The organism is Sphingobacterium sp. 1.A.5, assembly GCF_002734235.1.
GTDB classification, from domain to species: Bacteria; Bacteroidota; Bacteroidia; order Sphingobacteriales; family Sphingobacteriaceae; genus Sphingobacterium; species Sphingobacterium daejeonense.
Genome location: NZ_PEBA01000045.1, coordinates 57,672 through 115,342 on the forward strand (window position 1 = coordinate 57,672; position 57,671 = coordinate 115,342).

General features: G+C 37.0%; 51 protein-coding genes (2 of these 51 cut by a window edge). 21 read left to right on the forward strand and 30 right to left on the reverse strand.

The genetic code is table 11. The features are described 5' to 3' along the window. From CRT24_RS14615 to CRT24_RS14645, 7 genes are all read right to left on the reverse strand, one after another. Window positions 1-217: the 5' portion of an acyl-CoA thioesterase gene (locus CRT24_RS14615; protein ID WP_099371956.1), read on the reverse strand. Its footprint begins 191 nt before the window's first position; the window shows 217 of its 408 coding nt (coding positions 1-217); it begins with the start codon at window positions 215-217; the stop codon falls past the left edge of the window. Window positions 218-313: 96 nt separating this feature from the next. Then, window positions 314-1,720: a dihydrolipoyl dehydrogenase gene (gene lpdA, locus CRT24_RS14620; RefSeq protein ID WP_099371957.1), complete on the reverse strand. Its 1,407-nt coding sequence runs from the start codon at window positions 1,718-1,720 to the stop codon at window positions 314-316. Window positions 1,721-1,918: 198 nt separating this feature from the next. Continuing rightward, window positions 1,919-2,461, reverse strand: a complete 543-nt coding sequence (locus CRT24_RS14625; RefSeq protein WP_099371958.1) for a plastocyanin/azurin family copper-binding protein — start codon at window positions 2,459-2,461, stop codon at window positions 1,919-1,921. Between the two features lie 68 nt (window positions 2,462-2,529). After that, window positions 2,530-4,152, reverse strand: a complete 1,623-nt coding sequence (locus CRT24_RS14630) for a response regulator (protein ID WP_099372127.1) — start codon at window positions 4,150-4,152, stop codon at window positions 2,530-2,532. Window positions 4,153-4,160: 8 nt separating this feature from the next. Further along, window positions 4,161-4,730: a chemotaxis protein CheB gene (locus CRT24_RS14635; protein ID WP_099371959.1), complete on the reverse strand. Its 570-nt coding sequence runs from the start codon at window positions 4,728-4,730 to the stop codon at window positions 4,161-4,163. A 2-nt stretch (window positions 4,731-4,732) separates the two neighbouring features. Then, window positions 4,733-5,566: a protein-glutamate O-methyltransferase CheR gene (locus CRT24_RS14640; RefSeq protein WP_099371960.1), complete on the reverse strand. Its 834-nt coding sequence runs from the start codon at window positions 5,564-5,566 to the stop codon at window positions 4,733-4,735. After that, on the reverse strand, window positions 5,554-8,985 hold the full coding sequence (locus CRT24_RS14645) for a response regulator (protein WP_099371961.1): 3,432 nt from the start codon (window positions 8,983-8,985) through the stop codon (window positions 5,554-5,556). The genes CRT24_RS14640 and CRT24_RS14645 overlap by 13 nt, the downstream gene beginning before the upstream one ends. 506 nt (window positions 8,986-9,491) lie before the next feature. Here CRT24_RS14645 and floA point away from each other — a divergent pair. The 3 genes from floA to CRT24_RS14660 all read left to right on the forward strand — a co-directional run bounded on the left by floA (window position 9,492) and on the right by CRT24_RS14660 (window position 11,930). Continuing rightward, window positions 9,492-10,469, forward strand: coding sequence for a flotillin-like protein FloA (gene floA / locus CRT24_RS14650; RefSeq protein ID WP_099371962.1), 978 nt, complete (start codon window positions 9,492-9,494; stop codon window positions 10,467-10,469). A gap of 349 nt (window positions 10,470-10,818) precedes the next feature. Next, window positions 10,819-11,337, forward strand: coding sequence for an HAD family hydrolase (locus tag CRT24_RS14655; protein WP_099371963.1), 519 nt, complete (start codon window positions 10,819-10,821; stop codon window positions 11,335-11,337). Next, complete coding sequence (locus tag CRT24_RS14660) at window positions 11,337-11,930, forward strand: Maf family nucleotide pyrophosphatase (protein ID WP_099371964.1); 594 nt, start codon at window positions 11,337-11,339, stop codon at window positions 11,928-11,930. The genes CRT24_RS14655 and CRT24_RS14660 overlap by 1 nt, the downstream gene beginning before the upstream one ends. 63 nt (window positions 11,931-11,993) lie before the next feature. Here the strand turns inward: CRT24_RS14660 and CRT24_RS14665 are convergent, their stop codons facing one another. From CRT24_RS14665 to CRT24_RS14710, 10 genes are all read right to left on the reverse strand, one after another. After that, window positions 11,994-14,621 (reverse strand): TonB-dependent receptor domain-containing protein, encoded by a 2,628-nt coding sequence (locus tag CRT24_RS14665; RefSeq protein WP_099371965.1) that lies wholly within the window; start codon window positions 14,619-14,621, stop codon window positions 11,994-11,996. Between the two features lie 56 nt (window positions 14,622-14,677). Next, a complete protein-coding gene (locus tag CRT24_RS14670) occupies window positions 14,678-14,977 on the reverse strand; it encodes a hypothetical protein (RefSeq protein WP_144034592.1) in 300 nt (99 codons plus the stop codon). 418 nt (window positions 14,978-15,395) lie between these two features. Continuing rightward, window positions 15,396-16,154 (reverse strand): tryptophan synthase subunit alpha, encoded by a 759-nt coding sequence (trpA, locus tag CRT24_RS14675; RefSeq protein WP_099371967.1) that lies wholly within the window; start codon window positions 16,152-16,154, stop codon window positions 15,396-15,398. Between the two features lies 1 nt (window position 16,155). Then, window positions 16,156-17,340, reverse strand: coding sequence for a tryptophan synthase subunit beta (gene trpB, locus CRT24_RS14680; RefSeq protein ID WP_099371968.1), 1,185 nt, complete (start codon window positions 17,338-17,340; stop codon window positions 16,156-16,158). Beyond that, on the reverse strand, window positions 17,318-17,962 hold the full coding sequence (locus CRT24_RS14685) for a phosphoribosylanthranilate isomerase (RefSeq protein ID WP_099371969.1): 645 nt from the start codon (window positions 17,960-17,962) through the stop codon (window positions 17,318-17,320). The genes trpB and CRT24_RS14685 overlap by 23 nt, the downstream gene beginning before the upstream one ends. Then, complete coding sequence (gene trpD, locus CRT24_RS14690; protein ID WP_099371970.1) at window positions 17,955-18,944, reverse strand: anthranilate phosphoribosyltransferase; 990 nt, start codon at window positions 18,942-18,944, stop codon at window positions 17,955-17,957. The genes CRT24_RS14685 and trpD overlap by 8 nt, the downstream gene beginning before the upstream one ends. Window positions 18,945-19,149: 205 nt before the next feature. Beyond that, entirely contained in the window at window positions 19,150-19,620 is a 471-nt protein-coding gene (locus CRT24_RS14695; protein WP_099371971.1) for a hypothetical protein, read from the reverse strand. Window positions 19,621-19,788: 168 nt separating this feature from the next. Then, window positions 19,789-20,010 (reverse strand): DUF2795 domain-containing protein, encoded by a 222-nt coding sequence (locus tag CRT24_RS14700; protein WP_002996718.1) that lies wholly within the window; start codon window positions 20,008-20,010, stop codon window positions 19,789-19,791. Window positions 20,011-20,146: 136 nt separating this feature from the next. Then, entirely contained in the window at window positions 20,147-20,884 is a 738-nt protein-coding gene (locus CRT24_RS14705; protein ID WP_099371972.1) for a 1-acyl-sn-glycerol-3-phosphate acyltransferase, read from the reverse strand. A 78-nt stretch (window positions 20,885-20,962) separates the two neighbouring features. After that, on the reverse strand, window positions 20,963-22,333 hold the full coding sequence (locus CRT24_RS14710; protein ID WP_099371973.1) for a dipeptidase: 1,371 nt from the start codon (window positions 22,331-22,333) through the stop codon (window positions 20,963-20,965). A gap of 218 nt (window positions 22,334-22,551) precedes the next feature. Here CRT24_RS14710 and CRT24_RS14715 point away from each other — a divergent pair, with 218 nt between their 5' ends. Both CRT24_RS14715 and CRT24_RS14720 read left to right on the forward strand, forming a co-directional pair. After that, window positions 22,552-25,338: an outer membrane beta-barrel protein gene (locus CRT24_RS14715; RefSeq protein ID WP_099371974.1), complete on the forward strand. Its 2,787-nt coding sequence runs from the start codon at window positions 22,552-22,554 to the stop codon at window positions 25,336-25,338. Window positions 25,339-25,346: 8 nt separating this feature from the next. Then, window positions 25,347-26,132, forward strand: coding sequence for a GLPGLI family protein (locus CRT24_RS14720; RefSeq protein WP_180269147.1), 786 nt, complete (start codon window positions 25,347-25,349; stop codon window positions 26,130-26,132). A gap of 153 nt (window positions 26,133-26,285) precedes the next feature. On the opposite strand, the gene CRT24_RS14725 is transcribed toward CRT24_RS14720, so the two are convergent. Then, entirely contained in the window at window positions 26,286-26,468 is a 183-nt protein-coding gene (locus CRT24_RS14725) for a histone H1 (protein WP_099371976.1), read from the reverse strand. A gap of 128 nt (window positions 26,469-26,596) precedes the next feature. Then, window positions 26,597-28,735, reverse strand: coding sequence for a S46 family peptidase (locus CRT24_RS14730; protein ID WP_099371977.1), 2,139 nt, complete (start codon window positions 28,733-28,735; stop codon window positions 26,597-26,599). Window positions 28,736-28,846: 111 nt separating this feature from the next. Here CRT24_RS14730 and CRT24_RS14735 point away from each other — a divergent pair, with 111 nt between their 5' ends. The 5 genes from CRT24_RS14735 (at window position 28,847) to CRT24_RS14760 (ending at window position 35,337) form a co-directional block, all read left to right on the forward strand. After that, window positions 28,847-30,178: a DEAD/DEAH box helicase gene (locus CRT24_RS14735; RefSeq protein ID WP_099371978.1), complete on the forward strand. Its 1,332-nt coding sequence runs from the start codon at window positions 28,847-28,849 to the stop codon at window positions 30,176-30,178. 242 nt (window positions 30,179-30,420) lie between these two features. After that, window positions 30,421-30,771: a gliding motility protein GldC gene (gldC, locus tag CRT24_RS14745; protein WP_099371980.1), complete on the forward strand. Its 351-nt coding sequence runs from the start codon at window positions 30,421-30,423 to the stop codon at window positions 30,769-30,771. 46 nt (window positions 30,772-30,817) lie between these two features. Then, a complete protein-coding gene (locus CRT24_RS14750; protein WP_099371981.1) occupies window positions 30,818-31,228 on the forward strand; it encodes an EVE domain-containing protein in 411 nt (136 codons plus the stop codon). A gap of 154 nt (window positions 31,229-31,382) precedes the next feature. Then, complete coding sequence (locus tag CRT24_RS14755; RefSeq protein WP_099371982.1) at window positions 31,383-32,120, forward strand: LytTR family DNA-binding domain-containing protein; 738 nt, start codon at window positions 31,383-31,385, stop codon at window positions 32,118-32,120. Window positions 32,121-32,130: 10 nt separating this feature from the next. Continuing rightward, window positions 32,131-35,337, forward strand: coding sequence for a histidine kinase (locus CRT24_RS14760; protein ID WP_144034593.1), 3,207 nt, complete (start codon window positions 32,131-32,133; stop codon window positions 35,335-35,337). 29 nt (window positions 35,338-35,366) lie between these two features. Here the strand turns inward: CRT24_RS14760 and CRT24_RS14765 are convergent, their stop codons facing one another. From CRT24_RS14765 to CRT24_RS14800, 7 genes are all read right to left on the reverse strand, one after another. Continuing rightward, window positions 35,367-35,894: an acyl-CoA thioesterase gene (locus CRT24_RS14765; protein ID WP_099371984.1), complete on the reverse strand. Its 528-nt coding sequence runs from the start codon at window positions 35,892-35,894 to the stop codon at window positions 35,367-35,369. 2 nt (window positions 35,895-35,896) lie between these two features. Next, window positions 35,897-36,829: an SDR family oxidoreductase gene (locus CRT24_RS14770; RefSeq protein ID WP_257214056.1), complete on the reverse strand. Its 933-nt coding sequence runs from the start codon at window positions 36,827-36,829 to the stop codon at window positions 35,897-35,899. Then, window positions 36,817-37,653 (reverse strand): M20/M25/M40 family metallo-hydrolase, encoded by an 837-nt coding sequence (locus CRT24_RS14775; RefSeq protein ID WP_257214057.1) that lies wholly within the window; start codon window positions 37,651-37,653, stop codon window positions 36,817-36,819. Before CRT24_RS14775 ends, CRT24_RS14770 begins: the two co-directional genes overlap by 13 nt. A 134-nt stretch (window positions 37,654-37,787) precedes the next feature. After that, window positions 37,788-38,438, reverse strand: coding sequence for a lipoprotein signal peptidase (locus CRT24_RS14780; RefSeq protein ID WP_099371986.1), 651 nt, complete (start codon window positions 38,436-38,438; stop codon window positions 37,788-37,790). Between the two features lie 57 nt (window positions 38,439-38,495). Then, complete coding sequence (locus CRT24_RS14785) at window positions 38,496-38,879, reverse strand: TraR/DksA C4-type zinc finger protein (RefSeq protein WP_093100778.1); 384 nt, start codon at window positions 38,877-38,879, stop codon at window positions 38,496-38,498. A gap of 3 nt (window positions 38,880-38,882) precedes the next feature. After that, window positions 38,883-42,296, reverse strand: a complete 3,414-nt coding sequence (gene ileS / locus CRT24_RS14790; RefSeq protein WP_099371987.1) for an isoleucine--tRNA ligase — start codon at window positions 42,294-42,296, stop codon at window positions 38,883-38,885. 796 nt (window positions 42,297-43,092) lie between these two features. After that, window positions 43,093-43,446: an iron-sulfur cluster assembly accessory protein gene (locus CRT24_RS14800; RefSeq protein WP_099371989.1), complete on the reverse strand. Its 354-nt coding sequence runs from the start codon at window positions 43,444-43,446 to the stop codon at window positions 43,093-43,095. A gap of 549 nt (window positions 43,447-43,995) precedes the next feature. Here CRT24_RS14800 and glyA point away from each other — a divergent pair. The 8 genes from glyA to purE all read left to right on the forward strand — a co-directional run bounded on the left by glyA (window position 43,996) and on the right by purE (window position 51,471). Then, complete coding sequence (gene glyA / locus CRT24_RS14805; RefSeq protein ID WP_099371990.1) at window positions 43,996-45,267, forward strand: serine hydroxymethyltransferase; 1,272 nt, start codon at window positions 43,996-43,998, stop codon at window positions 45,265-45,267. A gap of 235 nt (window positions 45,268-45,502) precedes the next feature. Continuing rightward, entirely contained in the window at window positions 45,503-46,093 is a 591-nt protein-coding gene (locus CRT24_RS14810) for an RNA polymerase sigma factor (RefSeq protein WP_099371991.1), read from the forward strand. Window positions 46,094-46,294: 201 nt separating this feature from the next. Beyond that, the gene (locus CRT24_RS14815) at window positions 46,295-46,978 is read left to right on the forward strand and encodes a zinc metallopeptidase (RefSeq protein WP_099371992.1); all 684 of its coding nucleotides are present in this window, start codon (window positions 46,295-46,297) and stop codon (window positions 46,976-46,978) included. Between the two features lie 222 nt (window positions 46,979-47,200). Further along, the gene (ffh, locus tag CRT24_RS14820) at window positions 47,201-48,544 is read left to right on the forward strand and encodes a signal recognition particle protein (protein ID WP_099371993.1); all 1,344 of its coding nucleotides are present in this window, start codon (window positions 47,201-47,203) and stop codon (window positions 48,542-48,544) included. 169 nt (window positions 48,545-48,713) lie between these two features. After that, window positions 48,714-49,301 (forward strand): NADH-quinone oxidoreductase subunit A, encoded by a 588-nt coding sequence (locus tag CRT24_RS14825; protein WP_099371994.1) that lies wholly within the window; start codon window positions 48,714-48,716, stop codon window positions 49,299-49,301. Further along, window positions 49,298-49,813, forward strand: a complete 516-nt coding sequence (locus CRT24_RS14830; protein ID WP_099371995.1) for an NADH-quinone oxidoreductase subunit B — start codon at window positions 49,298-49,300, stop codon at window positions 49,811-49,813. The genes CRT24_RS14825 and CRT24_RS14830 overlap by 4 nt, the downstream gene beginning before the upstream one ends. Window positions 49,814-49,815: 2 nt before the next feature. Further along, a complete protein-coding gene (locus tag CRT24_RS14835) occupies window positions 49,816-50,958 on the forward strand; it encodes a 5-(carboxyamino)imidazole ribonucleotide synthase (RefSeq protein WP_099371996.1) in 1,143 nt (380 codons plus the stop codon). A 12-nt stretch (window positions 50,959-50,970) separates the two neighbouring features. Further along, complete coding sequence (gene purE, locus CRT24_RS14840) at window positions 50,971-51,471, forward strand: 5-(carboxyamino)imidazole ribonucleotide mutase (protein ID WP_099371997.1); 501 nt, start codon at window positions 50,971-50,973, stop codon at window positions 51,469-51,471. 54 nt (window positions 51,472-51,525) lie between these two features. Here the strand turns inward: purE and CRT24_RS14845 are convergent, their stop codons facing one another. The 4 genes from CRT24_RS14845 to bshA all read right to left on the reverse strand — a co-directional run bounded on the left by CRT24_RS14845 (window position 51,526) and on the right by bshA (window position 55,249). Continuing rightward, window positions 51,526-52,521, reverse strand: coding sequence for a sugar phosphate isomerase/epimerase (locus tag CRT24_RS14845; RefSeq protein WP_099371998.1), 996 nt, complete (start codon window positions 52,519-52,521; stop codon window positions 51,526-51,528). A 229-nt stretch (window positions 52,522-52,750) separates the two neighbouring features. Then, window positions 52,751-53,314 carry a ribosome recycling factor gene (gene frr / locus CRT24_RS14850; protein WP_099371999.1) on the reverse strand — a complete coding sequence of 188 codons (564 nt, stop codon included), beginning with the start codon at window positions 53,312-53,314 and terminating at the stop codon, window positions 52,751-52,753. Between the two features lie 28 nt (window positions 53,315-53,342). Next, the gene (pyrH, locus tag CRT24_RS14855; RefSeq protein WP_099372000.1) at window positions 53,343-54,047 is read right to left on the reverse strand and encodes a UMP kinase; all 705 of its coding nucleotides are present in this window, start codon (window positions 54,045-54,047) and stop codon (window positions 53,343-53,345) included. A gap of 53 nt (window positions 54,048-54,100) precedes the next feature. Continuing rightward, window positions 54,101-55,249, reverse strand: a complete 1,149-nt coding sequence (gene bshA / locus CRT24_RS14860; protein WP_099372001.1) for an N-acetyl-alpha-D-glucosaminyl L-malate synthase BshA — start codon at window positions 55,247-55,249, stop codon at window positions 54,101-54,103. Between the two features lie 66 nt (window positions 55,250-55,315). On the opposite strand from bshA, the gene arfB reads away from it, so the two are divergent. The 3 genes from arfB to CRT24_RS14875 form a co-directional block, all read left to right on the forward strand. Next, the gene (arfB, locus tag CRT24_RS14865) at window positions 55,316-55,753 is read left to right on the forward strand and encodes an alternative ribosome rescue aminoacyl-tRNA hydrolase ArfB (RefSeq protein ID WP_257214058.1); all 438 of its coding nucleotides are present in this window, start codon (window positions 55,316-55,318) and stop codon (window positions 55,751-55,753) included. 199 nt (window positions 55,754-55,952) lie between these two features. After that, window positions 55,953-56,324, forward strand: coding sequence for a BlaI/MecI/CopY family transcriptional regulator (locus CRT24_RS14870; protein WP_099372002.1), 372 nt, complete (start codon window positions 55,953-55,955; stop codon window positions 56,322-56,324). 11 nt (window positions 56,325-56,335) lie between these two features. After that, a protein-coding gene (locus CRT24_RS14875; protein ID WP_099372003.1) for a TonB family protein crosses the window boundary here: on the forward strand, window positions 56,336-57,671 show its 5' portion. Its footprint extends 20 nt past the window's final position; 1,336 of the gene's 1,356 nt are visible here — the first part of the coding sequence; it begins with the start codon at window positions 56,336-56,338; the stop codon falls past the right edge of the window.

Below are 57,671 nucleotides of genomic sequence, written 5' to 3' on the forward strand. Positions count from 1 at the left end.
TGGCCTCAATACCGAGCTCAATAATATCCCCTTGCTTTGCAGAGCTGACGAAATTTATTTCTGAAATGTATTTTGTAACTACATGTGGATTCCCGAGTTGTACAATAGCATAGATAACTGCTTCTTCATCTATCCATCTTAGTAATGTTCCTCCAAATAAAGAACCATTAGGGTTTAGGTCTTCGGGTTTGACCCATTTTCGAGTATAAAAGTTCATAATACAAAATATGAAAATCTGACGATAAGTATCAAGAAAAAACGGGAAGAAGAAATAAAAAGGGCAAACTAATTTGTTTGCCCTTTTGAATTTTTATTAAGCGTGGATCGCTCTGTTTGCAGTCGCTGCAAGTGCAGCTTCTTTGAATGCTTCAGTAAAGGTAGGGTGAGCATGGCATATTCTACCGATATCTTCTGCAGATGCACGGTATTCCATAGCAACCACAGCCTCAGCAATCATATCTGCAGCACGTGGACCAATCATCTGAACTCCTAGGATCTCATCAGTCTCAGCATCAGCTAATACTTTAATGAAACCATCAGTGTCACCCGATGCTTTAGCACGTCCAGATGCCTTGAATGAGAAGCTTCCAGCTTTATATTTTTTACCTTCTTCTTTTAGTTGCTCTTCAGTTTTACCTACTGCAGCAACCTCAGGCCATGTATAAACTACTCCTGGGATTAAGTTATAATCAATATGAGGTTTTTGTCCTGCAATTGCCTCAGCTACGTAGATACCTTCATCTTCTGCTTTGTGAGCCAACATAGCACCTTTGATCACGTCCCCAATGGCATAAACACCAGCAACAGAAGTCTCCAAATGCTCGTTAACAGGAACTTTGTTTCCTCTTTCTTCCGTTTTGATGCCAATGTTTTCAAGGCCTAAACCTTCAGTGTATGCCGTTCTTCCAACAGCAACAATGCAATAATCTCCCTCTAATACAACATCTTGATCCTTAGAATCTTTTGCAGTAACAGATACTTTTTTGCCCTTAACTGTAGCACCAGTAACTTTGTGGTTCAAGAAGAATTCCATACCTAAGTTTTTCTTCAAAACTCGTTGTAATTCTTTACCAAGACCAGCATCCATGGTAGGGATAATTGATTTCGCATATTCGACTACTGAAACCTTAGCACCAAGTCTTGCGTAAACTGAACCTAATTCCAAACCGATAACTCCACCACCAATGACAATCAGATGTTTAGGAACTTCTGTAAGATTTAATGCTTCAGTAGAAGTGATGATACGTTTCTTATCGATAGGAAGGAAAGGTAATGCAGTTGGTTTTGAACCGGTAGCTATAATTACATTTTTAGTGCTTAATTCCTCAACCTTGCCATCTTCAGCAGTAACCTTTATCGTGTTTTTGTCAACAAAAGATCCTACGCCTTGGAAGCTGTCGATTTTGTTCTTTTTAAATAAAAATGTGATACCAGCAGTGTTTTGAGCAATTACATCATTCTTACGGTCGATCATTTTTTTCATGTCAACTTTCAGGTTGCTCAAGCTAATACCGTGTTGTTCAAAATTATGAGCAGCATTGTGATAGTGTTCTGATGAATCTAACAATGCTTTTGATGGAATACATCCAACGTTAAGACAGGTACCTCCAAAAGTGCTATATTTCTCAATAACAGCTGTTTTTAAGCCTAATTGCGCACAGCGGATAGCGGCAACATAACCACCTGGACCACTTCCGATTACGATTACGTCGTATTGCATAGAATTTTTTCTTTGTTTACGTGGCAAATTTACAGTTTTAAAACGGAAATAAAGTATTTAGAAAGGAGTATTTAGTATTTAGATTTTTCAATCAATCATGACCCGAATCCAATTCAAATCGGTGGGAAGGAAGAAAATCAATGACAAAAAAATAGGGCCCCAAATGGTGGCCCTAGATTTTTATATTCTTCTTTAAAATTATTCTGCAACGATTTTACCTTGCATAATTCCAAAGTGACCAGGGAAACTACATAGATAAGGATAAACACCTTTTTCTAAAGTAAATGTAATTTTATCTTCTTGACCTGGACCTAATAATTTTGTGTGCGCAACGATTGAAGATAATGCAGATTTAGGGATATATTGATTATCCGCTGCAGCCGCAGCCTCTCCTCCAAATGTAGCGATATCAACGCCTGGTTTCAAAACTACAAAGTTATGACCCATTGACTCGATTGGCATAGTACCTACGTTTTTGAACGTTAATTCTACAGGCTCGCCAGCTTTAACACGAATTAAGTTTGTATTAAATTGCATTTGATCGTTTCCTTCAACTGTCCATGCATTCGATAGAGTAACATTCTCTATCCCTGGTACAGTCTCAGTTGTCGTAGTTGCTTCAGTTTCTGTTGGTGTAGTGGTTTCGGTTGAAGCGCCTTCCTCTTTCTTCTCAGCGTTATTGCCACAAGAAGTAATTCCAATTGCTAAAACTAGCGCTGGAATGATGAATAATTTCTTCATAGCTATTTTTATAATATAATTTTATACGAATTTAACATAAATTATTGATTTAAACGAGCTTTAAATTGTTAAGAGGTCATTTTTGGATTCTTATTTTTATTAGTAACCTGAATTATTTTTTGATATAGCTCGATCGGATCAAATGGTTTGCCAATAACACCGTCGGCACCAGCTTGATAGGCCGCAGCTTGCTCATGCTCCAATACCGAAGCTGAAATAGTGATGATTGGAATACCATGCTTTTCAGGAATAATGTGATTCTTGATTTCCTTGATCGCCTCAAAACCACTCATAATAGGCATATGGGTGTCCATTAAGATCAGATCATATTGCTCACTCTCAACCTTTTCAAGAGCAAGACGGCCATTTTTGACAATATCAACATGGCAATTCCAACTTCTTAACATATGCGCCAACATGAACGAGTTCAATTCATTGTCCTCAGCTACCAAAACTTTCATCTTTTCAAATTTTGGAAAGCTGTTGTACGTAGGAACTTCTTTCTCTTTTTCAACTTCACTCTGCGCCGACTCCTCAAACCAACCCTCAAAATAAAATTCAGAACCTTCACCATAGACACTGTTGGCTCCAACATCTCCGTTCAGCAACTTGGCCAAACGTTTAACAATTGCCAAGCCTAGACCCGTACCGCCAAATTTTTTGGTAATACCATCGTCTGCCTGTTCAAAAGCCATAAATATTTTGTCAACAGAATCCTCACGAATACCAATTCCAGTGTCTTTTACCGAAAAACGAAGCTGATAACGCTCAAAATCCTTGTTAATCACTTGAACAGTCAATTTAATAGATCCCTTTTCGGTGAACTTTAAACTGTTTGATACGAAATTGCTAATGATTTGTTGTAGACGTAAAGAATCATAATGTATATACTGTGGAACATCTTCTTCAACTTCAATATTGAACTTGAGGTTCTTGTGGGTAGCCTTGATCTTGAAAATCCTATTGATGTCCTCAATCATCTTTGTCAGACTGAAATCCTCAAATTCAATTTTCAACATCCCTGAATCTATCTTCGAAAGATCCAAAATGTCATTGATAATCAATAATAATGAATGTGAAGCATTGTCCAACCTTTTTAACCAGTCTTTTTGTTCTACCGTTAACTCCGAACTTTTGAACATATGCATGATTCCCATAATGCCATTAATAGGTGTTCGGATCTCATGGCTCATGTTGGCTAAAAATATTTCTTTAGATTTCCTGGCTTGAATAGCCTCCTCACGAGTTTTTAATAATTCAATCTTGGATTCTTCAAGTTCCTTGTTCTTTTGAATCAATTCCTGCTGAATCAAAATCTGTTGAACAAAAGATTTAACCTTGGCAATAGTGATTTCAGGATTTAATGGCTTGTAGAGATAATCAACAGCACCACTTTCTAAACCTTTCAAGAGGTATTTATCTTCCTTCGAAATTGCGGTAACCATGATAGCCATGATATGGCTGGTTTTAGGATTTGATTTTAGTAATGAAACAAACTCAAATCCATTGATTTCTGGCATTTGAACGTCTACCAAAGCAATTGATATATCATCCTTCCAACAAATTTTAAGAGCATCGTTGGGATCAGTGGAACTTATGATATTTACATGGTCTACTTCCTGTAGCAAGGCATGAAGACTGATGATATTTTCTTCCTTATCATCCAATATCAGAATATTGATCGTTTTCATAGGTGACATTACGTTAACTGACTGAAATAATCTATAATTTGTTGATTGGAAAGAACCTTAACCTTTTTTGAGGATTGCATCCCTGCTTGTGGCATAGTCTCAATCACTGCTTCTTGAGGGTTCTGTGCATAGCAAACCGCTCCGTAGTTAATTAAGGTCTTTAATCCTTCTGATCCATCATTATTTGCTCCAGACAGAATAAATGCTGTCGCATGTTTACCATAAACCGCAGCAACTGATTCAAAAAATACATCGATAGATGGCCTGGAAAACTGAACAGGATCAGAAATGTCCAAAGAAAAAATATGGTCCGGTTCCACTAAAGTGTGGTAACCCGGAGGTGCAAAATATATGTGATTTCCTAATATCGGAAGTTTGTCGCGAACTGAAATAACATTGCGATTAAGCCGTTTTGATAAACTGCATTCTATTTTCGTTTCATACTTCGAATTACGGTGAAGCACAATGACAATAGCGTCGCTGAATGCTGTTGGAAGACTGTCAAGAATTTCCACAATCAGTTCATAGGCTCCTGCGGAACCGCCGATAACGATGATGTTTTCTGATGGAATCTCCATTTCTATTTGATTTTTTGGTAGATGTTATATTCCTTGTCAATCACCTTAAAATTCTCCATGATATCATGTCGAATCAAGGTCTCCTTTGTCCCCAAACATAGAAACCCAAATAATGCTAATGATTGATAGAATAAATTGATGACATGTTCTTGTAGCCTGAGATCAAAGTAAATCAATACATTCCTACAAGTGATGAGCTGAAACTCATTAAAAACCTGGTCAGTAGCCAAATTATGTGTCGAGAATAAAATGTTCTGTCTTAGATCATGGTTGATAATCGCTGCATCATATCTTGCCGTATAATAATTTGAAAGACTTTCAGTAGAATTATATGCATTGAAATTATCAGAATATTCCTTGAACTTCTTCAGAGGATAAATCCCTTTTTTTGCGACATCTAGAACTTTGCTGTTGATATCAGTGCCGTAAATAAATGATCGGTCACTGAGGTTATTTTCTTTTAATAAAATGGCTAAAGAATAAACTTCCTCGCCGGTAGAGCAGCCCGCACTCCAAATCTTTATCCTAGGAAAGGTCTGTAGATAAGGGATGATATCCTTGTTGAGTTTATTGAAGAATCCAGGGTCACGGAACATTTCAGTGACATTCACGGTCACTTCCTGAATAAAGTATTGCTGAAATCCATCGACATTGATCAAGGCATTTTTCAAATCAACCATATCCATGTCTTCAAGATTCATGATCCGCTGAATCCTACGTTTTAATGAAGAACGTGTATATCCTGATAAATCAAAATCAGATACATTCTTCAGTAGAAATACGATTTCTTCTACCTCTTGAAAACTCAATTCATAAGGACCCTTTAACTCAGCCATACTTGCATTAATGATACTAATTTGTCTAAATCAATAGGCTTGCTGACATAGTCATTCGCTCCTAGCTCTATTGATTTCTCACGGTCACCTTTCATCGCTTTTGCTGTTACGGCTATGATAGGCAATTGATTGAACTTTTTATTTTTCCTTATTTCCTGAATCGCCTCATAACCGTCCATTTCTGGCATCATGATATCCATTAAGACAATATCTATCGTCTTGTTGCCATCGTTGATAATGTTTAAGGCCTCCAATCCATTGTTTGCAATTTCAATCTGCATATTGTACTGCTGGAGTGAAGAAGTCAAGGCAAATACATTCCGCATATCGTCATCAGCAATCAAAACCGTTTTGTGATCAAGAGTACTTGTCCCGTAATTCTCCTTAGGACTTATCTTCTCAGGATGCTTTATAGGATTATAAGCAGGCTTTGAAAGTTTATTTAAGAAAAGGTTGACCTCATCAATCAATCTATTGTTTGATTTACTAGACTTTAAAACCATAGACTGTGTATGTCTCATGATCCTTTCCGTTTGTTCTGTACTTAAATCATACGCTGTATTTATGATTACAGGTAGCTTTTCATACTTAGGATTGGATTTGATGACATCCAACATTTCTAAACCGCTGCCATCAGGTAACTTGACATCTAAAATGATACAATCTAAATTCTTCTCCTGTTCTAACTTTTTTAATCCTGATTCAACAGTGAAAGCTTGAATAACATTGATGTTCTGCTCTGCGAAGGCTTTTTTAATAAGGTCACTCTGGAATTCCTGATCTTCAATCAAAAGTATCTTCTTCAGTTCCTTGTCCACATTCAGCTTGATGTTTTCAAATGCTTGACTGATACTTTCTCCTGTCACGGGCTTCGCCATGAAACCAATTGCTCCACTTTCAAGGAAATCCTTCTTGTTGAAATTGGCAGCTGACATCATATGGATAGGAATATGCTTGGTGGATTCATTTGCCTTCAAGGTTTTCAAAACTTCCCAGCCGTCAGCCAATGGTAGCATAACATCTAGGATGATGGCATCTGGAATGAAGTCTTTGGCCATCTGAATTCCCGCCATGCCATCATATGCATTCTGAACGTGAAACCCGAATTCTTCAGCAAATTCCTTCAGAATGTCAGCAAAATTGACATCATCTTCAATGATAAGAATGGTTTTGTTCTCTCGGAGTTCAATCTCAAGGTCATCCAGCTTAACCTCAGTAATTGAAACAATATCACCTTCTTGTGGCAGTTTTGTTGAAACAGCAGGTTTTATAGCTATCGGAATTGACTTTTGATTGGCCTCCGGAACTTCATTAAATGGAATGATCAAGGTGAACTTACTTCCTTTCCCTGATTCACTCTCTAATGTTATACGCCCACCTAATAAGGATGCTATTTCTTTTGAAATTGATAAGCCTAAGCCTGTGCCACCATATTTCCGACTGGTAGATCCATCTTCTTGTCGGAATGCTTCGAAAATCAATGCTTGTTTATCTTCAGATATTCCCTTTCCATTGTCAGAAACTGCAAAATGAAGATTGCCAGTTTGGTTGAAAATTTGAAGTTTAATCTCGCCATTTGGAGCCGTGAACTTAAATGCATTAGAAAGGAAGTTCTTTAAAACCTGTTCAAGACGGTATTCATCCGTAATGAATTCATCAGGTGAATTAGAAGTGTCAATTTTAAATTGAATTGATTTTTCCTTCGCTACCTCTTTAAACAGGGATTCTAAATTGGAAGCAAATGATTTGCTGTTGATTGAATCCTTGTGGATCTCAACTTTACCTGATTCAATTTTTGCCAAATCAAGCAATTCATTGATCAATTGCAATAGATCTGAGCCGGCATTATGAATTACAGATGCATATTTAACCTGCTCATCACTTAGATTATCATGCTTATTGTCTTGAAGTAGTTTGGCCAAGATCAGGATGCTATTCAGTGGCGTCCTTAATTCATGGCTCATGTTTGCCATAAATTCTGACTTATATTTACTTGCCTGTTCAACCTCAGTTATCTTCTGTTCAACAATGCTATGTGCATGATTTAGATCAGTATTCCTTTTTTCCAGTTCTGCGGCTTTTTCATTAAGCTCTTTATTAGCTTGTGAAAGTTCCTCCTGTTGAACACGTAATTCTTCCTCAGATGCCTCTAATAGGTTGGTTTTATACACCAACTCCTCATTGGTAATTCGCAACTCCTCTTGTTGTGCCTCAAGTTCTTCGGTTTGTCGTTGAGTTTCTTCCAATAAACCTTCAACCAATGCATGACTTTGTCTGCTGTGTAGCGAAGAACCAATAGAACGACTTGTTCTATTGAGGTACGTTAATATATTTTCACGTTTTGATTCTGGATAAGTTCCAATAATCTCTATTAAGGCAATGCAATAATCTTCATAAACAATTGGATATAAGATTACATCTGCTTCAATAGCTTTTATTGTGCCGGTTTTTATCTTTGTATTGTTGATGTCGATTGAAGGTAGGATCTTCGGTTTTTTAGAATCAACCACAGAACCGAGTATTCCTTCACCTAATTTAAACTCTTCAATCTTATCAATTTCATCGAGACCAATTGAATCCTTTAAAGCAAACTCATAAGAGTCTATTTTACGAATGTAAAAAGCACCAGCAAATGATTTTGTGACTTCGGATATCACTCCCAAAGATGTATTTGCAATCTCAGCTTCAGAATTTACACTGGAGATGGTATTATGAAGCTTGGAAGAATTCGTCAATACCCAATTTACATTTTCAAGCTCTTCGGAAGTCTTCGTTAAATTATTGTTCAGTTCTTTTTCTTTTCTAGTATTTCTTCGCAGGTATTCCAAGATCCTCAACGTTTGGAAAAAAGCAAAGAAAATGACCAACAAAGAAAGAACTCCTAATATCGCTGTAAATACTCGTGTTTTTGAAAGTTCTTTGTTGCCTTGATCAGTCAGGGTTTGTCGTGCTAGTATCACATCATTGGTAAAGGCGTTTCTAGCCTCATTTATACGAGTCTGTTCTTCAGCCAATGACTTTAAAATAGCGTCAGAATTCTCAGTGTTGAAATCATGATCATTGTTGACGATTGACTGTGTAAGAGTTTTTACGAGTTCAACTGAGGCAGGGGCAACAGCATATAGGTCGTTGGGTTCCTCAATCTTTCTGATGATCTCTTGAACCTCATCATTTAGTTGTTCTTCAACCAAAGGTTCTGAAGTGCGTTCCAGGTTTTTGTATTTAGAAAGTTTCTGAAGATCAAGCTCCCATTCTTGAATCAAATAAAAACGCTCTTGACCTAATTCAATGTAGTGATTGATGTTATTGGAATAGGCGTTCTGTTTGTTGAGGAAATACCAATAAGAAAAAATAATAATTAGATTGGCAACAATAATACTTGCAATAAATTGCCATCTTAATTGACTAAACTTATTCATGTTAGAAAAGAATGTTAGCGATAAAATTCATAAGTACAAAATTAAAGTCCATTGAAAAACTTTCAAATATAAGATTTTGAGGCAATTAGCCTGTTACCTCATTTGACTAAAATTTTTGCAAATGTAAGGAAGAAAATGATAAACATAGTCTTGTTTAATTCTTTTACAAATACTTGTTTTTTTAATCAAATGGTTCAAATCCAACGAATTGATCGTTGTAAAATCTGTTTTTTTGTTTAAAAATTCACTTAACCAAGGGTAAAAAATTAATAATAAGCAAGTTAGTGTTAAATTCAATATTAATAATTGTTGAATTTAGCCTATCCATCCATCTGTGTGGCGCAACATATAAAAATATAAATACTTTCTTAATGTTTAAAGATTTTTAAACTCTTTTTGGGAAATGTGCCTGAAAAATAATCGATTAATAAGAAGGATAATGAGAATCTGTTTGATTTATTTTTTTATCTTTAAGAAGTCAGAAAACAATATTAATCTATAAGTTAATGGATTCACCAATTCAATTAGTTCTCATTATCACAGGATCTGTAGTAGCAATCTTTCTATTGTTATACATACTCCCTGTAAATCTCTGGTTTACAGCTCAATTGTCTAATGTAAAAATCAGTCTATTAAATTTAGTTCTGATGCGTTTGCGTAAGGTTCCACCATCATTGGTAACCAATGCAATGATCACTTCTACAAAAGCTGGTCTTAAAATTACATCTAATGAAATTGAGACACATTATTTGGCCGGAGGAAATGTCAATAAAGTTATTAAAGCATTGATTTCTGCAGATAAGGCAAATATTCCCTTGGATTTTAAATTGGCAACGGCAATTGATCTCGCAGGTCGTGATGTATTTGATGCGGTACAGCTTTCTGTAAATCCTCAAGTCATCAATACTCCTCCTGTAGCAGCTGTAGCAAAGGATGGAATTCAATTGATTGCAAAAGCGAGAGTAACAGTACGTGCAAATATCAACCAATTAGTAGGGGGTGCCGGTGAAGAAACAATCCTAGCGCGTGTAGGTGAGGGTATCGTAACAACTATTGGTTCTTCATTAAACCATAAAGAGGTCTTAGAAAATCCAGATAGGATATCCAAAACGGTCCTTTCTAAAGGTCTGGACTCAGGTACTGCCTTTGAAATATTATCTATTGATATTGCAGATATCGATATTGGCGAAAACGTGGGTGCAAAACTTCAAACTGATCAAGCTGAAGCGGACCTGAAAGTGGCAAATGCTCGGGCTGAAGAACGTAGGGCAATGGCGGTAGCAACAGAACAAGAAATGAGGGCTAAAGCGCAAGAAGCTAAAGCAAAAGTAATTGAAGCGGAATCGCAAGTGCCAATGGCAATGGCCGAAGCTTTTAGAAACGGTAATCTCGGAATTATGGATTACTATAAAATGCAGAATATTCAGGCAGATACTGAAATGAGAACATCAATCTCAAAACCTCAAGGTCCGGATAAAAAATAAAAAATATTCAATTAGTAAAAAAGCCATGCAATAAATAAATGCATGGCTTTTTTAATACAAAAAAACCCTGACGATGGGCGCCAGGGTTTGATACTAACCAATTATAAACCTAAATTATGAAAAGACAATTTTTAAATATTAATTCTACTTATACGTGGAATTATGAAACAAAGGTACGCTGAGAATTAATATTAGCCAAGAGTTTTAGAGAAAAAGTTTCCTTTGCAACCATTTTCTGACAATTCTCTGATTTATCTGTTGCAACAAATAAAAAATTGGCTTAATCGGATTAAAAATTGACTCAATAAGGTCTCTAAAATTTATTTATTTTTGAGGATATCAATTCATTATGGTCTTAAAAAAATTTGCTGGGATTAAAGCAGTAGTATTGGATGTCGATGGGGTATTAACTGATGGGAAACTTTTGGTTACCGAAAATGGAGAACAGCTTCGTTCTTTCTTTGTAAAAGATGGATATGCTATGCAATTAGCTGTAAAAATGGGTTTGCATATTTGGGTTATCTCCGGAGGTAAATCTGAAGGTGTTCGCAAAAGACTAGAAGGACTGGGAATTACTGAAATCCATTTGGGGGTAAAGAATAAAATGGAAATATTGAAACAGCTCCAGGCAAAATATGAATTGAATCATTTCGATCTAATGTATGTGGGTGATGACATGCCAGACTACGAGGTAATGCAAGCGGTTGGACTTGCAGTATGCCCAAATGATGCGGTAGAAGATATCAAAACTATCTCGCATTATATGTCGCCAAAGAATGGTGGTGAAGGTGTGGTGAGAGATGTATTGGAGAAGATACTAAAACTCAAAGGTAAGTGGGGTGTTCAAACTGAAATTAAAAGTGTTTAATGATTTTACAGGAAAGAATAAAAAAGGTTCCTATCATTTTAGGATCTAAATCTCCAAGAAGAAAAGAATTATTGTCCTCAATGGACCTTGCATTTACTGTAGAGATTAGGGAAACAGATGAAAGCTTTGATGAAAGTTTAGATCCTATTTCCGCCGTGAAATTTATAGCTGAAACAAAGTTAGGTGCTTTCGATGATAATGGATTGTACGATAAATTGATCATCTGTGCAGATACTGTTGTTGTAGATCACATGGGTACTGTAATTGGTAAACCAAAGGATGAAAATGAAGCTATTGACGTAATTTCAGGACTTTCAGGCAAAGAACATAAAGTATATACTGCAGTCGCTATTTCATATCAAGGAAAAAGGATTTCATTTGTTGAAGAAACCATAGTTTGGTTCAATGAGTTGTCTGGCGAAGAGATTAAATATTATGTTATGAAGTACAAACCAATGGACAAAGCGGGTTCATATGGCATACAAGAATGGATCGGGAGAGTTGGCATTGAAAGGATTGTAGGTTCCTATGAAAACGTAATCGGTCTGCCTACTGCAAGACTTCAAAAAGAACTGAAAAAAATGTTCAAATAAAAAACAAGGGCGAGAATATATACTCTCGCCCTTTATATTTGAAGCATTAGGATTTGCTCAAAATTATTTAATATGATACCTGATTCCGGTATAGAACATTCGGCCAGCAATAGGACCCCAAAGCATATTGGTGTCGAAATTTTGTCCAAATGGCTGATCAAATGCTAGGATTGGATCTTTCTGATAGAAATTACTCAGATTCTCCCCACCAAGGTAGATGTCGAAATTCTTATTCTTTCCAAAAGATTTACTCACTTGAGCATTCATGGTTACATACGCATCTGACTGTGTTGCCAATTGATATTCTACAGGATTGCTACTCGTATTTGGCAATCTTTTAGGACCAACTACATTTAAAGTATAATCAAAACTCCATCCCGAATGGAGATTATAAGCCAAATTCATGAATCCTCTATGTTTGGCTGTCAAAGGTTTTTGCAATGTACCTGTATTATAATCCGTCTTTACATCTAACATTCTATAAGCCATTCTCACTTCGAAATGATTCAACGGCATAAATCTTAACTCTGCCTGTAAACTATTAGAATATGATTTGCCATCTAAGTTATAGAATGAAACTTCACGAGGATTTTCAAAATCAACTACGACTTGATTTTGGAAATTATTGTGGAACAATTCAACTGAAACTCCAGATTCCCTACCGAATAATTGAAAGCTCTGGTCAAAGGTAAGACCGGTATTCCATGATACTTCAGGCTTTAACCCGTAAGCACCTTCTCCATTCACTAAGGTTGACAGTCCATTGATTGTTCTGCTAGAAGCAAAGATTCCTAAATTCTCCGCAAAAATGTTGGCAGTTCTTTGTCCGCGGCCAGAACTCAACCTAATCGTTGTCCCCAAAACGGGTTCATAACGTAATACGGCTCTCGGCGTAGTAAACCAACCATAAATATTGTTGTAATCTTGCCTTAATCCTAAAACAGCATCAAATTTTTCATTAGGACTAAATGTATATTCCGCAAAAGCACCCGCAACAGCTTCTTTCCTGCCAAACTGATAACTGTAATCATTCTCTGAATTATATCGATTAAGGTCCTCATTCAATTTATCATATTGCAGTGAAGCTCCAACCTTATATTTATGCGCAACATTTCCTAAGATATCTTGAAAAAGAAGGTTCGCATAAAATGAATTCTGTTCATTATCATATGAATTAAGTCCAAAATAGCTTTCTTGTTTATATTGACTTGCTGATAGTTGCAAACCAATACTGCGGTGTTTGTTCGTTGGGAATACATAGCCTAATTTACCAAACCCTTCGATCCTTTGATTCTTGAACCCTAGACCATATTTGTTAGTCGTGTACTTATCAGTTTTTTCGTTGAAATCAATCTGTCCACCGACACGGTCATCATGTAAGAATTTTACACCAAATTGAGCAATAATACCTTTCCCATTTTCAAAATGCCAACGATTAACTCCTGAAAATAAATTCCCTACAGGCATATCACGGAAACCATTGTTGCTGAAATTCATTTCTTTGTTGTACATAAAATTATCATGCAACAAGAGACCAACTGACCATTTTTCATTGATATGATGGGATAAATTTAAGTTCACATCAGTTCTTCCCATGTTATTTGCATAGGCATTAAAATAAAGCTTCTCGCTGTTGTGAGGTTTCTTTAATTCTACATTGATCTGTCCAGCCATATTCTCAAAACCATTGGCAACAGAACCAATACCTTTACTAATATTAATTGCTTCAATCCAGGTGCCAGCGATACTGTTTAGCCCTAATGGTGATGCGAATCCCCTAGGTCCTGGTAAACCCTCCACGGTCAATTGGGAGTATATTCCTGCTAATCCAAGCATCTGAATCTGCTTACTGCCCGTTACGGCATCACTGCTCACAACATCGACTGACGCATTAGTGGAGAAACTCTCACTTAAATCACAACATGCAGCTTTGAAAAGTTCCTTGGCAGTAATGGTCTCAACCCTGTTTGGAGATAGTTTAGAAATATAATTAGATTTTTGACGCCTTGTTACTACAATTTCTTGTAAGGTATTGTTCCTGGCTTGGATTACTAAAACCTCATGAAGGTTCTTTACCTCAACGGTATCTCCTTGCATGCTAGCATGTGAAAATACCAAACGACGATAAGGCTTTTGGTGCATTATCTTAAAAACACCGTTTTCATTCGTCTTAACTTTTTTACTGGGATCATCTAGCCAATAAATTGTTACCTCTGTGATAGGTGTTAAGTCGCCTTTTTCACTTTCATTGACAACAACGCCAGTTACTTCATGGTCATGGTCGTGGTCATGTCCTCCATTTTCATCATGGGCATGATCTGCATGAGTCGTATCTGCCGAATGTTGGTCGTCAGAACCTAATCTATCATAAAGACAACATTCATGCAGTTCCTCATAAACGGCATCGTCTGCTCTGAATCCTTCTGTATCATGTCCTACAGCAGCAATACCTTGTTTTATTTTGTCTACTGTGATTTTGTCAGCATCAAAAGTAACAGTAGCTATACCGGTTGTAGCATCCCATTCAATGGATTCAGCACCTGAATCCTTTCCAGCTGTTTCAATGCGTTTTTTACACATGGCACAATTGCCAGCAACCTCAAATTTTTCTGTCTGTAATTTTTCTTGGGCAAATAATCCGGTGCCCACGGAAATAAAAATAAATACGATTAAATATCTAAATATGTGCATAGTTCAAATGTTATTAATGATTTAAAAAGTCTAGATCGATTTTTTAAACATTAATATCAAATGATAAAACTGCAGTTTAATAAGTAAACAGAATGGTTTTCCGCAAATAATGCGGGTTTAAAGGGAATAGGAACTTGGGGTTGATCTTCAATGATTAATTCCCAGCTGCTTAAGATCCAAGGAATCAGTACAACGGCAGGGGAAAAATCAAATATATTGCCAAATAGGATTTTAGACCTAACTTGGTCGCTTTCAGCAGTTAGCTCCAAATCAACTTGTGAGTCTTGACATGAGTGACTGTCCTCACAATCAGATTTACTGGTCTGATCATCTTCATGATCGTGGTCTTTGTGCATATCAACACACATTGGACAACTATCATGTGATACTTTGGCCTCTTCTAAAACTGAAAATAATGTGCTTTTTCCACAATGATGCATATAAATACTAGCTCCCGTACTACATACAGAATAAATCAATAGTAAGCATATGGCTACAATTTTTTTCATGACCAGTTCAAAGATAATAAAGTAGTTAATAAAATGTGGATAATTAATTGTAATTTTTTCTTGTCAAAAGAATTCACACTAATTATATTCGAATTGACTTAATACTTTGTAAACCTTTTTTTATGGAAACATTAGCTGCACATCCAAATCTGTTGTACTTTGGCTTATTCGGCCTCGTATCAGCAGGAATCTTGGTGATTTTCCTGTTCAACAAAATTCTGAAAAGAGTTAACTAATAAGAGGGGATGAGAAATCATCCCCTTTTTTATCCTTTGATAGCAGAGATAAAACCCGGAATCTTCTCCAGATAGTTTTCCTCCGCCAATAATTTGACAAATGCAGTTCCGACAATGGCGCCATTTGCATATTGTGTGGCTTTCCCAAATGTGTCTCTATTGTGAATGCCAAAACCAATGATTAAAGGATTTTTCAAATCCATGTCCTTAATCCTTTTGAAATAGGACTCTGATTGTTCTTGAACATCTAGTTTGGTCCCTGTGGTAGCATTTGAGGAAAGCAAGTAAATAAAGCTGGTCGACAAAGAATCGATTTTTTTTACTCTTTCCGACGAGGTTTGTGGAGTAACCAAGAATACATTGCTCACATTATTCTCCTCAAAAATACCTTGGTATAAATCTTCGTACTCATACATAGGTAAATCTGGGATAATCGTTCCATTTACACCTACTTCTTTGCATGCTTTGCAGAAATTTTCTACACCAAATTGAATCACAGGATTTACGTAACCCATCAAAAAAACTGGTATTGAAACCCTTTTTCTAAGTTCTTTCAATTGGTCAAAAAGGACATTCAAAGTCATACCATTCTTCAAGGCTACCTCTGAACTATGTTGGATAGTAGGACCATCGGCAACAGGATCAGAATATGGAAAACCTATTTCTAGGAAATCTGCACCGGCCTTTTCCAATGCTGCAGCAATTTCAATAGTGCTGTCAATTTGAGGATACCCTGCAGTAAAATATATCGAAAGCAAACCGTTTGCTTGTTTATTAATCTCTATCATATTAAAAACCAAAATATTTCATGTAATTATCCAAATCTTTATCTCCGCGCCCAGAGAGACAGATCACAACAGTTTCATCACCTTTAAATTTCATCTTTTCTAGGTGAGCTAGTGCATGTGAACTTTCGATAGCTGGGATAATACCTTCTAATTTGGTAAGTTGCAATCCTGCTTGCATCGCTTCATCATCGGTCGCACTAACGTATTCTCCACGGCCTGATTTAAAAAGCCAAGCATGTTGAGGGCCTATGCCAGGATAATCCAATCCTGCTGAAATGGAATATGGCTCTATGACTTGACCATCTTCTGTTTGCATAAGGATAGATCTAGATCCGTGCAGCACACCTTCATTTCCAAGGACGGTCGTAGCAGCCGACTCACCACTGTCAACACCATGACCGGCAGCTTCAACAGCAATGATTTTAACATCCTCGTCATCCAAAAAATGATAAAACATCCCCGCAGCATTTGAACCACCACCAACACAAGCCATAACAATATCTGGTGTCTCCTTGCCCGTTTTTTCCAATAGCTGAACTTTCGTTTCCTCAGATATAATAGATTGAAAACGTGCAACCATATCTGGATAAGGATGTGGACCTACTACCGAACCAATAATATAATGCGTGTCGACCGGATTGTTAATCCAATCCCTTAAGGCTTCATTGGTAGCATCTTTTAAAGTTTTACTGCCTGAAGTCGCAGCAACTACTTTGGCACCCATCATTTTCATTCGTGCAACATTTGGAGCTTGTCTCTCAATATCAATCTCTCCCATATAAACAACACATTCCAAACCTTTCAAGGCACACACCGTCGCCGTAGCAACACCATGTTGACCTGCCCCTGTTTCAGCAATAATCCGCTTCTTGCCAAGTTTTTCAGCCAATAATATTTGACCTATCGTATTGTTGATTTTATGCGCTCCAGTATGGTTTAGATCCTCACGCTTAAGGAAAATCCTCGCATTGTATTTTTCAGAAAGTCTCTTGGCATGATAAAGAGGAGAAGGTCGACCAACATAATTGCGTAAGAGATCTTCAAATTCTTCCTGGAAGGAAGGATCTTCAATAATCTTTAAATATTGTTGTTGTAGCTCTTCAACATTGGGATACAGCATTTCGGGAATATAGGCTCCGCCAAATGGACCGTAGTAACCTTTGTTATTTACTTGATATTTGCTCATTACGTATGATTTTCAATGCTAATTTTAATTTTTCAATATCCTTTAGACCAGGCTCAATTTCAAATTTAGAGTTTAAATCCAAACCGATTAAGCGGTCGTCCATAAAACCAATTGCTTCATTGAGATTGTCCAAAGACAATCCTCCACTCAGGAAATATGGTTTATCATATGGGTATTCTCTTAGTTTTTCCCAATCAAAAGTTTGACCTGTACCACCAAAAGCTGAGCTTTTGCTGTCGAACAAAAAATAATTTACCTTTTCCAGATAGGGCTTCAATTGGCCCCAATCGAAATTTTCACCAACCCCAAATGCTTTGATAATTTCTAAGCCTGTACTTTCCTTAAGCTGGACCGCCAGTTCTGGACTTTCAGAGCCATGCAACTGGATAGCACCAAGAGATAGCTCATTCACCTTGGACAGAATATATTGTTGATCGGAATTAACAAATACTCCTGTTTTTTTGATGCTGGAAATTATTGGCAGGTTAGGAATAGCGGCGGCGAACCTTGGAGATTTCTCATAAAAAATATGACCAATATACTGAATAGGAAGTTCCAAGAGCTGCAAAATATTTTGCTGCTCACGCATTCCGCAGACCTTTACTAATAATTCCTTAGGCATTGACTAATGTTTTAAAACTATTAAATGCTTTCAACCCAAGCAATGATGATTCTGCTTCATAATAACAGTCGCCAAAACTCTTTTCTGGATGGAATGTCTTGATTCCAAATGCTGCATTGGTCAGAACAACATTGTTTTGAATGTCATTCCCTTTGCCTTCAATTATTTGTCTGAATATTTTTGCTGCCTCTTCGATAGAATCTCCTCCTGCTAAATCATTTGGATTAACAGCATTGAACCCCAGCTCATCTACAGTGTAATAATTATCCCCCTGATTATTGATAACCTTGAAATCTCCAGTCAATGAAATCTCATCATATCCGTCCAATGCATGCATAATGCTATATTGTTTGTCCGTATTTTGGTAGAGATAAGCATATAGTCTAGCAAGTTCTAAACTAAAAACACCAACAGATTGAAATTTAGGATTTGCTGGATTGGTCAGCGGACCTAACATATTAAAGAAAGTTTTTACAGCGAGTGCTCTTCTGATTGGAGCAACTGTTTTCATCGCAGGATGGAATAGGGGAGCATGTAAAAAACAAATATTGGAAGTCTCCAATTGTTTTTCAAGGACATCCTTGTCTGTCGTAAATGTATAACCCAAATATTCCATGACATTGGAAGAACCACAGCTTGATGATACCCCTACATTTCCATGTTTTGCAACATGATAACCTGCACCAGCAACTATAAAGGAGGCTAATGTCGATATATTGAAGGTGTTTTTTCCATCACCACCAGTTCCACACATATCGATCAGGTCATACCCATTGAAGTCTACTTTGTTGCATAGGTCATACATGGCATCTCTAAAACCACCCAATTCCTCCACGCGGATACTGCGCATACCATAGATAGTCATAAAGGCAGCAATCTGATGATTGTCGTATTTGCCAGTAGCAATATTTGTAAGGATGTCATAAGCCTCTTTTCTGCTGAAGGACTTATATTCGAATAGATGCGCTAGGATTTCTTTCATGTTTAATCAATAAAAAAGGGCTTGCCAAAAAGGCAAGCCCACTATTATTTAGTTCTTTTAATTCAACCAATAGGTGTTTGCCACAACATTATTTGTTGTGCCACCACCAAGCTGTATTGAATTGTATTGTTTTCATTGTTAGTTCAACAAATATCCAAGATGTTTTTGATAATTGCAAGAAATCCTTTGAAAAAATGATTTTTTGTTAATATGTAACAAAATGTGCCATGTCATCACCTTTAGAAACCAAAGTAAATGAACCTATTTTATCTCCCTCTACATAAATACTCGTCACTAATCGGCCTTGATAATAGATGAAATACATATTGTTAACATGGAGTCCCTCAGGATCTATATCTCGAACTTCTTTTCGGGATAGCTCGTTATAACTTTTAATCTCTATTTGATCAAAATTCTTATAAGTCAAATTTAATCTGATTTCTTCAAGACTTACTTCTAAATAATCATACAGCTCATCACTAGGTTCATTGACAATGACCCATTGACTAAGGATTACATCTAAAGGAATTTCGGTATTATTTAGGTCAGCTATAAAATCCCAGGCTACATCCATACCATTGGCCGATGAACTTTGATGTTGATCATCATGTTCATATTGCGCAAAAGTGAATAGAGGACTAGTGAATAGCAAGAAATATAGTAAAAAACGTTTCATTAAATTGTTTTTATTGTCGTTCTATTGACCGTAAAAATATAAAAAGGATTAATTTGTTTTAATTTTCTTGAGTAAATAATCATTCTGAGGATATGTTGGGTCAAATCCTTAGAGATAGTTTGATTAAATAAAAAAGCGCCCTAAATTAAGGCGCTTTCTATAGCGATTTTAATATTCGTCTTCGTTGAAGAAGAAATCATCTTTTGTTGGGTAATCTGGCCAGATTTCCTCGATGTTTTCATAAGGTTCACCGTCATCTTCCAACGCTTGAAGATTCTCAATCACTTCAACTGGTGCTCCTGAGCGTATAGCGTAATCAATTAATTCATCTTTTGTCGCTGGCCATGGAGCGTCTTCTAAATGAGAAGCTAATTCAAGTGTCCAATACATATCTCTTTAATTAAGTTTCACGTTTTCGCAAAAATAATATTTAATTTAACTAATGCAAGAAAATTATCTTTAATTCTTTGTTAATAGGGGTATAGTTCAGAAAATCAGTATATTAAAATGTTGTGTAAGTATAAAATCAGAACTTCCTATTCCATACTTTACTCATTTTTTCATAAACTTCTATTTCGATCGAATCATATTTCTGATTTTCAGTGCCATTAAAATAAATAGGCTTCAGTACCGATATCTCAATTACTCCTGGTTTTGATCCAAATCTCGAACCATCATCCCACATTATTTCATAAGCATTGTGAATAACAACAGGTAAAATCGCAATATTGTTCTCAATTGCCATTTTAAAGGCCCCAGCTTTGAATTTATGGAGCATCGGAGGAAATTCATCGTCTATTTTCCCCTCCGGAAAGATAACAATCGATTTTCCCTCCTTTAAAAGTTCAGTAGCACGCTTAAATGCTTTAAATGCCGATATCTTACTCTCCCGTTTTACTGGAATATCAATCGATTTGAAGAAAATCCGAGTAACAGGATTTTTTAATAACTCAATTTTACCAATGAAGGAAAACTCTTGTGGACATAAATAAGTGAGAGCTGTAATATCTAAAATCGAAGTATGATTGGGACAAATGATATAAGGAACAGACCAATCAACAGGTTCTTCATAGTTGATCTTGAAACGGATGCCCACCAAATGTAAACTGATAATGGAAATCCATTTACGAAACCAAACAATATGGGAATAATACCTTTGGGGATTTTTGGAAAGAAAATATAATATCGGAAAACATAAAGAAAAGAAAAATAGAACTGATATAAAGTATAATAGTCTATGGATTTTCTTTAATATTAACGGCATATTTTCCAGTGAACATCTTTTTCGATGATGTAAAAATAAAAAAAGCTCCACGATTGTGAAGCTTTTTTGTTTTTTTATTTATTTACTCAATTCAGCATAATATTTATGGAATAAAGGTATAGTTTCAATACCTTTCAAATAGTTTTCGATTCCATATTTCTCGTTTGGAGAGTGTAAATTGTCTGAATCAAGGCCAAAGCCTAAAAGGACAGTTTTAATTCCTAGTTCTTTTTCGAAAAGAGCAACGATTGGAATAGAACCACCACCTCTTGTTGGAATTGGTTTTTTATTGAAAGTATCTTCCAATGCTTTTTCAGCAGCTTTATAAGCAATGCTATCCGTAGGAGTAACTACAGGTTCACCACCATGATGAGGTTTTACTTCTACTTTTACTGACTTTGGAGCAATCTTTTCGAAATGCTCTTTGAACAATTTCGTAATACGCTCTGAATTTTGATTAGGGACCAAACGCATCGAAATCTTAGCATATGCTTTAGAAGGCAAAACTGTTTTTGCACCCTCACCAATATAACCACCCCAAATACCATTTACTTCTAAGGTAGGGCGGATACCAGTGCGTTCGATAGTAGAAAATCCTTTTTCTCCCCATAATTCTTCAACACCTAGATCTTTTTCATACTCTTGGATGTCAAATGGAGCCTCATTCAATGCTTTTCTTTCTTCCTCTGTTAACTCAATTACATCATCGTAAAATCCAGGGATAGCGATATGATTATTTTCATCGTGTAGGGAAGCGATCATTTTTGAAAGGATAGTTGCAGGGTTTGCAACGGCACCTCCGTAAACTCCTGAGTGCAAATCCCGGTTAGGGCCAGTCACTTCAACCTCAACATAAGATAATCCACGTAATCCTGTTTCCAATGATGGGTTTTCCAAACTGATCATGGAAGTGTCTGAGATAACAATAACATCGGCTTTCAATCGCTCCTTGTTGGCATTTACGAAGATTCCCAAGTTCGCAGAACCTACTTCTTCTTCACCTTCGATCATGAATTTAACATTACATGCTAATTCATTTTCTTTCATCATATATTCAAATGCTTTCACGTGCATGTAAAACTGACCTTTGTCGTCAGCAGATCCGCGAGCATAAATCTTGCCGTCGCGAACAGTGGGCTCAAATGGTGGAGTCTCCCATAATTCAATAGGATCAGCAGGTTGAACATCATAGTGTCCATAAACCAATACAGTTGGCAAACTAGCATCAATGATCTTTTCGCCATATACAATAGGATATCCTGCAGTAGGGCAAATCTCAACATTATCTGCGCCAGCATCCTTAAGCTTTTGAGCTACAAATTGCGCGGTATTGAGTACGCCTTCCTTATACTGTGGGTCAGCACTAACGGATGGAAAGCGCAATAATTCAAATAATTCTTCTAAGAAGCGGTCCTTATTTGCTTCTACATAGTCTTTGATTTTTTGCATTTCAAAAGGGTTTTTACAAAGGTAATGAAATAAATTTTACAAGAGATGTAACTTTTCCTTTCTGGATGCGACTTATGTTAATAGAAAATATCAGAGAATAAAAGTGGCTTAATTAAGCATTTAGTTAAATGATTGTTAAATACCTAATATTTTACTGATAATTCTCGCAATAGTGATAATTTAGCGTAGCCTTTTTTGATTGTAACTTTAACTTTTTTATGAAACTACTAACCAAAGTAATTTTAAGCCTTGTATTGGGTTTATCAGCACTGACCTCTTATGCCCAAACAAAAATAACGGGCTCCGTAGTCGACGAAACTGATAAAACTAAACTTACCAACGCAACTGTCATGCTATTGCATGCAAAAGATTCGATCCTTGTAGACTTTACCAGAGCAAATCAAGATGGTAAATTCACCATTACAAATCCCGACACCTCAGATTATTTACTGATTATCAGTTATCCTAAATTTGGAGATTTCTTTCAGGAAATAGCCAAAGGATCTGGTGATAAAAACCTAGGTGAAATTGCGATGCAGAGTGCTGCAAACTTAATTGAAGAGGTACTGATTACCGGTAAGATCCCTGTAGTCATCAAAGGGGATACAGTGGAATATGATGCCTCAAGTTTTGTGACTGAAAAAAATGCTAAAGTCGAAGACTTGTTAAAAGTCCTACCGGGAATTTCAGTCGATGCAACTGGTAAGATTACAGCACAAGGAAAGACAGTCGAAAAAGTACTTGTCGATGGAGAAGAATTCTTTGGTGATGACCCTAAATTAGTCACCCGAAATATCCGGTCGGATATGGTGGACAAAGTCCAGGTTTTCGAAAAGAAATCTGAAGAAGCGGAGAGAACTGGCGTTGACGATGGACAACGAATTCAAACCATAAATGTCAAGCTAAAAGAAGATGCCAAAAATGGAATGTTTGGTTTGTTAGAGGGCGGCGGTGGCCTTGATGATAAATCAGGATATTATCGCGGAAAAGCGGCCATCAATAAATTTAAGGGATCAATGAAAATTTCAGCTTATGGAATCGCATCAAATGATGGAACTACTGATTTAGATTGGAGAGAGGCCGAAAAATTTGGAGTAGCCAACGATAATGTGACCATGATGGATGATGGTGGGATTATGATTTCTAGTAGTGGAGGATTCCTGAGCAATACAAATAGAGGACAGCCGCGTGCAATTTCGTCCGGACTTTCATTTATGAATGCTTGGAATGAGAAAAAACATAAACTGAATGTCAACTATAAATTTGGTCAGGCACAAAATGAAGTGAATACAAATACAATTAGTCAGACACCTTTGCAGGATGGATTGTCGAATTCCGAAACTGATAATCAAGATATCTCCAAAAGTACAGGACATAGGTTCAATACAAAATATGACCTTGCTTTTGATTCGCTGACAACTTTGACACTACGTGTGGCAGCTTCTAGGGTACAGAATGAAAATGAAACCCATCGTGAAGGGCAAAGTTTTAAAAACAATGAATTGCAATCAGAAGACATTCGTGATCAACAGATAAATTCAACAAATGAAAACTTTAACTATGATGCCAGTTTCACAAGGAAATTCGCAAAAGAAGGTCGATCAATCAATTTGAAATTTACTGGTAATAATGGTGAAACAAATTCTGATATGTATTTGAATTCATCACTAAAGAATGTCGTAAATGGTACTGAAAATATAATAGATCAATTTAAAGATAATACTAGCAAAACTAGTTCTATTATGGCTGCTGCTACTTACACAGAGCCCATTACTAAGAAAATTAATGTAGCCTTAGGATATGAATTCACCAATTCCAAAGCACATTCGGTAAATAGTGCATATAACAAAGATGATGCTGGAAACTATACGGATTTTGATGAAGAATTCAGTAATGATTTCAATTTCAATACGGTTAGAAATGCTGCAAACTTATCGATTAATTACAAAGCTGAAAAGATAGAATTTAACCTGACGAACAATATCCGTCATGACGACTTGTTCCAAAAAAATAATTTTGCAAATTCTGACTTAAGCAGAGATTATTTAACCTATAATCCGAGAGCTAGGTTTAGATATAATATCTCTAAAGCTAAGTCATTAAATCTAAGTTATAATAGGTCAAACAATCTACCATCATTATTTCAGATACAACCATTGAGGCAAAATGAGGACCAAATGAACCAATATTTTGGTAATGAAAGCTTAAAACCTTCGGTGGCCAACAATTATAATTTAAATTATTATTGGTATGACATGATGAAAGGTAAAGGATTCTATTCTGGAGTGGGCTTGACGCAAACCTTGGATGCCATTCAAACAGATGTTATCATAAAACCAGGATTAAGAAGAGAATTGTATTACGTCAATTCTGATAAGCCAATGGTCAATGGGTATTTATATTCGGGATACAATTTCACATTGATCAAAAAACTTCAAATTAAAATGGATGTAGGAGCAAATGCTAGTTTGAATAATTATTATAACAGAATTAAAGACGAATCAGATCCTGCGAACATCCTTGATTTTAGTGACAATAAAAACGTTAGTTATAATATTGATGGGCAAATCGGATTTCAAAAAAGTACAACGAAAGGATTCGATTTTTATATCAACTTTACTCCAGGATACAGAGTACTAAAAACTACATTAAATCCTGAGTTGAATTCAGAAGGTTTTACCTTTGGTTCTTGGGGTAGATATACCTACAACTTGCCTGCAAAAATTCAGTTGACGGGTGAAATTGACTTTGAATATGAGGCAGCAACAAAATCGTTGCCAACCGATTTCAGCAGATTCAAGTTCTCGCCAGGAATTCAAAAGAAATTCTTAAAGAACGAATCATTGATAGCAAATTTCTATGTCAATGATGTTTTCAATCAGAATGTTGGATTTAGTAGAAGTCAAAGCGGGCAAGCCATTACTCAACAGCGTTTCAATAATATCTCCAGATACTATATGTTGAGATTAACTTGGGAATTTACATCAATGAAAGGAGGGGAATAATTATGAAAATGAAAAACTTTATATCGACGATAACACTAGTAATATTAACCATAGGATTAGCCAATGCGCAGTATGCATTCTTTCCAGAACAAGGTAGTATTACTTATGACAAAACAGTTCACGTTAAAAACTTAATGCGTAGGCACATTCAAACATTAAAAGATGGTGACTTTTCCAAAAAATATTTTGAGGAAATGATGTCTAAGGTTCCTGAAACTGCGGTGTTGACCAAAAAATTGAACTTCAATGCTGATGCAATAAGTGTGGAACCAGTAGAAAAAGATCAACCGCAAATGGTATCTAATTTATTGAGAATGGGATTATTGGATTACGGAGCAAAATTGTACCAAAACTTCGATAAAAATGAGTCCTTATTGACTATGGAAATGGGAGGTTCCCAAATCAACATTAAGGACTCCCTGACGAACGTAAAATGGAAAATCACCAATGAGTACCGCAACATAGCTGGATACGATTGTAGAAGGGCTAATGGGGTTACATTGGACTCCGTATATGTAGTTGCTTTTTACACGGACCAAATTCCAACCCCAGGTGCGCCAAGTACCGTTCATGGATTGCCGGGTATGATCTTGGGATTGGTTGTTCCTGAACAACATTTCAATATTTATGCAACTAAGGTGGAAATGACAGCTACAACTGTAGATTCAAATATTTTCAAAAAGAAGGCTGATGTATATACAAGGCAACAGACCAAAGATAGGATGAAGGAAATATTTGGCCGCTGGATGACTGACAAACAATTTGGGTTGATTATGGCAGCTATATTCTTGTAGGAATCAAGGTTTTATTGAGTAATTCAAATTAATGATGATGAGAGGAGTCGGTTTTTTCGGCTCCTTTTCTTTTTGTTTTTTTATTGAAAATCCGATTAAAACAAAAAATCCCGACCATTAGATGATCGGGATTTTATGCTTTAATCCTTCGAATTATTTCTTAGAATCGTTTTTCTTTGAAGTAACTTCGTTACGAATTTCTTGAGCTAAAGTTTTGATTTCTTGTAACCCTTTACGAACACGTGTTCCTGCAGCAGAGTTTCCGTTATTGAAGAATTTTTCTGCGTCAGCTTCGATTGAAGCTACTAGCTCTTTTAATTTAGTGTAGTTTTCCATTTTTTAATTAATATAATTTTAGTTTTTCTTAATTAATTCTCTAATATATCATAAATATACAAAAGGAATGCAAACAATCCGAATTTTAAAAATCTTTTTTTGTCTTATAAACGCCTTTTTTGTGGCATCTACTCTACTATTTGCAATTCGTCGATGATGTTTTGAGCACCCGCAAACTTGTCAATTATGAAAAGAACATATCGGATATCAACCGAAATTGTACGTTGCAACTTAGGATCAAAAATCACGTCTCCAGCCATTGCTTCAATGTTTCCATCAAAAGCCAAGCCAATTAATTCGCCTTTTCCATTTAAAACTGGTGAACCTGAGTTACCACCAGTAATATCCTGATCACTCAAAAAGTTAACTGGTAGATAACCATTCTTATCTGCATAACGTCCATAATCCTTGTTTTCATATAGTTCCATTAATTTTTTAGGTAAATCAAATTCCTCATCTCCCGGTTTGTATTTCGCAATTGTACCTTTTAATGTCGTATAAAAATTTTCCTTCGCATCATTGCGTTTATCTTTAGGCAATGCTCTAATTGTGCCATAAGTTAAGCGTAATGTAGAGTTAGCATCTGGATAGTACTTACCATTTGGATCCATTTCTAATACCCCTGCAATGTATTTGCGAGATGCAGTCAAGAACTCATCGTTCAATTTTTCTGTTTCTGGAGATGTCTCACGATACTTAGCCATCAATGCTGATGATAATTTGAAAAGTGGATCTTCATCAATCACTTTTGCATCAGGATTCTTTAGATAAGCCGCCAATTTTTCTTTTGATCCAAAAACACTATTGTCAAATGCAGACTGAATATCAGACTGAAAGTTTCCTGAATTCTTGCTCGCCATTTCACGAACATAAGGAGCGATTTCACCTCCTTTTGCGGCATATAGATTTAATTCATCAGCCAAAACATCAACTTCCAATGGCATATAAGCCTTCTCATAGTTGTCATTGATAAAAGCTTCAAGACGAGGAGCCATTTCTTTGCGTTTAGCCTCGTTCTCCTGTGCATATTGTTTTAAACCTGCACCCAACGAAGCTGGCATAGCAGCAAATGTAGAGGAACGTAACATTCCCATTAGGTAATTGTCATGTCTAGCGTCCTCATTGGTTTTAGCATAATAATCGTTGATGACTGCTAAAACATGACCATACTTTTCTTTATTTTCAGCACGGTTTGCCCATTTATTGAATTTCTTCTCCTGCTTGCGTTTTGCAGCTGCTGTTTTATGCTTTTTAAGGGCATCGATCATCCCTTGTCTGTTTTTCCAGTAGTTTGCAACACCTGAATATTTTGAAGCGTAATTAATCTTCACCGCTTGGTCTTTATCCATGTGTTTTTTCATGGCATCCATTCCAACCTTAGATGCTTCAACCCAAGCCGGATATGCAAAATTTACATTCTGATCAATTCCGCCAGCATTCATCCAACGGTTTGTACGACCAGGGTATCCCAAGATCATAGAAAAATCACCATCCTGGAAACCTTTGATGCTAATTGGAAGAAATTTCTTCGGTTTTAACGGAACATTGTCCTTAGAATACTCTGCAGGGTTACCATCTTTGTCAGCATAGACTCTGAAGATCGAGAAGTCACCCGTATGGCGTGGCCATTCCCAGTTGTCAGTATCACCACCAAATTTACCAATGCTGTTTGGAGGTGTACCAACCAAACGAACGTCAGTGAAATCTTGATAAACGAAATAGTAATATTCATTGCCATTATAGAATGGACGAACAGAAACCACATATTTCCCGTTTTCACTATTCTCCTGTTGGATTTTAGCAATCTCTTGGTTAATTACTTTTTCACGCTCTTTTTCGGACATTTTATCATTTACTAATCCTAAGATGCGTTTCGAAACATCATCCATACGAACAAAAAAGCGGACGAACAATGATTTCGGTTTTAGCTCTTCTGCATAGTTTTTCGCCCAAAAACCATTTGTTAAATGGTCGTTTTCAGGTGTAGATAATTCTGCGATTGCACCATAACCACAGTGATGGTTTGTAAATACTAAGCCTGTACCCGATACGATTTCAGCTGTACAACCGCCATTGAATTGAACAATAGCATCTTTTAAGCTGGAGTTATTGATGCTGTAGATTTCTTCAGCAGTTAACTGTAAGCCTTTCTTTTGCATGTCAGCTTCGTTCAGACGCTTTAGGTGCATCAAGAACCACATGCCCTCATCTGCAAATGAGAATGTACTAACTAATGTAAGCACACATAATAATAATAGTTTTTTCATATCAACCTTTTTAATAGTAACAGCAAATTTGCTTGAATTTAGGCGCAAATCAAAATGTTTGTCACGAATTGATTCAAGAGGATATGCTTGCTTTTAACTATCTTTGCCAAGATGGCGTCATTTGAAGACTTTAAATTTAACAAGCAAATCCTAAATGCGATAACCGAAGCAGGTTATACAATTCCTACTGAAATCCAGCAAAAGGCGATTACTCCAATACTGGCAGGACAGGATGTGATGGGTATTGCACAGACAGGAACAGGTAAAACAGCGGCGTTTGTTCTTCCGATGTTGATGAAGCTCAAATATGCTCAAGGGAATGACCCTAGGGCATTGATCTTGAGCCCAACGCGTGAACTTGCGATGCAGATCGAAGAGCATATCAAATTATTCTCTACTTATCTAGACCTTAGGACTGTCCTACTCTATGGCGGTCTGGGACCTAAAACCCAAAAAGAACAATTGGCAAAAGGTTGTGATATTATTGTGGCAACACCTGGAAGGTTCCTAGATTTGTACTTGGAAGGGGATATCAATGTAAAAAGCTTGAAATTCTTAGTTCTGGATGAAGCCGATAAAATGATGGACATGGGATTTATAGGAAAAATCCACCGTGTCCTTGAGATAGTACCTCGAAAAAGGCAAAATCTACTCTTTTCGGCAACAATGAGTGAATTGGTGAGAAAAATTGCTGGCGATTTCCTTGCATTCCCTACGGTTATTGAAGTAACAGAACAAGCAACTCCCGCACAAACAGTGACTCAAGAACTCTATCATGTGCCCAATCTTAAAACAAAAATCAATTTATTGCAACATTTGTTTAAAGATGATGAAACCTTCAGTAGAATAATCGTCTTTTGTAAAACTAAAGTCGTCGCTGACCGCATTTATTCATTCTTGGAAAGAAAATATGGCCCTGATGAGGTGCGTGTAATACACGCAAATAAAGGGCAGAATACACGGATTAATTCAATAAACGCATTTAAGGATGGAGAGGTGAGAATTTTGGTAGCCACTGATGTTGCAGCACGTGGACTGGATGTTTCTCAAGTGAGTCATGTCATCAATTTTGATGTACCCATCGTTATCGAAGATTATGTGCACCGTATAGGTAGAACAGGCAGAGCATTCCAAACAGGGGATGCAATCACATTCTGTAATCCGGCGGAAGAATATTATGTGGCCAAGATTGAAAAATTAATTAGGCAGTCTATTCCTGTGAAAGAACTTCCTGAAGATGTGTTTGTTGAAAAAACACCATTTGATGAAAAACAGGCAATAGATAGGGAAATAGACAATCAAAAGAAAAAAGATAACCCTGACTTCAAAGGTGCGTTTCATGAAAAGAAATATGCCCCGAAGACTAATAATGCTAAAAAATCAACCCGTGGTAAAGCAAAATCCTTTAATAAAGGGAATAGCAAACCCGGCAAAAAAAGATGAAATTAACTCCACTGAATATTACCCTAGCGTGCGTATTGGTATGGGCATTTTCTGAAATGGGAACCGATCAAAAACCAATTTTTTCATGGACTGCTTTGGTTATTTTGTCCATAGTTCTAATTGTTGTCGATATCTTGTTTCGGTTATGGACTAAAAATACACAACGATTGTGGATCATGCAGATAGGTTTTATTCTTGTGGTAGGGATAATTTCAATGTTAATAAAATTACAGTTTTAAGATATGAAGAAAGCAGAAATCAAACTCCAAATTGAGTTGGATGATAAGAATGTACCTGAGACAATTCAATGGTCATCTACAGACGGGCAGACGGCAGAAGAACTTCCGGCGAAAGCTTTGTTTTTGGCTCTGTGGGATGCGCAATATAAAAATTCATTGAGAATCGATCTTTGGACAAAAGATATGCCTTACGATGAAATGAAACGTTTCTTTTATGAAACCCTACAAACAATGGGAGACTCTTTCCTAAGGTCTTCTGGTGGTGATCCAATGGCTGAAAAAATAATCGCTGACCTACGTGATTATTGTGCGCATTATGCTGACAAGATGGAAATCTTGGAACAACAAAATTAATTGAATCGATAACTGCCAACATCAGGTTGGCAACCAAAAAGCAAGTATGGATTACTTTTTAGTGAAATCAGAACCTTTTAAATATAGTTGGGAGCAGTTTAATAAAGACGGGAAGACCTTTTGGGATGGTGTACGAAACTATCAAGCCAGAAATAACCTTAAAGCCATGAAAAAAGGTGATTTGGTCCTTTTCTATCACAGTAATGAAGGTAAAGAAGTGGTAGGAATGGCAAAAGTGGTCAAAGAATTCTATCAAGATCCTACAACTGAAGATGAACGTTGGGTCGTTGTTGATCTGGCACCTGTAGAAACGTTCAAAAATCCAGTCACATTGGAGACCATTAAAGCAGATCCTTTGTTGCAAGATATAGCACTTGTCAGGCAAGGCAGGTTATCAGTTATGCCACTCAAAAAAGAAGAGTTCGACAGAATCGTAGAACTCGGAAATCCAGAATAGAAATTGAAACTCCCCATCGGGGAGTTTTTTATTGTCTAATCCTATACCTTTATTCAATATCTGTACGCCTTTCTTTACTCATTATTCGATGATTATTCTTAAATTAAATATAACTTTGATAGAGCTAATCTGTTAATAACCAATTGTTGAGCTTATGATAAAGGCTGTAATATTAGACGATGAGATTCGCGGCAGCAATCTGTTGCATCATAAGTTACAGGAATTCCAAAATTCCCTCTCAGTTGATGCGATTTATAATGACCCACAAAAAGCTCTATCAGAAATCCCCAAAATAGAGGTCGATGTCCTTTTTTTGGATGTTGAAATGCCATTTATGAATGGTTTTGAATTCCTTGAGAAACTAGGTCAGTTCAATTTTGAAGTCATATTTGTAACTGCTTATAACATCTATACATTGGATGCATTAAAAGCTAATGCCTTGGATTATTTATTAAAACCGGTAAATAATGAGGAGTTGAAAAAAGCGATCAGTAAGGTAGAACAGAAATTAGTCCAAAAAGAAAAATTACGAAAGGCAGATTTGATTGAAAATCGCCCACATTTATCACGGATTGCTCTTCCGACCGCCGAAGGGATTCACCTAGTCAAAAAGGATGATATCCTTAAAGTAGAGGCAATGAGCAATTACAGCATCTTCTTTTTAAACAATCTCTCGAAAATAATAGTCTCAAGGACCCTGAAAGAATTTGAAATACTATTTGAACATACACAACTTTTAAGAGTAAATAGAAGCGTTATTGTAAATCTTGATTATATAGTTAAATATAAAAAAGGAGAGGGCGGAACAATTGAAATGATGGATGGTTCTGAAATCGAAGTTTCCCCAAGTAAGAAAAAACAATTAATGGATAGGTTATTTACAGCTTTTTAAACCTTTTAGATTGAGGATAGCTATTTATTATTTCTTTGCGCTTATCTGTTGCACCTTGACGGTCAGTGCCCAGAAAAGAATCTATAATTTCCTGCATTTTACAGAAAAAGATGGTTTGGCAAGCAACGAAATTGCAGGATTGGAAGAAGATAGTAATGGGTTGATATGGATAACCAGCAAGAGAGGCTTATCATATTTTGATGGCCGTACATTTAGGGATATCAAATTCGAGGAAAATCCCGAGATATTGACCAACTATCTCGGAAGCATTGCTATTGACCAAAAAAATCGAATTTGGATTACTACCAATAGCAGGGGACTAATCTGTTATGATAGAACTAAACCTAAAGGAGAGAATTTAAGTGTCTTTTCAGCTAAAGTGAGTGATGTAGGACTTATTAAAACCAACCTCTATGATGTATTAGCTTCTAAATCAGGTTTGATTTACTTCTCCGGACAAGAAACAGATCTGCAATGTTTGAATCCGGAAACAGGAGAGATTAAACAATTGCCAATGCCTGGTATTAAGTCCAAAAACTACCTTTCTATTTATACCATAAAAGAAGATAATCAAGGCAATATTTGGCTGGGAACAAGATATGATGGGTTGATTTGTTATAACCCAATTAAAAACACAGCTAAGCAACTCAATCTTGAAAATGTCGGAGAAAATGGAGTCGGTGGGTTTGTGTTCCAACCTGAAAAATTCTATGCCGGATATTACGATCATGATTTAATATCGGCTGATTATAATTTCAGTGATATAAAAACTGCAATCTTAAATTGGGATAAGAATGTAGATTATTATGATAATTTTATTAGTGCGATGTCTTTTTGGCAAGCAGAAAACAAAATTTTAATTGGTCATGTCTCCAAAGGAATCTATACTTATCAGATTGATGCTAAAAAAATTGATTTTATAAGTTGGCAAGACCTCATGCCCGAATTGCCCAAACCTTCTAGGGTCCATACTTTCTGTCCTGTGAAGGATGGATATTGGGTCGGAACTGAATCCGGGCTATTTTTCTATTCAGCGAAATTGAACAAAATAAACAACTTAATTCCTGCTGAATCAAATGATCCAATTCTAGAACTTTTTGATTGGAAAAATAAAACTTGGTATAGAACAGAAAAGAGTTTTGGAGAGATTTCATCAGATCTTTCCTTTCGTAAATCGAATTTTTCTTTAGCTGGAATTAAGTTGGGCCAAGTGAATACAACGATGGAAGCCATCTATTTTTCTTCCATAGATCAAGGTATATTTGAATTTAAGGAAGGTTATGACCTGATAAAACCATTGGAGATTGTTGGTGAGGAAAATGAATTTAGGAGTGCCGACTGCAATACCGTTATATTGGATACCGTAAATACGGAACCCATACTTTGGATTGCTTCATGGAACAGAGGTTTGTATAAATATTCTCTATTAACCAAATCTCTTGAACTATTTTCTGTAAACGAAGGTCTCCCAGATCCAAAAATCATCACAATGGGCCAAGATGCCAATAAATCGATATGGCTAGGTATGGATGGATATGGGCTAGTGCTGTTAGAAAATAAACAAAATCCAACCTTTAAACAATTTACTCAGCAATGGAATGACATTAAAAGTATTCAATCCAATACCGTGCTAACATTTTTCCTGGATTCGAAAAGGAGATTCTGGTATAGCAATTCCAACTCTGGGATTGCTGAAATAAAAGGTCATGATAATCAATATGATTTTATTCAATACCCAGATAATAGTTCCCATCCATGGTTATTTCCTGTGAGACTAGCTGAAGATCGAAATAATATGTTTTGGATAAAAGCATTGGATGGTACGATGGTTTTTGATCCCGATTCTAAAATCTTCCTGCATCTGAATAAAGCAGCAGGTATTTATCCTCCTGAGGAATTCAAAACTTATAATTTCTATATCGCTGATAATATCTTAGTTTGGTGCACGAATGAGGGCTTGGTAGTTGGTGCTTTACCAGCCTTTTATGCAGATAAAGCCCCAAATATCAAAATATTGGTTAATAGCTTCTTGGTCTATCATCAAGACAGAAGTAATGAATTGCTAAAGGAAAAAATAAAGCTAGCTCCAGATGACAATAATATCACCTTTCATTATTCTTCTGCCGAACAAATCATTGAACATGACCTTAAATTTGAATATAAATTAGAAGGTTTTGATAAAAATTGGATCAAAGGTTCTTCAGAACAAATTGCTGTATACAATAATCTGGAAGGTGGAAATTATACTTTTATGATCAAAGTGCGGGATCAATTTGGAAATTGGTCTCCACATGTCAAAAAAATAGAATTAGAATTGGCCTCACATTGGTATGCAACCATTTGGTTTAAAACATTCTTTATTCTGCTTTTTGTGTCGGCTATCAGCTTATTCTACTTCTACAGGATTAAAGAGCATAAAAAAATAAATAAACTGCAGGCAGATTATAATTTAAGATTGCAGGATGAACTGACGAGAAATGCTACGAAGATCAAAGAACAAGCTGCAGCAATTGAAAAAGAAAAACAAGAGCGTTTGGAGAATGATTATAAACAAAAACTTTTTGAGAGTGAACTAAAAGCGGTTCGCTCTCAAATGAATCCTCATTTTATATTCAATGTTTTAAATTCCATTGAAGCCTATGTGGTCGAAAAAGATAGTAAAAGTGCAAGTGATTTAATTCAGAAATTCGCTAAGATTAGCCGCCTCGTACTTGAAAATTCACAGTACTCTACAGTTAGTCTAAAATCTGAAATTGAACTATTAAAACTATATCTTGAATTGGAACAAGAACGGTTCAATCAAGCATTTGAATTTGAATTGGAAATTCAGCAAACCCTTCTGGACGATAACAAATCCATACCTTCCATGTTAATCCAACCGTTAGTTGAAAATGCCGTACATCATGGTGTTAGACACCTCCAAGGAAAAAAGGGATTGATAAAAATTAAAATGAACGAGGTCAAAGAAAAAATTATTATACAGATACTGGACAATGGGGTTGGCTTTAGTCCACAGGCGAAATATAAATCTAATTCTTTTAAGCAGAGTTCTTTCGGAATTAAAGGCGTGCAGGAAAGAATTAATATTATAAATAGCAACTCTTCAAATCAAGTCGCTTCATTAGAGATTGTTAAGGAAGCTAAAGGATCTGACTTTGTTACCAAAGTTATTATTACTTTGCCATCAACCTCTAAAACAGAATATCCCGATGCTTAGTCCGGGATATGCTATTTATTTTATTTTTTTTAAGATTTATGCTCAAATAAATTAACTAGATTTTTGATCTCCGTTGCATTTTCAGGCTTTAATTTGCCTGCTAACAGTAAACGCAATTCCCTCCGTTGCATAGCCTCATCATACAAAGTCTTTTCTTTGTCGGATTCCGGGATCAATTTTGGAATGGGTTTTGGCTTGTTTTCTTCATCAATGGAAACAAATGTATAATAAGCCTCGTTAGACTTAACTTTAGTTCCTTGAGGAAGATTCTGAGCAAAGATTTCCATTCTCACTTCTACAGATGTGTTAAATGCTCGGGTCACTTGTGCCTCAATAGTAACAACCTCACCCAATTTTATCGAACGTTTAAAGGATACATTGTCAACAGAAACTGTGACAACTTGATTGTTGCAATGTTTTTGAGCTGCCATTGCCGAACAGATATCCATCCAATACAATAGTCTTCCGCCCATTAGATTACCAAAGGTATTTGTATCATTGGGAAGAACCAATTCATTCATCTCCGTATAGGACTCCCTTGCGTATTTATCTTGCATAATTATTTTCTAAAGTATTTAAATTGTTGTTCGATAGCGGCTAATGTTGTTTTAAATGGAGTAGGTGTAAATCCTAAATCCTTTTTCGCTTTATCTAGAATAAAACCTGTTTTTCGCGGTCTGTTTTCTGCTTGTCCAATTTCTGCGGCACTGATAGCACTGATCAATGATTTGTCAAAATTCCAGTAATCTGCTAATTCTTCAACAGCCTCTAATATGGTATACATCTTGTCGCTTGAAATATGATAAATACCTTCAGCATTTTTATCAATAGAAAGTAGACAAGCCATGGCAAGGTCATCTACCCATGTAGGCATTCTCCATTGGTCTGAAACAACCTTTATAGCCTCCTTTTTCTCCAACTTAGACTTCGCCCATAAAACTAAATTTGAACGGTTTTTATCAGCAATAATTCCGTAAACCAATATGGTTCGCAATATAGTTGCCCGACAGCCAGATTCGATTACGGCTTGTTCAGCGTCCAATTTGCTCTGACCATAGGCATTCCTTGGGTTGGTGGCAGATAGTTCGTCATAGGGGCCGTTTTCGCCGTCAAACACAAAGTCCGTGGAGAGAAAGGTCAAGTGAATATCCTCCTGTTTACATAGTGCAGCTATTTTCGAAACAACATGTACATTCAATTCTTGACAGTAGTCAGGATCCTGTTCACAAGCTTCTACACTTGTCATTGCAGCAGTATGGACAATATGGGTTGGCTGAAAACTCTGGATTAAACCTTCTAATCCTTCAAAGTCCAATAAATCCAATTTTATAAACTCGTATCCTATATTATTTGGGTTTCGGTTTTCAGAATTGGAAGTACAGCAAAGTTCAATGTTTTTCCGTTGAAGCACCAAGTCAGTAAATTTCTGTCCTAAAAAGCCATTAGAACCAGTCAGTAGAACTCGATTTTTTTGATTCATTAATTTGTCCATTGAAAATCCATTTTCGGTTGTTTCATCGAATTGTCTAGAACATCTATTTCTAGCTTAAGAATAGCTTCCATGGCCTTATAATCAATTTTGTCTTCATCATCAGAAGGTTTGTGATAATCATCATGACCTCCTGTATGAAAAAATAGGACAGGAATATTCTTTTTATAAAAGGAGGTCTGGTCAGACCCTCCGTTTCCATCTTTACTCTTGTTGAATTTAATAGAGCTGGTAATTCCTTCGAAAATCTTTGGAAATGCAGAGCTGGTTCCATATCCAATAACGGCCAATCCATTCTCAGGATTATATCTGCCAATCATATCCATATTCAACATCCATTGAATAGAGTCTAAGGAAATAGTTGGGTTTTCAGTGAAATATTTTGACCCTAACAAACCTAATTCTTCGGCTCCAAAGCCGATAAACAACATATTATAGGGTTCTTTTACATCATTGCTGGAATAATGACGAGCTAACTCTAACAAACCCGCTACTCCTGATGCATTGTCGTCGGCACCATTGTGGATTTTTCCCACGCCCAAAGAATCTCTGGAACCACCGATATGACCAGTACCTAGATGGTCATAATGTGCACCTATAACAATGGTATATGGAGCATTGTTGTCCAAGAATCCAATGATGTTATCAGATTTTCTCTCAGGATTGTCGACTTTTACGCGAGTTACTTTTGCTGTGAAGTTCTGCCTATAGCCATTTTCACCTTTAGGTTCTAGTTTATATTTTTTAAAGTATTTCTCAACGTAATCGGCCGCTTTGGACGATCCTTTCATGCCGGTTTCTCTGCCCAGCATCTTGTCAGTCGACAAATACTTTATATGTTTTTTTAAATTTTTGGGATTTACCTGCCCAATAGAGCACATTGGCGTAGCCAATATCAAAAAGCAGCATGTTATGGAGATAAATATTCGGAAATTTGTCATGTCCAAATATACGGATAAAGCTAATCTTCGACTATCTCGCTGTTAACATTCGTTTTTTCATCATGTTCCTCTTTAAAATATCTTTTTTGGAAGATCAAGATTAAAAATACACCGACAGAAATTGCAGAGTCTGCGATGTTAAAAACAGGACGGAAGAACAGAAAATCTTCACCGCCCCAAATCGGGAACCAAGTAGGGAAGGTGCCACTCAATAATGGAAAATAAAGCATATCCACTACTTTGCCATGTAGGAAAGATGCATATCCGCCACCTTCAGGGAATAAAACAGCTTTTGAGAATGGAGTACTCTCACTAAAGATCATACCATAAAAAGCACTGTCGATTATATTACCTAAAGCTCCAGCAAAAATTAAGGCTACATTCAGGATAAAACCTCGGTTGTATTTGTTCTTGACCATATAGTGCAAGCCATAGCCAATACCTACAACTGCAATGATACGAAACACACTAAGAAATAATTTGCCATATTCACCTCCGAATTCCATCCCATATGCCATCCCTGGATTTTCAATAAAATGGATTAAAAACTTATCACCCAATACTTTAAAATCCTGACCAATGGTCATATTTAATTTTACCCAGAACTTTGAGATTTGATCTACTAGTAAGATGATAACAATTAGTAAAATTGGCTTCGTATATCCTTTCATATCGCATAAAAATGGTCTTTGCTTTTTAGTGCAAAGACCATTCAGTTAATCTTTTGCTTAATATTGTTTGTTTTTTGCCTCGATACTCAATGTCGTATGAGGTACTGCTTTTAATCTTTCCTTTTGAATCAACTTTCCGGTTTCTCTGCAGATCCCGTAAGTCTTGTTTTCAATACGCACTAAAGCAGCTTCAAGATTGTCAATGAATTTCTTTTGGCGTGCAGCTAATTGGTTGATTTGTTCTTTCTCCAATGTCGCTGAACCGTCTTCTAATGTTTTGTAAGTACCTGCTGTATCATCAGTTCCATTCGCATTGCTATTGCTTAAAGAAGTAGTTAAAGAAGTTAGCTCTTCTCTAGCTATGCGCAACTTCTCAAGAATTATTGCTTTAAACTCTTGTAATTCAGCATCACTGTACCTTGTTTTCTCTGTGTTTCCCATACTTTAAATTTTTTCTATTGATAGCAATAAATTCTCTCCGTCAATATCGATGGCATCTCCATTTGCCAGTCCACCATCGAAATTGAGACTGTCGGCCAAAATTTCCGTACAAATATACGAGAAATTATTATCTACAGCTTGTTGAATTTCAGTATTTTGACTTAAGGTTACTTTTATTCGGTCAGTTACTTCAAATCCCTTCTCTTTTCGAAGGTTTTGAATGCGGTTAATTAGCTCTCTAGCAATACCCTCCGACTTTAACTCTGACGAAATATGAACATCCAATGCTACCGTTAATTTTCCTAAATTCGCAACCTGCCAACCCTCAACATCTTCTGCGATAATTTCGACATCTTCACTGCTGATTACATATTCCGTGCCATTTAACTTAATCGAACCCACGTTTTCCAATTCCTGGATCTCCGAACCACTCAAGCCTTGGATCGCGGCAGCTACAACCTTCATGTCCTTACCAACCTTGGCACCAAGGGCTTTGAAGTTTGGTTTTACCTTTTTCTTGATAATTCCTGTAGTGTCAGTAATAAATTCAATATCCTTGATATTTGTTTCAGATAAAATCAAATCTTTTACTTTCTCAACCTTAGATTGGAAAGAACTGTCCAATACTGGAACCAATATTTTGCTCAATGGTTGTCTTACATTGATACCTGTTTTCTTTCTTAAAGAAAGTGTCAATGATGAAATATCTTGAGCCAATGCCATACGTTCTTCTAATTCCTTGTCTACTAACTCAGCATGATATGCTGGATAATCTGCCAAGTGAACCGATTCAAAAGACTCTTTGCCAGTTGCAGCATTTAAGTCTAGATAAAGCTGGTCTGCAAAGAATGGTGAAATTGGAGCAATTAATTTAGCAACAGTATCTAAACAGGTATATAATGTTTGATAAGCTGAGATTTTGTCCTCCGTATATTCACCTTTCCAGAAACGTCTGCGACATAAACGAACATACCAGTTACTCAAATGCTCGTCTACAAAACTCTGAATTGCTCGAGCTGCTTTCGTAGGTTCATAATCCGCATAATATTCATCTACCTCTTTGCTCAAACTGTTCAACAAAGAGATAATCCAACGGTCAATTTCTGGACGTTGATTGATAGGGATTTCTGGTTCAGCATAGCTAAACTTGTCGATGTTAGCATACAATGCAAAGAATGCATAGGTATTATATAATGTTCCAAAGAATTTACGACGAACTTCATCCAATCCTTCGACATTGAATTTCAAATTATCCCAAGGAGCAGCGTTGCTGATCATATACCAGCGAGTGGCATCAGCAGAATATTGTTCGATAGTAGCGAATGGATCAACACCGTTTCCAAGACGTTTTGACATCTTGTTACCGTTTTTGTCCAATACCAAACCATTTGAAACAACGTTCTTGAATGCAACGGAACCACGGACCATCGTTGAAATAGCATGCAAGGTAAAGAACCAACCACGAGTTTGATCAACCCCCTCAGCGATAAAGTCTGCAGGGAAAGCTGAAAAATACTCGTCTTTAAACGGTAATGCTTCTCCTTTTTCCAGTTTATCGTAATCTAAACCCCACTGTGCATAAGGCATAGCTCCCGAATCAAACCACACATCAATCAAATCTGGCTCGCGGAATAGTTTCTGACCACCTTCCGAAACCAAAACAATATCATCTACATAAGGTCTATGTAAATCCAATTCATCAGTACCAAATTTGTCCAAATAAGATTGATTGGTTGCTTTTTCCTCTGCAGAAAGGACATCTGAATTTACGGAAGCCTCCAAATAAGATTTCAATTCCGGCATAGAACCGATACAGATCTCTTCATTTTCATCTTCGCTTCTCCAGATTGGTAATGGTGTACCCCAGTAACGAGAACGTGATAGGTTCCAGTCAACTAAGTTTTCCAGCCAATTTCCAAAACGACCGGTACCTGTAGCTTCAGGTTTCCAGTTGATGGTTTTATTCAAAGCAACCATTTCATCTTTTACAGCGGTCGTCTTGATAAACCAGCTATCCAATGGATAATATAATACCGGTTTGTCAGTACGCCAACAATGAGGGTAGGTGTGCTCATATTTCTTGACATCAAATGCCTTGTTTTCCTCTTTTAATTTGATAGCTATCAAAACATCTGTAGGACGGAAGTCTTTATCAGCACGTTCTTCATCAGAGTAGTATTCCTCTTTTACAAAACGTCCTGCAAAATCAGTGATTTCCTTTACAAAACGACCCGTGCGGTCTACTGTTGGAACTTCCTTGCCGTTTTCATCTTTTACCATGATGGAAGGAATACCATTTTCCTTAGCAACTCTAAAGTCATCCGCACCATAGGTAGGCGAGGTATGAACGATACCTGTACCATCTTCAGTCGTTACGAAGTCACCCAAGATCACTCGGAAAGCTTTTTCTAACAATTCCTCTGAAGTTATATACGGCAATAATTGATGATAACGTAATCCTTCAATTTCTGAACCTTTGAATTCTTCAACGATTTCCCAAGGAATTAATTTATCACCAAACTTATAATCTTGGAATGAAACCTGTTGTCCATCTGCTTTAAAATGTTTTGAAATCAAGTTTTTGGCCAAAATCACAGAAACAGCTGTTCCAGTATATTGGTTGAAGGTTTTGATTTTTACATAATCTATATTCTTGCCAACAGTCAATGCGCTATTCCCAGGTAGAGTCCATGGAGTAGTAGTCCAAGCAAGGAATACAACATCTTCATCCGGATTTTCTACCAATCGCTCCATCATAGGATGGATTTGTTGTTTGTCCAAGCGGAACTCAGCAACGATAGTGGTGTCCTTCACATCCTTGTATGTGCCGGGTTGGTTCAGTTCGTGCGAACTTAATCCAGTTCCTGCAGCAGGAGAGAAAGGTTGGATGGTATAGCCTTTGTATAAAAGCCCTTTTTTATATAGGTCTTTCAACAAGAACCATAATGTTTCGATGTATTCGTTTTGATAAGTAATATAAGGGTGCTCAAGATCTACCCAATAGCCCATTTTTTGAGTTAGGTCATTCCATACATCTGTATATTTCATGACTTCCTTGCGGCAGGCATCATTATACTCTTCAACAGAAATTTTCTTCCCAATATCTTCTTTCGTGATTCCCAAAGTTTTCTCAACCGCAAGCTCAATTGGCAATCCATGCGTATCCCAACCACCTTTACGTTTAACTTGATATCCTTTTAAAGTCTTATAACGGCAGAAAATATCCTTGATCGTCCTAGCCATAACATGGTGGATACCAGGCATACCATTTGCCGAAGGAGGACCTTCATAAAAAGTATACGGTTTGCTTGCTGGTCGATTGGATATACTCTTCGCAAAGATGTCATTGGTCTCCCAACGTTTTAATACTTCCTTGCCGATTTCTGAAAGATTTAACTGCTTATATTCCTTATACATCACGTAATCTAATTCTGTTTTTTAAAGGTCGCTAATTTAGTGAAAAAGTTTGGAAAATGGATATGAGATATGAGATTTGAGATTTGCGATAGAAGGGGTGCTAGAAGGCGATCTGATTTTAGGATTTGAGATGTGAGATATGAGATTTGCGATAGGAAGGGTGTCAGAAAGAGATTTGAATATTGGATATGGGATGTGAGATATGAGATTTGCGATAGGAAGGGTGCCAATAGGCGATTTGAGATATGAGATTTGAGATTTGCGATAGGAAGGGTGTCAGAAAGAGATTTGAATATTGGATATGGGATGTGAGATATACGATTTGCGATAGAAGGGGTGCCAGAAAGGGAGTGGGATTTGCGATTTGGCTTTCGGACTTGCGATTTGCAATAAAAATTGTGCAAGAAAGAGGTTTGAATATGGCGATCTGATTTTAGGATTTGAAATAGGAGTATTGAAAATTGCGATATACCCTGACTATTTCAAGATTTAGATATGAAATTTTAGTAAAGTGATAGAAGACATGAGGGGTATTAAATATAATATCTCACTTCTCACATCTCACATCTCATATCCGTTTTAATATCTCACTTCTCACATCTCACATCTCATATCCGTTTTAATATCTCACATCTCACATCTAATATCTCACATCTAGTTTCAAAAAAGGCTTCGCCATTTTGACTGTTTCGATAGTTTTCTCCGCCGGAGAAAAATTAAACAACAGATTTTTGGGTGATCTCACTCGCGAAACTAATCGTCATTCGCATGGCGAATCCTTTTTTCGGCATTTTCTTTATGCTGAGAAGCTGCTTCCGCAACCGCATGTACTTGTAGCATTTGGATTGTTGAACGTAAATCCGCGAGCATCCAAGCCATTCTTGAAGTCAATCTCCATCCCAGCTAAATATAGACCATGAGCTTTGTTCATGAAAACACGGATACCCTGAATATTATATTCTGTATCGCCGTCCTTCTTTTGGTCGAACCCCAAAATGTAGCTCATTCCCGAACAACCACCACCTTCAACACCAATACGAAGACCGAAATCTTCACTTATCTCTTGTTGGTCGATCAGTTTGTTTAGTTCACTTAATGCGCCTTCGGTCAAAGTAACCGGAGCCACAGCTGTCAAATTATCTGAAGCCATATTGAATTCCTCTAAAATTTACTTTTACAAAAATACACAATTTTAAACTCTCTTTTAAAACAGCATCTTATTTTGACACAGGATAAACACTCAAAGATGCTAGCGCAAGAGTTGTGCGGATGCCTGTAAGCACGTGTGCTGCCTTCCTTCACCTTTCCTTCCACTCTCCGTCCTACCTTCTTCCACTCTCATTCGTCTCTTGTTCGGACTTCGTTCGGACCTTGTTCGGAGCTGCTTCGGGATACATCCGAACGAGGTCCGAACAAGGTGCGAACGAAAGAGGACTCAGAGTGGAAGGAGAGTGGAAGGAGAGTGGAACAAGAGTATAGCATGAGCAGCTCAAGAATTATTTGATAACAAGGCCCTGTGGCTAGGTAAGCATAGGCTTAACGGCCCGTCATTGTTAGTACAAGTCGGGGTGGGTGTTGTAAAAATTGTAATTATTAAAAAACATCAGAGAAATTTAGGTAATTATAAGCCTGTTTCTTTGTAATTATCTATATTTGCAACAAAATTGAAATTTTAATATCCCCAATAAAGAATAGCAATATGGAAAGAGATCAATCCATTTTTAATCTAATTGCCGACGAGCTGAAACGCCAAGAAGAAGGTATTGAGCTTATCGCTTCGGAAAACTTTGTTAGCAAGCAGGTTATGGAAGCCGCTGGTTCTGTTTTGACAAACAAATACGCAGAAGGCCTACCAGGAAAACGTTACTATGGTGGTTGTGAAGTAGTCGATAAAATCGAAACTATCGCAATTGACCGTGCTAAAGAACTATTTGGTGCTGAATGGGTGAACGTTCAGCCACACTCTGGCGCACAAGCAAATGCTGCGGTATTCTTGGCAATCTTGAAACCAGGTGACAAAATCTTAGGATTCGATCTTAGCCATGGTGGTCACTTGACACATGGTTCTCCAGCTAACTTCTCAGGAAAATTATATCAACCATTGTTCTATGGTGTGAAAGAAGATACAGGTTTGATCGATTACGAACAGCTTGAAGAAACTGCTCGTCGTGAAAAACCAAAAGTGATAATCGTAGGCGCATCTGCTTATTCTCGTGATTGGGATTATGCGCGTATCCGTAAGGTAGCTGATGAAATCGGTGCTCTAGTAATTGCTGATATCTCTCACCCTGCTGGATTGATCGCTCGTGGGTTATTGAACGATCCACTTCCTCACTGTCATATCGTTACCACAACGACGCACAAAACATTGCGTGGTCCTCGTGGAGGTATGATCATGGTGGGTAAGGACTTTGAAAATCCTTGGGGCATCAAAACTCCAAAAGGTGAGACACGTACTATTACGCAGTTATTAGATCTTGCTGTTTTCCCAGGAACTCAAGGTGGTCCATTGGAGCACACAATTGCTGCTAAAGCAATCGCATACGGTGAAGCTCTTTCTGATGATTATTTACAGTACATCAAACAAGTAAAATCTAATGCAGCTGCATTAGCTCAGTTCTTTGTGGATAAAGATTACAAAATCATTTCCGGAGGTACTGATAACCACTTAATGTTGGTTGACTTGAGAAACAAAGATATTTCAGGTAAAGAAGCTGAAGCAGTTTTAGAACTAGCAGGTATCACGACCAACAAAAACATGGTTCCTTTCGATACACGTTCACCATTCGTTACTTCAGGTGTTCGTTTCGGTACTGCAGCGATTACAACTCGCGGCATTAAAGAGAACGAAATCGTTCAGATCGGTGAATTGATCGATGAGGCATTGAACAGTCGTTCGGACAATGCTGCGCTTGACCGTATCCACGGAAAAGTGAAGGGAATGATGGCGCAATTCCCTCTATATAAATAATAGAGTAAGAAATAACAATTATGTGGCTCCAAGGGATAACTTTGGAGCCATTTTTGTGATAAAAATTGAATGTGAAGAAATGTTAAAATACCTAACCTTTTTTTGAATAATCGGAAATTTTAGTTCTCTTTGATTTGACAACTTTAAACAAAATGCCTATCGGAACACGACTACGCTTAAACTAAAATATTACAAAGACATAGAAAACTCTTACAAGATTTGTGGAGGCATAATTATGAAACTATTGAATAAAAAGAGTGACCAGGAATTGGTCCAAGCGTATGTAAAAGGTGAAGAGAGAGCCTTACAAGTGCTATTAGAACGTTATAAAACGAAAATCTATACATCAATATATCATCAAGTAAAGGATCAATACCTTGCTGAGGATATATTTCAAGAGACATTCATCAAGGTAATCAATACCCTGAAAGCAGGCAGATACAATGATGAGGGAAAGTTTCTTCCTTGGGTCATGCGTATTGCTCACAACATGGTGATTGACCATTTCAGAAGAGAGAAGCGAGCGCCAAATGTAGTAAACAATGACGGCTTCGATATCTTTGAAGTATTGCAATTCTCGGATGACAGTGTAGAGATGAAAATGGTAAAGGACCAACGCGATGTTGACCTTAAGAAAATCATTCAACTACTTCCGGATGATCAAAAAGAAGTATTGATCATGCGCCTTTTCTGTGATATGAGCTTTAAGGATATTGCCGATATTACAGAAGTAAGCATCAACACAGCATTGGGAAGGATGAGATATGCATTGAGTAATCTTCGGAAAATGATTGAGGAGAATAACATGATGTTTCAATTAGGATAATTAAATAGGATAAATAGAAAAGGCCTGCAAGTATTGCGGGCCTTTTTCATGTCTGTACATTTGGTTTGATTTCTGTCAATTTGTCTATTTTATGTACATTTCGACTTGTTTTAGTGCTATTTTTTTCTTTCTTTGTAGGGATAACAGTATTGGAATTAGTTTTGATAGTATAATTGAAAAAGAATATAAGATATTAAAGATATGTATTGGATAATTTTTATCGGAATAATGGTTGTAAGCTGGATAGTTCAGTTTATATTCAAAAATAAGTTTAAGAAATACTCGGAGATGCCATTGTCATCAGGGCTATCGGGGGCTGAGATTGCTCAAAAGATGTTAAATGATAATGGAATCAACGATGTTCAGGTCATTTCTGTGGAAGGTCAATTAACAGACCACTACAATCCTGCAAACAGGACCGTGAACTTGAGCCCTGATGTTTATCATGGTCGTTCGGTTGCGGCTGCTGCGGTTGCTGCCCACGAATGTGGCCACGCTGTTCAACATGCTACCGCTTATTCTTGGTTGCAATTTCGTTCCGCAATGGTGCCAATCGTTAGTGTAGCATCTCGTTTGACGACGTGGGTGTTGATGATTGGTGTAATCATGATGGCATTTTCAGGAAATGTTTATGTACTGGCAATAGGAGTTGGAGCATTGGCGCTGACGACCTTGTTCAGTTTTATTACATTGCCAGTAGAGTTTGATGCTTCTAACCGTGCCTTGGCTTGGTTGAATGCTTCACGTATTACCCATAGTACCGAAGAACATGATGGAGCTAAAGATGCCTTGAAATGGGCTGCCATGACTTATGTTGTCGCTGCACTTTCTGCCTTAGTTACTTTGTTGTACTATGCATCGATTCTATTCGGAAGAAGAGATTAATAATCAAAAAAATATAATGATAAGCCAAGATCGAAAGGTCTTGGCTTTTATTGTGATTATCTATAAAAAACTGCAATAATAGGGCGCCATATTGCATACAAATCTGAAATTAAAAAAGCAAAAAGCTATATTTGTAGGATAAAGTCAAATCAGGTGTTTATCAAGAATGGACAGTTGTTCACTGTCTGTTAAGCAAAGTATTGATTAATAGAAAGTTAAAAGATGTTTTCAAATCTACAGGATAAATTAGACAGAGCCTTTAAGGTTTTAAAGGGGCAGGGTAATATTACGGAGATCAACGTTGCGGAAACGATGAAGGAAATTCGCAAGGCATTATTGGATGCCGATGTGAACTACAAGACTGCAAAATCATTTACGGACGAAGTTAAAGTTAAGGCTTTAGGTCAGAACGTATTGAACAGCATTTCTCCGGGTCAATTATTGACCAAGATCATGAATGATGAGCTGACGGAATTGATGGGTGGTACAGTTACCGAACTGGAGATCACGAAGAATCCGACTATTATTTTGATTGCTGGTCTGAATGGTGCTGGTAAGACTACTTTTTCGGGTAAACTTGCTAATTTCTTGAAAGCATCGAAAAACAAGAAGCCATTATTGGTTGCTGGTGACGTTTACCGTCCTGCTGCGATTGATCAATTGGAAGTATTAGGTCAACAAGTTGGTGTTCCAGTATATGTAGATCGTGAGTCTACTGATCCAATTGGTATTGCTGTTGCCGGTGTTGAGGAAGCTAAGAGAAACGGAAATAACATTGTTATCATCGATACAGCTGGTCGTCTAGCTATTGATGAGGCTTTGATGAATGAGATTACTGCTGTAAAGGAAGCTACTCAACCTCACGAGATCCTATTTGTTGTTGACTCCATGACTGGTCAAGATGCTGTTAATACGGCAAAGGCCTTCAATGACCGTTTGGATTTCACGGGTGTAGTATTGACCAAATTAGATGGTGATACTCGTGGTGGTGCTGCCTTATCGATTAAATCGGTGGTCAATAAACCAATCAAATTTATCGGTACGGGTGAGAAAATGGAGGCATTGGATGTCTTCCACCCAGATCGTATGGCATCCCGTATTTTAGGGATGGGTGACGTTGTATCCTTGGTAGAACGTGCACAACAACAATTTGACGAAAAAGAAGCTGCAGAACTTCAGAAAAAGATCCGCAAAAATAAATTTGATTTCAACGACTTCAAATCACAGATCAAGCAGATTAAGAAGATGGGTAACATGAAGGATTTGATGGGTATGATTCCCGGCGTTGGAAAAGCAATCAAGGATGTTGAGATTGATGATGATGCATTCAAACCTATTGAGGCTATCATTGATTCTATGACTCCGTTTGAGCGTGAAAACCCAGATGCAATCGATCAAAAACGTAGAAATCGTATTGCGAAAGGTTCAGGAACTAGTATCGATGAGGTTAACAAATTGATGAAGCAGTTCTCAGATATGCGTAAAGTAATGAAACAGATGTCAAATCCTGGAATGGCAGCGAAGATGATGCGCAATATGCCAAAAATGCCAGGCAAACCATTCTAACAAGATGTTATTTACATCTTGAAATAAGATATAGGTTGCAGCAAAATCTGCAACCTTTTTTATTTATTACATATTGATTGGCGAGTTCTTTTGTATATTAGTATACATTGATTAGCCAAGAAAGCTAAAATCCTTTCAAACAATTTAAATTAATTGTTAATTTTGCAACATGGACGACCCCGGGCAGATATCGGAATATGGTAAGATACTCTTAATGGCTATCATTGGTATCGTATTGGTTTGTGCCACCATATTCTTAGCACGAATTCTGTCGCCCAAAAACCCTAATCCTATTAAGCTGAGTACTTACGAGTGTGGTGAAGAGACCACAGGAACTTCTTGGGTTCAATTTAACCCTCGTTTTTACGTTATTGCTTTAGTTTTCCTGCTGTTTGATGTGGAGTTGATTTTCATTTTTCCATGGGCTACAGTTTTTGGGAATGCTGAATTTATTGCTGCAGATTCAAGATGGGGCTGGTTTACCTTGATTGAAATGGCCATATTCTTGGGCGTCTTGATTATTGGTTTGCTTTATGTTTGGAAGAGTGGAGATATCAGTTGGATAAAACCTACACATCAAAAGCCTACCGTTCCGGTTGGAATACCATCTTCAGCGTATGAAGATTTGAATTCAAGGAAATATGAGGTCCGGGATTTTAGGGAGCAGGAAATTCAGGAAGTATTAGCTGAAAAGGCGGCTTCCCCAGTTAAGATGGGATTTAAACCTAAGTTCAAGAAACCTAATTCAGAATCATGAGTTTAGATAAGCAATTGCAACAACGTGATGGAGTTATTATCGCCAAGATGGATGACCTTCTCAATTGGGCACGTCTTTCTTCGATGTGGCCAATTAGTTTTGGTATTGCCTGTTGTGCGATTGAGATGATGGGTGCTATGGCTGCAACCTATGATTTGGACCGGTTAGGAGTTTTTCCACGTCCCTCACCAAGGCAGTCTGATGTGATGATCATTGCAGGTACTGTAACGTTCAAGATGGCAGATCGTATTAAGCGATTGTATGAACAGATGCCTGATCCGAAATATGTTATTTCGATGGGTTCTTGTTCAGATTGCGGCGGTCCGTATTGGCAGCACGGTTATCATGTTGTGAAGGGGGTTGACAAAATCATTCCAGTTGACGTTTACGTGCAGGGATGTCCACCACGACCAGAGGCACTGATAGGTGCATTTTTAGAATTACAAAAGAAAATAGAAGAACAGTCTTTACTGAAGGGGGATATTTTTCCGACGGAGGTTGAGCAAGTATAATTATGGCGAAAGATTTTTATGGTGATTTGCGCCTAGGGATTTTAGGCGGAGGCCAATTAGGTCGTATGCTGATCCAGGAAGCAATAAACTTTAATGTTAACATTCATGTTTTGGATCCTGATCCAAATGCACCTTGTAAGAAATTGTGCAATCAATTTGAAGTGGGTTCACTTTCAGATTATGATACCGTATACAATTTTGGTAAGGATTTGGATATGGTGACGATTGAGATCGAAAAGGTAAATGTGGAGGCATTGGAGGCTTTGGAAAATGAAGGGGTACTCGTATTCCCTCAATCTAGAGTTATCCGCTTAATTCAGGATAAAGGATTGCAAAAACAATTCTTTAAACAAAATGACATCCCAACTTCCGCCTTTCAATTTGTTTCCAATAGAGAAGGTTTGACGAACTGTCAAATCCAATTGCCATATATTCAAAAATTGCGCAAGGATGGATACGATGGCAAGGGTGTTAAGAAAATCAATTCTTCAGCTGATTTTGCAGATGCGTTTGATGCGCCTAGTATCGTTGAAGAACTGGTAGACTTTGAAAAGGAGATCGCGGTGATGGTGGCTAGAAATGACAAAGGAGATATGGCAACATTCCCGATGGTAGAAATGGAGTTTAATCCTCAAGCAAACTTAGTAGAATTCCTGATTTCTCCATCTACCTATTCTTTTGATATCCAATCCAAAGCGGAGAGCATTGCGATGAAAATTGCCAACGATTTACAGATTGTAGGCGTTTTGGCTGTTGAGATGTTCTTGACCAAGGAGGGTGATATTTTAGTTAATGAATTGGCACCACGTCCCCATAATTCCGGTCATCAAACCATTGAAGGTAATTTCACCTCACAATTTGGTCAGCACTTGAGGGCGATCTTTAATTTGCCTTTGGGGAATACGGAGTCTAGGGCAAATGCGATTATGGTGAACTTGTTAGGTGAGGAGGGTTATGAAGGGTTGGCGAAATACGAAGGTATTGAGGAAGCATTAGCAATCGACGGTGTTTATGTACATTTGTATGGTAAAAAATATACCAAGCCATTCCGTAAAATGGGGCACGTAACGATTGTTAACCAAGATCGTGCAACAGCAATTGAGAATGCACGCAAAGTTCAGGAATTGATTAAAGTAATAGCATAATTATAAGATAAAATGGAAAACGCAAAAGTATCGGTTATTATGGGTAGCAAGTCTGACTTGCCAGTCATGCAGGATGCCATTGAAGTTTTAAAATATTTAGGTGTAGCCTTTGAACTGACTATAGTTTCTGCACATCGTACTCCAAAACGTATGTTTGATTTTGCGGAACAAGCTGCTAGCAGGGGGATAAAAGTTATTATCGCTGGTGCTGGTGGTGCTGCACATCTTCCGGGAATGGTAGCATCTATCACTACATTACCAGTTATTGGTGTTCCTGTGAAGTCATCTAATTCCATTGATGGTTGGGATTCTGTACTTTCAATCTTACAGATGCCAAATGGTATTCCGGTTGCTACAGTCGCTTTAAATGCCGCAAAAAATGCAGGTATTTTGGCCGCTCAGATCTTGGCAACAAGTGATGATAGCTTGGTAGCTAGAATCCAGGAATTCAAGAATGAACTGAGAGATAAAGTTGAAGAAAGCGCTGAAGAGGTAGAACGCTTGGTTTTTTAATCTTCTGATTCTAAAAATATAAAGGCGGAAAAATATTTTTCCGCCTTTTTTATTTTATTTAAAGTTCTTTTGTACGTAGTCGTAGCTCTTTTTAATACTAGCATACTTGTCAGGTGAATAGATATCATCCTGTTCAACGAATGCGTATTTGAGTCCACTTTCATTGGTAAATTGCTGAAGATTAATAAAGTTAATGCTTCCGCTTCCAACTTCCGTATATTTTATGCTTTTCATGGTTTCCATTAGGTCCAAAGTATCTCTTTTTCCAGTTTTAGGATCCACCTTGTTGATGTCCAAAGGAGTTGAGAACGCTCTGTCCATATCTTTGATATGCCATAATGGGAATCGTCCAGGATGTTTTTCAAAGTAAGATTGCGGACTTGCGCCAGCCTTAGTGATCCAGAACATGTCGAGTTCAAATGCTACCAAATCTTTTTCAGTGAATGCCAATAGGACATCTAGTCCATTTGTTCCATTTCCGAATTCTTTGAATTCCCAAAAGTGGTTATGGTATCCCATAGTGATACCAGCCTTTTTGGACATTTCCCCAGCCTTGTTCAATTGTTCGGCCATGTATTGGTAGTCTGATTGGTTCAGTTTATTCAATTTGTGCATTGGTGGTACTGGAGCGATAATGTATTCCTGTCCCAGATTATGCGCAATTTCAATATACTTTTCAATATTTTCTTTATCAGAGCTGTCTTTGTCTAGGTATTTGCCCAAATCATAGTGTCCACTATGCGTTTTCAGGTTGTTGTCATTCAATGCTTTCTTGAGTTCATCAACAGCAACGCCCCAGAAGGTTCCGGTATTAGGGTCAGCACCGTATGTTTCGACATGAGTATAGCCGATTTTGGAAACTGATTTTAATACTTCTTGAGGGTTTTGCGATAGTAGATCGCGAAGGGTGAATAACTGTAAACCGATGTTTTTAAGTGGAGAACCTGACTTCTTATTCATGCTTTCGCAAGAAATCAAGTGAGGAGCAACAAGACCGCCAACTAATCCCATGCTCGCAAGCTTTAGGAAATTTCTTCTTGATTGTGTCATGCAGAATGTTTTTTAATAAATGAATATAGCTAAATTTTTGAATAATGAAGTTCATTTTTTAAATAGTTCTACTTCTGAGCTGAGGTTCGCTAGAACTTTATTGATGCATAGCATTCTTTAATAATACATCAGCCTAGGTTTTAACAGTATACGGCATAAAAAAAAGATAATTATCAATTTTTGATAATTATCTTTTTTAGAAATAACTCTGAGATTTTTAGTTTTAAGACTACAGAGTCATGATATCTTTTTCTTTCAATTCTGCTAATTGATCAACTTTAGCGATAAAATTATCGGTAAGTTTTTGTACTTCACCTTCGCCTACTTTGATTTCGTCTTCAGAAGCACCGTCATTTTTAAGTTTTTTGATGGCTTCGTTGCTTTCTTTACGGATGTTACGAATAGCTACTCGACCTTTTTCAGTTTCTTCTTTAACTTTTTTTACTAAATCACGACGACGTTCTTCAGTAAGAGGAGGAACAGCTAAGCGGATAATTGATCCGTCATTTTGCGGGTTCAGTCCAATATTTGAGTCCATGATAGCCTTTTCAATAGTTTGAAGGAGGTTTTTTTCCCATGGTTGTACTACGATGGTTCTTGCATCTGGTGTGTTTATGTTGCTGACTTGCGATAGAGCTGTAGAAGTTCCATAGTAATCAACATAAATTCCATCAAGCATACCAGGACTAGCTTTACCTGCACGAATCTTTGTTAACTCAGATTCTGTATGAGCTACAGCTTTCGTCATACCATCTTTGCAGTCGTCCAGTTGAAGTGAAATTAATTCGTTCATATCTTGATTTATTATTTGCTTTAAATTGTTAACTAACCACTGTTCCTACATGTTCACCATTTGCCAATTTCAATAGGTTTCCTGGTTTGTTCATGTCGAAAACGATAATAGGTAGGTTGTTTTCTTGGCAAAGCGTAAATGCTGTCATATCCATAACGTTGAGTCCTTTTTCGTAGACATCGGTAAAAGAGATATGGTCAAATTTCTTCGCTGTTGGATCTTTTTCTGGATCTGCGGTATAGATTCCATCTACACGAGTTCCTTTTAATACTGCATCAGCATTGATTTCAATGGCACGTAGAGAGGCTGCAGTATCGGTGGTGAAGTAAGGGTTCCCAGTTCCTGCTCCGAAGATTACGATACGGCCTTTCTCTAAGTGACGCACAGCTCTTCTGCGAATAAATGGTTCACAGATTTGCTCCATTTTGATGGCTGTCAACAGACGGGTTTTTATTCCAACCTTTTCTAGCGCATCTTGAAGAGCCATAGAGTTGATTACGGTTGCTAACATTCCCATGTAATCCGCTTGAACACGGTCCATCCCTGCTTTTTCAGCACTTAGGCCACGGTAGATATTACCACCACCGATGACGATGGCGATTTCCATGCCTAAACTATGAAGTTCCTGAATGTCTTTTGCGTATTGTGCAACACGATTAATGTCGATACCGTAGCTTTGCTCGCCCATTAAAGCTTCGCCACTAAGTTTAAGTAGTATGCGTTTGTATTTCATATTTGCTTTTTGGAGTAGTTCCAAAAGCCAAAGATATGACTTTTTGCTTGCGATTAATTAGAAATGTTTCCTTTTTTTACCTTTTCAATAACCTCAGAATAAAAATTCTCATAGATTGGTACGATTTTGCTCAATTCAAAGTCCTTAGCACGTTGCAAAGCGTTTTCTTTAAATTCATTTAATCGTTGGCAATCTTCCAATATGTAGATTGAATTTTTTGCCATATCATCAATATCACCAACATCGCTCAAAAATCCACTAAACCCTTCTTTATTTAACTCAGGTAGACCACCAGTATTTGAAGAAACGACCGGTACCTTACATGCCATGGCTTCCAAAGCGGCTAATCCAAAGGACTCCGAACCTGAAGGCATCAAGAATAAATCGGCAATAGACAAGATCTCTTCTATGGCATCCTGTTTACCCAGGAAACGGATGCTGTCGGTGATTCCTAATTCCCTAGCCAATTCTTCAGCATTGCGACGTTCAGGACCATCTCCAACCATTAGTAGCTTACTGGGAACCTGTTGGGTTACTTTATGGAAAATACGAACCACATCCTCAACCCTTTTTACTTTTCTGAAATTTGAGGTGTGTACAATAATCCTTTCATGGTTTGGCGCAATTGCTTTTTTAAAGTGCTCGTGGTTTTTATTATGGAACCGCTGTAGGTCAATAAAATTGGGGATAACCTTAATTCCATTGTGTACATCAAAATATTCTAGGGTTTGTTCTTTCAAGTTTTCAGAAACTGTTGTAACCCCGTCTGATTGATTTATGGAGAAGGTAACAACAGGACTAAAGCTCTTGTCCTTGCCCACTAATGTAATGTCCGTACCATGAAGTGTGGTAACTACAGGGATATTGATGCCGTAAGTTTTTAGGATTTGTTTTGCTAAAAATGCTACTGAGGCATGTGGAATGGCATAATGTACATGGAGTAAGTCTAGTCCTTCAAATCGGACTACATCCACTAGTTTACTTGCCAAAGCTGTTTCGTAAGGAGGAAAATCAAATAAAGGGTATTGATTGATTGCTACCTCATGGTAAAATAAATTCTCTGAGAAAAAGTCTAACCTTGCAGGCTGACTATAGGTAATAAAATGGACCTGATGCCCATTGTTAGCCAATGCTTTACCTAATTCGGTTGCTACAACTCCACTGCCCCCAAAGGTAGGATAACATACAATGCCTATTTTCATAAGTTCTGTTTTCTTTCCTTAAAGATAAGAATGGTATCAATATAGTCGTGCAAAATTTTATGCAGAATGGAAAAAATTGTAATTTTATTACAAATGCGTGTAAATAAAGAATTATTAATTCAAGAACTGAGCTTTAAAACTTCAAGATCTGGAGGCAAAGGAGGACAAAATGTTAATAAAGTTTCCTCTAAAGTTATGTTGAACTGGGATATTGCTAATTCTCAGGCTTTTGATTCCGAACAGAAGGATTTGATTGCTGAAAGATTGTCCAATAGAATTTCCAAAGAAGGATTATTGCAATTGGACTCAAGTATCGATAGAAGCCAATTGAAAAATAAAGAATTGGTAACCGAAAGATTCTTTAATCTTATTGAAGACGCATTAAAAGTCGATGCCAAAAGAATTCCTACCAAAACGCCTAAATCCGTCATCCTAGATCGATTGGATCGGAAGAAAAAACAATCATCCAAAAAGGCGAATCGACAATGGAAATTTGACGATTAACCAATTTTTATCCCTAATTCCGATACTTTTCAAGTTTTTTAATCTTATATAAATAAAATTATTTTACTGATAATCAGTGTTTTAATTCTACATATAGTTATATAACTAAGTTTTTAGTTGTATAACTATATTTTTAGTTATATATTCGTTATATAATCGATTATAGGCAATATTGTCTTTTTTAAATATTAATAGAATAATGGACGAGTTAAAAGAACTTACAAAGGCCGAGGAGCAAATTATGCATAGTTTGTGGGATATTGGGGGTGGATTTGTCAAAGATATCATTGAAATCCTTCCTGAACCAAAGCCTGCCTATAATACAGTATCTACTATTGTACGGATTCTCGAGACCAAGGGTTTTGTGGATCATGAGTCTTTTGGAAAAAGCCATCGTTATTTTCCAAAGATTGAAAAAGAAGAATATAAAAAACTTATAACCGGAAAACTGTTACAAGGTTATTTTGAGAATTCTGCTAGCTCCATGCTCTCTTTCTTTTTGGAAGAGAAGAAATTGGATGTGCAGGATTTAGATGAGATCATGAAACTCATTCAGAAACATAAGAAATAAAATAGATCGCTATGAATTATCTATTGATATCAAACTTGGCTCTTGCATTATTTTTTCTGATCTATAGATTTGGACTTAAGAGATTGACTTTTTTCAATTTAAACCGCTGGTATTTATTGAGCAGTATTTTTATTGCCTATTTGATTCCCTTGGTTTTATTTATAGATTTCCAAGTTCCAGAAATGATGCAAGTCACTTTGCCGGTCTTGGATCTTTCCTTAAATGGAAAGGTTAATCAAGAACTGGCTCCAATTGCTGTAAATATGGTTCAGGAGAAGAATTGGATCCTAGATAATTGGGTTCGATTGTTTTATTGGATTGGTGTAATTGTAACGCTTGCATTGATAGGATATAGGATCTTACTATTGTTTTCGAAGCAATTTTCTGCGAAACAACAGGGGAGTTATTCCTTTTTCAATTCTATCAAAATTGGAGCTGAAGTCAAGGATGATTCGTTAATCAAAGCTCATGAAGAATTGCACGTTAAGCAAGGTCATAGTTATGATATACTATTTGTTGAACTCATTCGTGCATTCAATTGGTTCAATCCAGTTTTGTTTTGGATCAGGGATGAGCTTAAATTCCAACATGAGTGTATCGTAGACAATCATTTTTCTGAAGACAAGGTTGCGTATGCGGAGCTTTTGGTCGCTTATGCCATGAATATTCATCCTCATCATTTGAGCCATGAGTTTTCCAATAAATCTATTTTAAAGGAAAGGATAAAAATGATATTTAAGGATAAATCAAATTCAAAACACAGATTATTATACTTATTGATTTTGCCTATGGCTATTCTGCTTTTAGGACTGACGATCAATTGTAAATCACCAAATAAGGAGTCGAGTTCAAGTACTGCAGATACCATTGCAACCACTGGACCTGAAGCAATGACAGATTCAAGCGTTTCAAAGGTTGAAGAAGTCGCTGCTGAAACAGTGCAGGAGGAGAAGAGCAGTTCTTCTGAGCCTATTGAGGTGAGCTCAAAAAATATCGAAGAGGAAAAAATTGTTTTTCCGGAACCAAAATCAAAGGTTGATGATGTTATGGATTTTGATAAGGTTGAACTTCCAGCAGTATATCCAGGTGGATTAAATCAATTTAGAAAAACGGTATCGGAGAATGTACAATATACACAAGCTGCTATCGATGCTGGGGCGAGAGGTACTGTTGAACTAAGTTTTGTAATCGATACAGAAGGAAAGCTTCAGGATATTAAGGTGGCTAAAGATTTAGGATATGGCATGGGGCAACAAAGTATTAAAGCTTTAAAAAACACAAAAGATTGGAGGCCTGCAATCCATAATGGCAAACGTGTTGCTGTCAGATATATGCTTCCTATCAGGT

What these genes read in the sequence shown, in the direction of transcription:
- lpdA (WP_099371957.1), bottom strand. Translation starts at nt 1,720, where the DNA reads ATGCAATACGACGTAATCGTAATCGGAAGTGGTCCAGGTGGTTATGTT.
- CRT24_RS14625 (WP_099371958.1), bottom strand. Translation starts at nt 2,461, where the DNA reads ATGAAGAAATTATTCATCATTCCAGCGCTAGTTTTAGCAATTGGAATT.
- CRT24_RS14630 (WP_099372127.1), bottom strand. Translation starts at nt 4,152, where the DNA reads ATGAAAACGATCAATATTCTGATATTGGATGATAAGGAAGAAAATATC.
- CRT24_RS14635 (WP_099371959.1), bottom strand. Translation starts at nt 4,730, where the DNA reads ATGGAGATTCCATCAGAAAACATCATCGTTATCGGCGGTTCCGCAGGA.
- CRT24_RS14640 (WP_099371960.1), bottom strand. Translation starts at nt 5,566, where the DNA reads ATGGCTGAGTTAAAGGGTCCTTATGAATTGAGTTTTCAAGAGGTAGAA.
- CRT24_RS14645 (WP_099371961.1), bottom strand. Translation starts at nt 8,985, where the DNA reads ATGAATAAGTTTAGTCAATTAAGATGGCAATTTATTGCAAGTATTATT.
- floA (WP_099371962.1), top strand. Translation starts at nt 9,492, where the DNA reads ATGGATTCACCAATTCAATTAGTTCTCATTATCACAGGATCTGTAGTA.
- CRT24_RS14655 (WP_099371963.1), top strand. Translation starts at nt 10,819, where the DNA reads ATGGTCTTAAAAAAATTTGCTGGGATTAAAGCAGTAGTATTGGATGTC.
- CRT24_RS14660 (WP_099371964.1), top strand. Translation starts at nt 11,337, where the DNA reads ATGATTTTACAGGAAAGAATAAAAAAGGTTCCTATCATTTTAGGATCT.
- CRT24_RS14665 (WP_099371965.1), bottom strand. Translation starts at nt 14,621, where the DNA reads ATGCACATATTTAGATATTTAATCGTATTTATTTTTATTTCCGTGGGC.
- CRT24_RS14670 (WP_144034592.1), bottom strand. Translation starts at nt 14,977, where the DNA reads ATGCACAAAGACCACGATCATGAAGATGATCAGACCAGTAAATCTGAT.
- trpA (WP_099371967.1), bottom strand. Translation starts at nt 16,154, where the DNA reads ATGATAGAGATTAATAAACAAGCAAACGGTTTGCTTTCGATATATTTT.
- trpB (WP_099371968.1), bottom strand. Translation starts at nt 17,340, where the DNA reads ATGAGCAAATATCAAGTAAATAACAAAGGTTACTACGGTCCATTTGGC.
- CRT24_RS14685 (WP_099371969.1), bottom strand. Translation starts at nt 17,962, where the DNA reads ATGCCTAAGGAATTATTAGTAAAGGTCTGCGGAATGCGTGAGCAGCAA.
- trpD (WP_099371970.1), bottom strand. Translation starts at nt 18,944, where the DNA reads ATGAAAGAAATCCTAGCGCATCTATTCGAATATAAGTCCTTCAGCAGA.
- CRT24_RS14695 (WP_099371971.1), bottom strand. Translation starts at nt 19,620, where the DNA reads ATGAAACGTTTTTTACTATATTTCTTGCTATTCACTAGTCCTCTATTC.
- CRT24_RS14700 (WP_002996718.1), bottom strand. Translation starts at nt 20,010, where the DNA reads ATGTATTGGACACTTGAATTAGCTTCTCATTTAGAAGACGCTCCATGG.
- CRT24_RS14705 (WP_099371972.1), bottom strand. Translation starts at nt 20,884, where the DNA reads ATGCCGTTAATATTAAAGAAAATCCATAGACTATTATACTTTATATCA.
- CRT24_RS14710 (WP_099371973.1), bottom strand. Translation starts at nt 22,333, where the DNA reads ATGCAAAAAATCAAAGACTATGTAGAAGCAAATAAGGACCGCTTCTTA.
- CRT24_RS14715 (WP_099371974.1), top strand. Translation starts at nt 22,552, where the DNA reads ATGAAACTACTAACCAAAGTAATTTTAAGCCTTGTATTGGGTTTATCA.
- CRT24_RS14720 (WP_180269147.1), top strand. Translation starts at nt 25,347, where the DNA reads ATGAAAAACTTTATATCGACGATAACACTAGTAATATTAACCATAGGA.
- CRT24_RS14725 (WP_099371976.1), bottom strand. Translation starts at nt 26,468, where the DNA reads ATGGAAAACTACACTAAATTAAAAGAGCTAGTAGCTTCAATCGAAGCT.
- CRT24_RS14730 (WP_099371977.1), bottom strand. Translation starts at nt 28,735, where the DNA reads ATGAAAAAACTATTATTATTATGTGTGCTTACATTAGTTAGTACATTC.
- CRT24_RS14735 (WP_099371978.1), top strand. Translation starts at nt 28,847, where the DNA reads ATGGCGTCATTTGAAGACTTTAAATTTAACAAGCAAATCCTAAATGCG.
- gldC (WP_099371980.1), top strand. Translation starts at nt 30,421, where the DNA reads ATGAAGAAAGCAGAAATCAAACTCCAAATTGAGTTGGATGATAAGAAT.
- CRT24_RS14750 (WP_099371981.1), top strand. Translation starts at nt 30,818, where the DNA reads ATGGATTACTTTTTAGTGAAATCAGAACCTTTTAAATATAGTTGGGAG.
- CRT24_RS14755 (WP_099371982.1), top strand. Translation starts at nt 31,383, where the DNA reads ATGATAAAGGCTGTAATATTAGACGATGAGATTCGCGGCAGCAATCTG.
- CRT24_RS14765 (WP_099371984.1), bottom strand. Translation starts at nt 35,894, where the DNA reads ATGCAAGATAAATACGCAAGGGAGTCCTATACGGAGATGAATGAATTG.
- CRT24_RS14770 (WP_257214056.1), bottom strand. Translation starts at nt 36,829, where the DNA reads ATGGACAAATTAATGAATCAAAAAAATCGAGTTCTACTGACTGGTTCT.
- CRT24_RS14780 (WP_099371986.1), bottom strand. Translation starts at nt 38,438, where the DNA reads ATGAAAGGATATACGAAGCCAATTTTACTAATTGTTATCATCTTACTA.
- CRT24_RS14785 (WP_093100778.1), bottom strand. Translation starts at nt 38,879, where the DNA reads ATGGGAAACACAGAGAAAACAAGGTACAGTGATGCTGAATTACAAGAG.
- ileS (WP_099371987.1), bottom strand. Translation starts at nt 42,296, where the DNA reads ATGTATAAGGAATATAAGCAGTTAAATCTTTCAGAAATCGGCAAGGAA.
- CRT24_RS14800 (WP_099371989.1), bottom strand. Translation starts at nt 43,446, where the DNA reads ATGGCTTCAGATAATTTGACAGCTGTGGCTCCGGTTACTTTGACCGAA.
- glyA (WP_099371990.1), top strand. Translation starts at nt 43,996, where the DNA reads ATGGAAAGAGATCAATCCATTTTTAATCTAATTGCCGACGAGCTGAAA.
- CRT24_RS14810 (WP_099371991.1), top strand. Translation starts at nt 45,503, where the DNA reads ATGAAACTATTGAATAAAAAGAGTGACCAGGAATTGGTCCAAGCGTAT.
- CRT24_RS14815 (WP_099371992.1), top strand. Translation starts at nt 46,295, where the DNA reads ATGTATTGGATAATTTTTATCGGAATAATGGTTGTAAGCTGGATAGTT.
- ffh (WP_099371993.1), top strand. Translation starts at nt 47,201, where the DNA reads ATGTTTTCAAATCTACAGGATAAATTAGACAGAGCCTTTAAGGTTTTA.
- CRT24_RS14825 (WP_099371994.1), top strand. Translation starts at nt 48,714, where the DNA reads ATGGACGACCCCGGGCAGATATCGGAATATGGTAAGATACTCTTAATG.
- CRT24_RS14830 (WP_099371995.1), top strand. Translation starts at nt 49,298, where the DNA reads ATGAGTTTAGATAAGCAATTGCAACAACGTGATGGAGTTATTATCGCC.
- CRT24_RS14835 (WP_099371996.1), top strand. Translation starts at nt 49,816, where the DNA reads ATGGCGAAAGATTTTTATGGTGATTTGCGCCTAGGGATTTTAGGCGGA.
- purE (WP_099371997.1), top strand. Translation starts at nt 50,971, where the DNA reads ATGGAAAACGCAAAAGTATCGGTTATTATGGGTAGCAAGTCTGACTTG.
- CRT24_RS14845 (WP_099371998.1), bottom strand. Translation starts at nt 52,521, where the DNA reads ATGACACAATCAAGAAGAAATTTCCTAAAGCTTGCGAGCATGGGATTA.
- frr (WP_099371999.1), bottom strand. Translation starts at nt 53,314, where the DNA reads ATGAACGAATTAATTTCACTTCAACTGGACGACTGCAAAGATGGTATG.
- pyrH (WP_099372000.1), bottom strand. Translation starts at nt 54,047, where the DNA reads ATGAAATACAAACGCATACTACTTAAACTTAGTGGCGAAGCTTTAATG.
- bshA (WP_099372001.1), bottom strand. Translation starts at nt 55,249, where the DNA reads ATGAAAATAGGCATTGTATGTTATCCTACCTTTGGGGGCAGTGGAGTT.
- arfB (WP_257214058.1), top strand. Translation starts at nt 55,316, where the DNA reads ATGGAAAAAATTGTAATTTTATTACAAATGCGTGTAAATAAAGAATTA.
- CRT24_RS14870 (WP_099372002.1), top strand. Translation starts at nt 55,953, where the DNA reads ATGGACGAGTTAAAAGAACTTACAAAGGCCGAGGAGCAAATTATGCAT.